This window comes from Holdemanella hominis (assembly GCF_014306155.1).
Taxonomy (GTDB): domain Bacteria; phylum Bacillota_I; class Bacilli_A; order Erysipelotrichales; family Erysipelotrichaceae; genus Holdemanella; species Holdemanella hominis.
The window spans coordinates 1-49,902 of the sequence record NZ_JACRWH010000008.1 but is presented as its reverse complement, the minus strand read 5'-3'; the positions used below and the strand labels follow the sequence as shown (position 1 = coordinate 49,902).

Below are 49,902 nucleotides of genomic sequence, written 5' to 3'. Positions count from 1 at the left end.
GGTGAATATGACCCATTTTTAGTAAATTCATAAATTTAAGTTTTCTTAACCTAATACGGAAACCCTACAATAATTTAAAGCCGGTATTTTCACATAACCCTACACTATTTTAGAGCGCCGTCTTAATTAGCTAAAGTTCTTAGTGAAATACTACTTTTTGAATTCAACAGCTGGTAAGTTGTAGAAAGTCTTGTCTCCAAGGTATTCAGCAACGTTAACAGTTCCACGTTGGTTCAATTCGTCTTCAATACGCATTAAACGGTTGTATTTAGCAATACGGTCTGTACGGCTTAATGAACCAGTCTTGATTTGTCCTGCGTTCAATCCAACAGCGATATCAGCGATTGTAGTGTCTTCAGTTTCTCCTGAACGGTGAGATACGATGCAAGTGTATCCGTGTTTCTTAGCCATTTCGATAGCGTCAAATGTTTCAGTTAAAGTACCGATTTGGTTAACTTTGATTAAGATTGCATTAGCGATTCCTTTTTCGATTCCTTCGTAAAGAATTGAAGGGTTAGTTACGAATAAGTCGTCACCAACTAATTGTACTTTATCTCCTAGACGGTCAGTTAATTTTTTCCATCCGTCCCAGTCGCTTTCTCCTAATCCATCTTCGATAGATACGATTGGGTATTTAGCAATCCATTCTTCGTACATGTCGATCATTTCATCGCTAGTCTTAGTACCTTGACCAGATTTTTTCAATTCATATAATCCAGTTTCAGTGTTGTGGAATTCAGAAGCAGCAACGTCCATTGCGATCTTCATATCTTTTCCTGGAACATATCCAGCAGCTTTCATAGCTTCAACTAATAATTCAAGAGGTTCTTCGTTTCCATCTTTACAGCTTGGAGCGAATCCACCTTCATCACCAACGTTAGTGTTGTATCCTTTTTTCTTTAATACAGATTTTAAAGCGTGGAAAGTTTCAGCAGCCATACGAACAGCTTCTTTTTCACTCTTAGCACCAACTGGCATAATCATGAATTCTTGAAAATCTACTGTAGAGTCAGCGTGTGATCCACCGTTGATAACGTTGCACATAGGAACTGGCAATGTTTTTCCGTTGAATCCACCGAAGTATTTGTATAAAGGTTCTCCGTAGAAATCAGCAGCTGCTAAAGCACAAGCCATAGAAACACCTAAAGTAGCGTTAGCACCTAAATTTTTCTTGAATGGGTCTCCATCCAATTCTAACATTGTTTTGTCAATTAATACCTGGTCACGGCAATCCATACCGATAACTTTTGGAGCAATTTTAGTGTTTACGTTTTCAACAGCTTGAGTTGTTCCTTTTCCTAAGTAACGAGCTTTGTCTCCATCACGTAATTCTAAAGCTTCACGAACACCAGTACTTGCACCACTTGGTACCATAGCACGTCCGTAAGCACCAGATTCTGTAGTTACTTCAACTTCAACAGTTGGATTTCCACGTGAATCTAGAACTTCACGAGCATATACATCAACAATAATAGGCATAATTAAAATATCCTCCTCTAAGCCTTAAGCTAATAAAATAATAGCACGCAAGCCATCTAAAATCAACGATTATAGGCTCTGAAAGCGCTTTTAACTTCCTCTTGACTTTCATCAGTAAACACAAATCTAAAATGTTTTATACCATACGATTCATAATCTTTTCGATTTTCAATTTCAGCCATAATATTCACATCATACAATCGCATGTGACAATCTTTATCTCCAAGTAAAAAGACACGCTTTCCATCTAAGCCTTCAAGCTCATAACGATGATGATGACACAAACTGCAATTCATTCGCTTACCATCTTTTAAAGTCGTATTTACAGGACAATGTTTCATCGTCATCAAGCGTTGTTTTTGATATAAAGTCTTATAGACTGGAGCATCAAAATGATAACGACTTGAAAAAGCCTTCATTATTTCCTCAACCTGATACTTGTCACACTCATCACTGATTACACAACTTTCATATCCCATTTCTAAGATAGCAGCCACACTATACGAATTAGAAACATTTAATGAATCTACAATTTTTCCTTTACCTAAATGCGCATTCACAAATCCATCAACTCTCGTTATATTTGATTTTTCTAAGACTTGATCACTGTTAAACATTTCACTCACATAACAAGAAGAATCATCAACCTTTTGATTCATTGAATTAATTTCAAACAAATCAAATGAGGTTTTACTCTCTTGCGGAATATAACTATATTCTTTTTCAACAAGTGCCTCCTGTTTTAAACAAGCCTCTTTCATTTTCTCAAGAGCATCCCTACGAAGTTGGTTCATGACAGAAATTGGAAAATAAATATCTTTACCCAAATGATATTCAATATGATCAAAACGTGCCCAACTATCTTTTGTCTTAGAAAACTGTTTGTTTAACGTTTCTTCATCCGTTGCACGCTTTAAAGCTTGTACACTATCAATTTCAGTAGAAACACTAATTTTTGTCGAATCATTGTATACTTCCATCACCATTGGCTTTCCAACTGCACCACAAGTCACTATCGCATTAACCTTGCTTTGACGATTGGATGTACGAATTTCTTCAGCAATTGTTTTATTCAATTCAGAATCCATTGTTTTACAAACAATACTACCTACATGCAGACCTGACGGTCCTTCGATTAGAACTGTATTATTTTTAGGCATGAAAGAAATCAACTTTTGTTTCTTATCATACATAAAATTCACATGACAACCCAAGTTCTCTCTTTCAAAACGAATTCCATCATTTTGATGCAGATCTTGACTTAATTGAATACAAATCTTATTTTTATTTACCTTTACAACCTTGCCAATTTCAATTCCCTGATGATTACAAGTTTTACTATTCATTAATTCTTTGCCACTGGCCCTATACATATGCCCTACAGTATATTTTCGATTGAATGTAACACGTAAGTTTTGTTTGTCCTCAACATTTCGTTCCATATTCTCTAATACCTTTTTGACTTGTAAAACACTCTCATAAACATATGGAGCACTCTTCATTCGTCCTTCAATTTTTAATGAACAAACCCCCATATCCGCTAATGTATTCACTTCATCAATCAAAGATAGATCTTTTGGACTTAATACATATTCTCCATGCGTATCCACTTTATTTCCATCTTCATAAAGGGTGTATTTCATTCGACATGGCTGTGCACACATTCCACGATTTCCACTTCGTCCATAATGTATACTTGAAAAATAACATTGTCCCGAATAACAAATGCATAAAGCTCCATGCACAAAAACCTCCACTTCAATACCTGTATCTACACATGCTTGAATTTCTTCTTTTGTACATTCTCTAGCTAAAACAACACGTTGAACACCTAATTTTTTTAGTTGTTCAATTTGATAAGGATTAGAAACTGAAAGCTGTGTAGAAGCATGTAGCACCAAATTGGGTAGTCTATGATGCAAAAGATGAATAAAACCTAAATCTTGAATGATCAAAGCATCTACACCAAAAGAATGAACCATCTTTGCCATATTGTAGGCATCCTCTATTTCATCCTCATATAATATTGTATTCATCGTAATATATACTTTTACACCACACAAATGACATCTTTCAATAACTTCTTTTGTAGTTTCTAAGTCAAAATTATTTGCGAATGCCCTGGCCCCAAAACTAGGCAAGCCAAAATAAACAGCATCACATCCTGCTGCTAATGCTGCATTTAATGCTTCCACACTTCCTACGGGTGCTAATATTTCTGGTCTCATTTTCCTTACTCCTTTCAAAATAAAAGCTACAGATACAATCTATAGCTAGTTTTTATTATTTTGATAATACTTTTTAATTGCCTCAAAAGTTTCTTGCGAAATCACATGTTCAATACGACAAGCATCTTCTATCGCAATATTTTTAGGTACACCTATATTTTGTAGCATATCTGAAAAGAAAGTATGACGCGCATATGTTTCTTCTGCGATTTTCTTTCCTTCTTCACTTAAAGTTAAAAATTTACTAACATCTAAAACAATTAATCCTTGCTCAGACAATAATTTTACGGCATGTGAGACGCTAGGCTTAGAAAAACCCAAATAACTTGCGACATCAACACTACGAACATGATCTAAACATTTTGATAAAACTAATATGGCTTCTAAATAATCTTCCATCGATTCGCCTAACTGCATATTCTTTACTCCTCTAATTCTTTTATTTAATTTTAAGCTAGTCCTCTTTTAAAGTCAATTGTCATGACATATAATAGTTATATGAACGATACAAAACTAACAATCGCAAATGCGCTATTAAACTTATTAAAAACACAACCCTTAAACAAGATTACAGTCACTCAAATCACAAAGGAATCCAATTTAACACGACAGACTTTTTATCGTAATTTTGAAGATAAAGAAGATCTAGTAAACTGGTATTTTGAAAAGCTATGCCTAGACTCTTTTAAAGAAATGGCTGATCAAACCACTTTAAAAGAAGCTTTAATTAAGAAATTCACTTTTATTCAAAGCCAAAACACATTCTTCAAAGAAGCCTTTAAAGAAGATGACTACAATTCTTTGACAAACTATGATTATCGCTGTATCTATGATTTCTACAAAAAGAAAATCGAAACAAAAACAACAATTGATCCACAACTAGACTTTCTACTTCAAATGTATTGTCATGGATCTATTGAAATGACTAAGTCCTGGGTCGAAAAAAATATGTATCTAGATATAGAAACGCTAGTCAATATGTTGATTGAATCCATGCCCGAAAGATTGAAACAATATGTCAATCTTTAACTACAATACCTAAAAGTCTCATAAATTCAAGTGCCTGGGATGAATTCACGACAACACCTGTTAATTTATCACTCGACAACGCAATATTTTCAATTTCACAGCTTGAGAAATCAAGCTCTTTTAATTTTGTATTAAACCATTCCGTTGAATTTAATATACATTTATCAAATGAAGTCTTTTTAAAATCACATTGAACAAATCCAGAACCCATTAAATCATTGATGTCAAACATACAATCTTTAAATGTACTGCCACCAAAGTCACAATAATGTCCTTTGCATAATTGAAATAATGTATCTTGCACTAAGCTTTGTGAAAGTTCCATTCCACTGATTCGACAAGAAATGAAATGAACACGACTTAAACTACATTGATTCAAGTGTACATTTTCAAATTCACAATGATCAAAAATAATATCCATATATTCAATAAAGCTAAAGCTACAATCTTTAAATTGACACTTGCTAAATTTACACCCATCCATCGTGATATTATCTAAGTTTTCTTCAATACAAACATTCTCAAATATATAATCACTCACATACGATTCATATGTCCATTCATCCATTTGTTCAAGACTCGTATTGATTTTTAGCTTTTTCATAGATTCTTAATTTTCAATAATACTTCTTGATTAAACAAGATATCTTTTAATAATTGTAAATCTTCATGGCTCACAAAATCATACTCTGCACGATTTAAAATAATATAGATTTGTTGAAGAGCATTTTTAAGTTCCATCCATCCTTCTGGCGTACCAAACTCTTCATCAAACAACTTATGAATGTTATCCTGGTTCATTAAAGGATATAAATAAGAATAGATGGTTGTCGTTGAAGGATTATTAAATCCATCAAAGAAATTCTTAAAGATAGGATAGATATATTTTCGTAACATGTTCAAAGTAGCTTTCGCATAAAATAAGGCACTCGCACTAAAATCTGCATCCTTTACATCTTCATAATAGACTTCCAAATCACTTCCTGCTTCGATTTGATCTAAGACACTTCCCGGAAAATCTGCATAATCTTCTTCATTTATATTTAAAGCTTCATAAAAGTCAGTTTCTTCTTCAGGCTCTTCGTTTTGTTTCATATTATTCATCATATTTTGAGCCATGTCATTTAACTTATTCTTTTCTTCATCGCTCATATTGTCCATCATTCTTGAAATGGCAGAAAAATCAATATCACTAAATTTCATGTTTATTACCTCATTTCTAACATGTATTATACACAAAACATAAGTGGATTAACATAAACAAATATATTAGAATATATACATGAAATTATTAAATATACAAAAAGAAATACCCGATATTCTTTTAGATATTCGCTATTGCACAACTTACAATTTCATTGGTGAAATCATTGATGGCTATATAGATCCGGTAGCGTTAGGAACAAAAGAATTGGTGAAGCAATTAAAAGTAATCAATTCAAAGGCAAGACAAATGGGATATCGATTAAAGATATGGGATGCCTATCGACCGCAAAGTGCCCTTGATCATTTCATGACTTGGAAAGATACAGAGGATGATAAAATGAAATCCATTTTCTATCCAAAATATTCCAAAAGCTATCTTTTTGAGAATGACTTTATTATTGAAAAATCAGCGCACACCAGAGGTAGCACTGTCGATTTAACTTTAGTTGATGAAAAAACAGGAAAAGAATTAGATATGGGATCTTACTTTGATTACTTTGTCGATATTTCTAGTCCATTATACACAAAAGGATTAACGAATCATCAAATAAACAATCGCAAGACACTTAGAAATTTAATGTTAGACAATGGATTTATCCCTTTAGAATCCGAGTGGTGGCACTATACTTTAAAGGATGAACCCTATCCAGATACTTATTTTAATGTGGAGGTAAAATCTGATGGAAACTAAATTATGGTCTGCTTTAATTGGTCTTTCTAAAACCGTGGATTCAAATCCAAAAACAGAAAACACAGACACAATTATTTTAGATTGTCTTCAACATTTAAAAAATCATACGGTAACACAAGATCTAATTGATTTAGTACACAAAGAAAAAGACAAGATATCACCAGGATGTAAAACGTGTACGCATCCTTGTGGCAATACAAGTGATTATGACATGTCTTTGATTGATGACAAGAAAAAGGAATTGATGAATCAAATCCTTCATTTAAATGATATGAACTTCATCTATCGCGGTCTATGTTATTTAGGCTTTGACATTGATGATTCTTATATTGATGAATTGATAGAAGAGGTCAAGAAATAATGAAAAAAAGAAAAATTCGCTATGACCGTATTTTATTGCCTATCTTAATACTGTGTGTAATCATCTTTGGGATATCTTCATGTCATAAAACAGAAGAAACAAAAGTTCAATCAAAACCCATTCATACTACAACTGATTTTTTAAAGAACGCGTTAAAACCCGTTGGTCAAACACTCTATATTTATGGTGGAGGCTGGAACGAAGCGCAAACAGGTTCCGGAACTGAAGCGTTAACTTTGGGCTTATCTAAGGAATGGAAATCCTTCTATGATACACAAGATAGTACATATAATTATGAAAACTATATGTATGAAATCCATAAAGGTCTTGATTGTTCAGGCTATATCGGTTGGACTATCTACAATACTCTAGAAACCAAATCCAATCATGGCAATGGCTATGTATTAAAGGCTGAAGAAATGACAAAAACATATGCGAACATGAAGTTAGGAAGCTACAAAGATTCAATTCAAAACGCAAAACCAGGTGATATTGTCTCTATGGCGAATGCTCATGTTTATATTGTACTTTGTGTATGTGAGGATGGCAGTTTATTGATTGCTCACTCTAGTCCTCCAGGTGTTAAAATTTCAGGTACATATGACCAAAATGGAAATTCAAATTCACAAGCTGTCGGATATGCACAAAAAATCATGGAAACGTATTATCCAGACTGGTACAGTCGTTATCCAAATTGCACTGTCGATTCTAGTTTTACTGAACCAAGTAATGTATCTTTATTTCACTGGAATTCAAAAACATTAAAAGATACAGATCAATTGCACTCTATGAGTATTGATCAAATCATTCAAACTTTATTTCAATAGGGAGGTCAACATGGAAAAAGATTGGAAATTATTTAGAAAGAAACTAGGTAGATGGCAAGAAGCCTATATGGATAAGCTCGTTGAGGAATACAAATCCATTTTAAATTCAGATGCATTATCTTCTGATAAATACTGGGCTCTACGAAAGAAAATTTATGAGGATTATAAAAGTCCTGGTGTTTTGGCAAGAGATGTTTCTCGTTCAAATATGTTTATCATTTTGTTAGGATTATTGCGCGATGAAGCAATCACCATGGATGATCTAGATGAGTTTAGTGATGAGCTAAAGGAAGATATTAAACAATATATGAAGTAAAAAGCCGAAATAAATCGGCTTTTTTCATTTAGTCTTCTTTTTTACCAGCTAATTCTTTTAATGCTTTCAAAGAATCAACTTTCTTTGAATATAAAGTTAATGGAGCAGAACTAGTATCACCAATCGCTGTTAAATCATATCCTTGTGCTTTACATTCATTTTCTAAATACGCTTTGTGTTGAAATGAGTTCAAATCAATTTCGCCATTATTTAAAGCTTCATTTGGTAAGTTATATGCATCAAATACAACTACATCTAAATAGATTCCAGAATTTTCATCATCTAATACTTTTTGTACCGCTCTAAATGTATCGGCAGAACCACAAGTGCCAATCTTAATAACTTTCTTTCCATCTGAACTTGATTGATATCCTTCAATATCGCTCACAAAGTTTTTATCGACTGTATAATCTTCATCATATTCAAATGCAGGAACCGTAGCGCCACTATTCTTTTCTAAAATATATTCAGCCACCAATTGACTTTGGTATGTCTTTACTACCTTTTGATAATCTTCATTATCTTTATCAGCCGTACGTGCAACGATCACATTAATAAATGGATTGTCACTTCCTACTTCTTGTACTTCCGTAATTAAACCATCCTTTTTAGGTTTTAATCCAGCTGGAACCGCATATGTTCCATTGATTGTGGCTGCTCCAAAATCATCCAAAGTCGAAACTAATGTATTGGCTTGTGTAGGAACAATTTCAATATTGTATTTATACTTCGTAACATCCTTCAATTCTGGAGTCCATCCAGCCTTGTCATCCACTTCAATCAAGCCAGCTTTTTCTAGAAGCAATAACCCTCTTCCACCATTTGTGGCATCGCTTGGAATACCAATTTTTACAGGTTCACTTGATGACTTTGATGAACATCCTGTAAGTAATGTTGTAGCTACTAAGCCTACTGTTAAAAATGTTTTAAATAATTTATTTGTCTTCATAATCCTTTTCTCCCTCTTTTATTTATGAAACAATTCTTTATTCGTTGTTGCTTTTGACAATGTATTTCCCAATAATTGAATCAACGAAACAATGATCAATAATAAGATTACACATAAATTCACAACATCTTGATAATGTAAGTTTTGTCCATAATTAATTGCGAACGAACCAATTCCACCAGCACCAACTGCACCTGCAGAAGTTGTTAATCCAATCAATGAAATAGCCGTAATGGTTGTTACACGAATCAAATCCGGTAACGCCTCATGCAGATAAACACGAAAGATAATTCCTAGTGTTGAGCTTCCCATGCTTCTAGCGGCCTCTATTTTTCCTGGATTTACATCCGCTAATGCCGTTTCGACTTGTCTTGTGTAGAATGGAACCGCTCCAAAGACTAATGGAACAACAGCCCCTTTGACTCCAATCGAAGTACCCGCAATACTTCGTGTTAACGGAATCAAGAAAATCAACAGGATGATAAATGGTACGGCTCTAAACACATTCGTGATAACTTCTAGAATAAAATGAATAATCCGATTTGGCTTAATACCATCTGTCTTTGTTACAATCAATGAAATTCCAAAAGCACCTCCAATTAGTAATGTAATCAAGCCTGCGATGAAAAACATTTGATACGTTGCAGTCAATGCTGTTAAAAATATATCCCAGTAATTGGTAACGTTTGGAAAAAAATCTGCTATAAATTTAGGCATGATGAATCACCTCCACTTTTACATTAGATTCATGTAGAAAATCTATGGCACGCTGTACATTTTCTTTAGTCCCTTCAATTGAAGCAATAATGCCACCCAAAGCATCCGCATTAACGACATCCACGTTAGCCAACATGATATTTACATCCACATTATATTCACGAGATATTTTTGAAATGGTTGCATTACCAACACTATCTCTAGTGAATGTAAGTTTAACTAATTTACTATCTGCAGGAATAATTGTCTTATTCTCAATCAACTTCGTAATATTCGATAATGCAGAAGACGAATTGATAAATTTTTTGGTAATCTCTTCTTTAGGATTGGCGAAGATATCATATACATCTCCTTCTTCAACAACCTTACCATTCTCCATAACTGCCACACGATTTGCGATAGATTTAATCACACTCATTTCATGTGTGATCAAGATAATTGTTATTCCTAATCTTTTATTTAAATCCCTCAATAACTTTAGAATGGATTCTGTCGCATCTGGATCTAAAGCAGAAGTTGCTTCATCAGAAAGTAACACCTTAGGATTGTTTGATAAGGCTCTTGCGATGGCTACACGCTGTTTTTGTCCACCAGATAATTGTGATGGATACACGTATTTTTTATCTGCCAAATCCACAAGATCTAATAATTCATCCACACGAGTCTCAATTTCTTTCTTTGATAACCCCGTATATTTTAATGGGTACGCCACATTATCAAATACAGTGCTTCGATCTAATAAGTTAAAATGTTGAAAGATCATTCCTATGGATCGTCTTAACTCTCTTAATTTCTTTTGACTTATATCTAAACTTCCTTGATTTGCACTTACTTTTCCAAATCCTTCAATTTCAATACTTCCAGAATCTGGAATCTCTAAAAAGTTCAAGCATCGAACCAAAGTACTTTTACCAGCACCAGAATATCCAATCACCCCATAGATTTGCCCACTTTCAATATGTAGTGAAACATCATCTACGGCATGTACGTCTGCATTCTTTAAATGATAGGTTTTATCTAAATGCTCTATATTAATCATTTATAACACTCCAATCTAACAAAAAAAGCCGAGGTATTTCCCCGGCAATCACACACTTAAATAAGCGACAAACGAATTGAAAACCGGGTCACATTTTTTAACATATACATTTGCATCATTGACATCATCATTGTTTTCATTTTCGTTTCCTCCTTGCATGTTTGTATTCTACAAGAAGGTTTAGCTATTGTCTAATTGTTAAATTTTTGAAGCAGTAATAAATTTTATTTATTACTAAAATAATCCTTCATCGTTTGAATATACGTACTACCAATCTCACTCAACACTGTATTTTTCCTTGTGATATACCCAATTTCCATCATAGAATTGGGATTCTCTACATTCGCTTCATAAGGCACAACTACATAGTCATCCCCATTCAAATCACGACTAATAATTCCAGAACATAAAGTATATCCATTCAGTCCTCTCATTAAATTCAGCATCGTAGCACGATCATTCACTTGAATCTTTCTTGGAAATTCATTTTCAACCAATATCTCCTCTGCCGTATACATCGAAGGATTATCCCCTTGATCAAAAGTCATATTTGGATATGGCAATAATTCTTCATACGTAATTGATTTTTTATTAGCAAGAGGATGCCCCTTATACAAATACACAAAGGCATCGCAATCCGCTAATTTATGAAATTCTAAATTCCACTCATCAAATTGTTTCATCATAAAACGACGATTATAGTTGGATAAATATAAGATTCCTATCTCACTTAAAGAATTACCTACATCCTCAATAACATGCATCGTCTTAGTTTCACTGATCGCAAAATCATATTTGGAAGTCCCATACTTCTTCACTGTATCCACAAATGCTTTGGTCGCAAATGAATAGTGCTGGCACGAAACACGAAACTTATTTCTTCGTAAGCTTACATCTTCATAGCGATTTTTTAACAATTCATATTGTTGGTACAACTGTCTTGCGTATGTTAAAAACTCTTGTCCTTGTTGCGTCACAGTGACTCCATGACTTGTACGATTAAAGATTTGAATATCCAGTTCTTTTTCAAGTGATTGAATGGCAGACGTTAAAGTAGGCTGAGACACAAAAAGCTTTTCAGCCGCCTTATTCATAGATTTCTCATCTGACACCGTTAATACATAAAGTAATTGTTGAAGCGTCATTTTCAGTCTCCTTTATTTATATAATTTTAATGAATATTTGTTGATTTTCAAGATTCCATAAAATAAAAGAGCTTGAAAAGCCCTTTAAGCGTAAAATAATTAATTCTCTTTTTGATGTTCTACATGCCAAGTATGATCCTCTTTCACTTTCGCAAGTTCTTCTGGATTTTCAAATAATTCGAGTGCCGTAAAAGCCAATGCTTTTGCACCTTTGACAATCGCATCCATTGCCTTTTGACTACATGAAGCATTGACCATATCTTGACTATGCCCTGCAATCTGTACATCTGTAATACTAATATGTGGCTGAATCGTAGGTACAACCTGACTAATGTTACCCACATCACTACTTCCAGGCATGACCACATCTTCTACATGTTTTACAGTATTGCCAAGTTCTGTAATATATTTTTCATAGATTGCATCTAAAGAAGGTGTTAAAACCATATTTTCTACAAGATTTTGATACAACTTCATACTCGATGTACAACCCGTCTGTAAAGCGGAACCCTTCACAATATTCTCTACTTTTTCATATAACTCATGCAACGTATCAATATCGGCAGCTCGAATATAATATTTGGCCTTTGTGTATTCTGGAATGACATTGGGAGCTGTTCCCCCATCAACAATCACACCATGAATACGAATGCGATCTGTTAGTTGTTGTCGTAAAACACCAATGGCTGCATAAGTTAAGATCTGCGCATCCAACGCATTGATTCCATCTTGAGGACATCCTGCTGCATGCGCCGGTTTTCCCCAAAATTCAATATCTACAGGTGCACATGCATAATTACGCGTACTTAATCCATCTTCTGGACCTGAGCCTGGATGCACGCATAAGGCAAAATCCACATCTTTTAAATATCCCTTCTTCACAAAAGAACCTTTGGCACTTCCATTTTGTCCACCCTCTTCTCCAGGCGTACCATATACACGTACTTCTCCACCAATTTGATCCACGACACTTTTTAAAGCAGCACCAGCAAGAGAAGAAGTAGCACCAAACACATTATGTCCACATCCATGGCCTAAACCTGCAAGAGCATCATATTCTGCTAGAAAAACAACCGTAGGACCTGGTTTATTACTTTTGTAGGTTGCCGCAAAGCCTGTACGATGTCCTGCCGCTGGTAATTCAATCTCAAAGCCTTCTTTTTTTAATTGTTCACTCAAGGTTTGAGAAGCAAAATATTCAAAGTCACTAACTTCTGGCTTGGCATGAATAGCCAAAGAAATATCTTGATATACTTTTGCGTTTGTATCTATAAATTGAGAAATTTGATTCTTTAATTCTGACATAAAATAGTTCCTCCTAAAAGTTGAGTCTATTGTACAAAGAACAATTGCTATATTCAAATTCTATTTATTTATATCTAGTTATAAATTATTTTTATATTTCAAGCAAAAAGAAAAACGGCATAGCCGCTTATTCTTTCGTTAGATCCTCACCAAAATACTTGATAGAAATCTTAGATAAAGTTCCATCTTCTTTTAGTTCTTTTAAAGCCTTATTTACAGCTTTCTTTAAAGAGGCATTATCATCCCCTTTTACCATTGGGATGGCATAGGGGGTAGATTCTTTAGATTGATCAACAATTTTAAATGAACTATCCTTTGTCGTCTGAAGATAATCATTGATTGAAGTAGCCGCATTGATTGTCGCATCCACACCACCACTTTTTACAAGATCCATACATTTCGTTAAATCATCAACACCTTTTACAGTTGCCCCATAGTCTTCACCCAATTCCATATAAGTAGATCCAATCGAATTGGCAGTTGTCTTTCCTTTTAAATCATCAAACGAAGTAATTGTCGTATTATCATTACGAACAACTAAGACTGTGTGATCATACGCATAAGGTGTAGAAAAATCAAATTTCTTTTCTCTTTCCTTTGTGATATCGACACCATTAATAACTAAATCATACGTACCCGTTGATAATCCAGTTAATAATCCATCCCATTTACCTTCCACAATATTGGCTTTTACACCTAATTTCTTGGCAATATTCTTAGCGACTTCCACATCAACACCCATCAATTTATCATCCTTATCATGATAAGAGAATGGCTGCCAATCGCCTTCTAAACCAATTGTGATTTCACCTTTATCTTGAATCGTAGCTAAATGATCCTTACTAGATCCACATCCTGCTAAAGTAAATGTCATAGCTGCACTTAATAAACCTGCTAATAATTTTTTCATCTTACATTTCCTCTTTCCTTAAAAAATCTTTTGTTCGTTCTTGTTTCGGATTTTCAAAGAAATTCTTTGAACTGCCCTCTTCAACAATTTTTCCTTTTTCCATTAAAATCACATGACTAGAAACATTCTTCGCGAAAGCCATCTCATGCGTGACCACAACCATAGTCATTCCTTCATTAGCCAGTGTTTTCATAACACTTAAAACTTCTTGAATCAACTCTGGATCAAGAGCTGAAGTCGGTTCATCAAAATAAATAATGTCTGGATTTGTTGCCAAAGCTCTTGCGATTGCAACACGCTGTTGTTGTCCACCCGATAATTGTGAAGGATAATGAGTCGCAAGATCTTTCATTCCTACTTTTTCAAGCATCTGCATACCAATCACATTGGCCTCTTCTTTAGAAACATTTCGCGCTACAGTAAGACCTAATGTTACATTTTGTAGGGCTGTCTTATTCGCAAATAAATTGTAATTTTGAAATACAAATCCCGTATACTTTCTAAGCTGGGCAACATCCTTCTTTGATGTATTCGATAAATCATAAGATTTTCCATTAAAAATCATAGTCCCTGCATCAGCTGTCTCTAAATAATTAATGCAGCGAAGCAAAGTTGTCTTACCCGATCCTGAAGGACCTAATATCGCAATGACATCTCCTTTATTGACCGTAAGATCTATTCCATTCAAAACATTTAAATTCCCAAATGATTTATGAATATCTTTAATTTCTAATAAAGCCATACTCTATCTCCCTGCCTGATAATAATTCAGCTTCTTTTCACCCCAAGCTTGCAGCCAAGTTAAAACTGTACAGAAAATCAAATAAACTAAAGCCACTTCTATGTATAACTGCATAAATTGATAAGTTCTTCCTGCAATCCTTTCGGTCTGCATAAACATTTCTGTAACTGTAATATTCGCAGCTAAAGACGTATCTTTTACAAGTGAAATCAAGTTATTAAACAATGATGGAAATGCACTTCGAAAAGCTTGCGGTAAAATAATATGCATCATAATCTGCATATAGCTCATTCCTACACATAGTCCGGCTTCCATTTGTCCTTGTGGTACACTTTCAATCGATCCGCGAATGGTTTCTGCACAATAAGCGCCTGTATTTAATGAGAATACGATAATAGCGGCCGTAATAGCTGAAATACGTACTCCAATCGATTGCATTCCAAAATACATAATAAATAATTGTACAAGCATAGGTGTTCCTCTAAATATCCAAATATAGAATTGAACAACATACTTCATAACCGGAACTTTCGCATATTGTATCAAGGCACAAAAAATGGCCAATATCATAGCTAGAACAAAAGAAATGACTGCCAAAGGTAATGTCATTACAATTCCCGAAATAAATATCTTTGGGAATGATTCTAAAAACAATTCCATTCTTTCCCTCCCTAAAATCTTTATACTATTCTACACCCTAAAGTGAACTTTAGGTCAACTAAATCAATCCAAACGATTTTAATATCGTTAACCAGAATGTAATACTGAAAGCACTAAGCAATGTTGTCAGCATCACAACACTTGATGTTAAAACACCTTTATGTCCCATACTTTTAGCCATCACAAAACCAGATACGGTTGTACTTGAACCACACATAATCAAAATCGCAACTAAGGCTTGATTTCTGAATCCTAATAAAGCTGCAATTGGTAAGAAGATCGTACAAAAACCAATTAATTTCATAAATGTACAAAATAAAGATGGTTTCAATTCTCCTTTCGCCTGATCAAAATCAAAAGTAGCTCCCATCGCCATTAAACCTAGTGGTGTTGCCGTACTTGCAATCATAGAAATTGTTTTATTGATGACTTGTGGCAGTTTAAACGGTAATATACTAACAAGTACACCTATCACAATACCTAGAATTAGTGGATTCTTTAAAATTCCAATGAATGTTTTCTTATAATCAACCTTCGATTGTTCAGCCTTAAAGAAAGATAGAATCACAACAGATACTACGTTATAAACAAATACAACACTCATCAACATCAATGGGGCAACACCTACATCTGGATAAATATTTGATGTTAATGCAAGTCCTAATAAGGCAGCACTGCTTCTGTAACAAGCTTGAATAAATTCACCTTGAAGCGCTTTATCTTTTAATCGCAATGAAAATAATATAGATAATAGAATACTAATTAGAGTAGATACAACACAAAATACGACAAACTTTGTATCCCAAAGATCTTTAAAATTAGATTTAGACACATCGACAAACAACAATAGTGGCAATGATACTTTAAAGACAAATGAATTTAATTTCGATGCCAGTATGTCATCCAACACATTGATTTTATTTAAGAAATAACCGACAACCATCAATAGAAAGATGGGAATCGTTGCATTTAGGCTAAATAATAAATTTTCCACAAAAATCCCTCCAAAACTTTCTTAAAATTTTAGCACAAATATTGGACAATATGCACTAAAACACTTATATGTGACATTATTATCAATCTGTAACTTGTATGTAAGCGGTTTAGTTCGTAAAATGAAATTAACAAGTATATAAGGAGGAAATAATACTTATGGCAAATCGTTTTATTTTAAATGAAACAAGTTATCATGGTGCTGGAGCCATCAAAGAAGTGGTTACAGAAGTTAAAGCACGTGGATTAAAGAAAGGTTTAGTTGTTACAGACAAAGACTTGATCAAATTTGGTGTAGCTACTAAAGTCACAGACTTATTAGATGAAGCTGGTCTTCCTTACGAAATCTATGATGAGGTTAAGGCAAACCCAACTGTTGAACAAGTTAAAAATGGTGTACAAGCAGCTAAAGATGCTGGTGCAGACTATTTAATCGCTATTGGTGGTGGAAGCCCACAAGATACTTGTAAAGGTATTGGAATCATCTTGGCAAACCCAGAATTTGAAGATGTTGTTAGCTTGGAAGGTGTTGCTCCAACTAAAAACAAATCTGTCCCAGTTATCGCTATTGCGACTACAGCAGGTACTGCAGCAGAAACTACAATCAATTATGTAATTACAGATACTGAAAAGAAAAGAAAATTCGTTTGTGTAGATGCTCACGATATTCCAGTTGTTGCGATTATCGATCCAGAAATGATGTCAAGTATGCCAAAGGGCTTAACAGCAAGTACTGGTCTTGACGCATTAACTCACGCTATTGAAGGATATACAACTTTAGCTGCTTGGGAACTTGCTGATACATTAAACTTAAAAGCTATCGAAATCATTTCAAGAAGCTTACGTGCTGCATGTGCTAACGATCCAAAAGGACGTGAAGACATGGCTTTAGGACAATATATGACAGGTATGGCATTCTCTAACGTTGGTTTAGGTGTTGACCACGGTATGGCTCACCCATTAAGCGCATTCTACGGAATCCCTCACGGTGTTGCTTGTGCTACATTACTTCCATACGTTATGGAATTCAACAAAGATTACACTGGTGAAAAATTTAGAGAAATCGCTCGTGTAATGGGAGTTGAAGGTGTTGATGAAATGTCTCAAGAAGAATATCGTCAAGCAGCTATTGATGCCGTTATTCAATTAAGTAAAGATTGTGGAATTGCTCAAAGCTTAAAAGAAATCGGTGTTAAAGAAGAAGACTTACCTACATTAACTGATTCAGCTATGGCTGACGTATGTACAGGTGGTAACCCACGTCCATGTACTAAAGAATTGATCTTCGACTTATATAAATACGCATTTAACGGAAGAGACTAATACATCCATTTAGAAGGCAATCTAGTTGCCTTCTTTTTTCTGTGCAAAAAAAAGATGAGATCACTCTCATCTCATTAACGATTTACATGAACATATCCAATAAATGGTTGGTTACATTCAACACTATAAATTGTTGTCTGACATCCAAACCATCCACCATGAACAGCCTGCCCATTACCAATATATAATGCTACATGTCCTTGATAGACACAAATATCTCCTGGAACTGGATTGTTTGTCAAAGTTCCTAAACTTAAATAAGCTGCTGGTGCACCATGGAAATTGATTCCTACAGCAGCAAGTGAATTTGTCACTAACATTGTACAATCTTGATAAACACCAATCTGAGCTAATGCAGCATCGGCAATTCTTTGATAGAAATCTTTTTCTACATTAACTGTAATATTTTTTTCACTTACATTTCCCGCTTTATCTTTCGCTTTAATGGATGTTGTAAAAGTTCCTGTATTTGCTGTATCTACATTTTTAGTCACAGTCATAGTTCCTTCTTCATTTAATGAAACATAGCGATTGATATCAAATGCTTCATTTTGTTCCACTGTGATTGTATCCTCACAAGTAATTACAGGAGCTGTTGTATCTTCTACCTTGATACTTACTTCAGCACTGTGCTTTTCATTTGTATTTTTGTTTTTTCCTTCAATAGAAACAGTTTGTTTACCAACTGTTTCTATATCTAAATCTTTTACTTTTACCTTGTAGTTTTTTGATTCATATACAGATACATTTTTTGATTTCTTTTTAAATTTTACATTCGCATATTTTTTATGTAATTCTTTTGTAAATACAGACTGCATTGAATCTGCATCTTGATATTCAATTTTATAAGCTGCTGTGTTTTCTTTTGCCGCAACATTTGTAACGCCTCCAAATGTAGATGTAGCAATCATCACACTCGCAAATACTTGCATTAATTTTTTCATTGTTATGGGCCTCCTCATTGCTCACACATTTAAAGAAGCTACACTATTTTCTCGTAAGTGTCAAAAGAATACCCGTATTTCCCACAATTTAACATATTAATTTGTTTAAATTTGCCATTATTAACGAGCTCGTCCCATTAATTTGCACTTTTTAGTAAAAAAAAGAACTACAAGATTTGTAGTTCTAAACGATTAATATTCCAATTTTTTAACCTTTTCCCAAGTAAATTGAGGATCACCAAAGTGTCCATAGCATGATGTTTTGTGGTAAACTGGCTTTCTTAAATCCAATTCGGAAATGATGTTTCCTACTTCAAAATTGAAGTTTTTCTTAACGATTTCTAATAGTTTTTCATCATCAAATTTACCAGTTCCAAAAGTGTCTACACATAAAGATACAGGTTGTGCTTTACCAATTGCGTACGCAACTTCAACTTCACAACGACGAGCTAAGCCATTGGCAACAATGTTTTTAGCTACATAACGAGAGTAGTAAGCAGCACTACGGTCTACTTTCGTAGGGTCTTTACTAGAGAAGCATCCTCCTCCAATACGTCCACGTCCACCATATGTATCACATACGATTTTACGTCCTGTCGTTCCTGAATCTCCCCATGATCCACCAACAACGAAGCTTCCAGATGGGTTAATGAAATATTTTGTGTTTTCATCTAAATATTTTTCATCAATGCAAGGTTTAATCACTTCATTCATGATTAATTCTTTAATTTCTTCTTGCGTAATATCTTTTGAATGTTGAGTTGAAACAACGATTGTATCAATACGTTTGATTTCATCATTTTCATATTCAACAGATACCTGTGTTTTTCCATCTGGTTTTAATAAATCTGGGTGTTGTCTTCTAACTTTTGACAATTGACGAGCTAAAAGGTGTGCATAATAGATAGTTAATGGCATGTATTCATCATTTTCATCACATGCATAACCAAACATAATACCTTGGTCACCAGCACATACTTCATCACGGTTTACCGCATTGTGAATTTCAGGACTTTGTTGGTTTACAACAGTATGTACATGATATTCTTCTGTATATCCAATACGTTTGATTTCATTCAATGCGATTGTTTCATAATCCAATTCTGCCTTTGTATTACATTCACCATAAATTAATACAAAATCATCTTTAATAGTACATTCAACAGCCATATTTGAATATGGGTCTTGAGCTAATGCAGCATCTACGATTGCGTCGGCAATTTGGTCACAAATTTTATCTGGATGACCTTCAGTAACACTTTCACTTGTAAAAATATAGTCTTTCATTTTGTCTCCTCTTTTCTTGCTTATCCATAAAAAAAACATACTTTAAGAAGTATGTTACAAATCTTTATACTTCTTATCGCTGTTAGCAGGACCACCTTAACATATTGTCAGGTTGGCGTGAAGTCAACGAGCTAACTCTCTACTTCAACTCTGGATAATTTTTTTACGCATAAAGATTAAAACATGAAACTACAAATAATGCAAGAAATTCATCACCATTATTATACACATATGAAAAAATGGCTAAATTGTATAGCCATTTCATTCTAATATCCTAATACTTCGTCCACTAAAATGACATGAATACGATCGGATTCCATGCTGTTTCTTGTGATAACCAATTGGTCACAAATGCAGCCTTGGGCTAAACAATTTGCACAACTACCTGTTAATTGACAAGGTCTGTTTCCACTAAAACGTTGATTATTAATGGGTGCAGCCACATTTCTTAATCTAGAAATTGCACTATCTAAATCTTTTGTCACCTTATTCATACCTACAATCATTATGATATGTCTAGGCCCAAAGCATAAACATGACACACGATTACAATGCCCATCCATATTGACTAAAATTCCATCTTCTGTCATCGCATTGGTACTCATTAAATAGTAGTCTGCATAAAAACAATCTCTTTCCAACTTGTACTTTTCTTCGGCATCTTTTGCCTGATCTCGATCAATAACTTTAAAATTTCTTTTATAAAGCTCTTCCTTGATACCAATCTTATTTAAAGTATCTGAGCCTCCCCAGCCTACACTTGAGCACGGCTTCATAATTTCAAATGCCAAATCTACAGCTTCTTGTTTCGAATGCACATAATACCCATTCATATGTCTGTTTTTTAAGCTTTGAATCACTTTTTTAGACAATAAATCATTTCGTTTTGTGATCATTTTTTTTACACCTCGATCCATTCTATTTTATTCACTACAATCGATGTTGGTCGATCCTTTTTTCCTTGAATCAGACAAATACGATCTTTTTGAATGTTTTCTTTTTGTTGTTCATACAAACGAGGCATGATAACCGCATCCATTTTACCAGCTTCATCCTCAACACTCATAAAGCACATCCAATCGCCTTTCTTTGTCTTATGTGTTCTAAAAGATGCCACACGCACTAAAATACTCATATATCCATCTTTATTTACTGCATTTAACAATGGTATACAATTTGGATAGTTGTGCATACGTAAAGACTGCACAGGATGTTCACTCACATAGAAACCGTACACATATTGCTCTTTTTGAGCTTTTTGTATTGGATTCTCTTTGATTCTTTGAATACCTGGACGAGAGACAATACTAAAATCGAAACGTAAATTGTTCGGATCTTCAATTCGCACAATATTTACATAATCAATCAGCTTTCTTAAATTCTCATTAAGAGTTGCACGATTATATCCAAAGCAATCCAATGCTCCGCCATCAATTAAAATTCGAATCGTAGATTCATTGATCTTATACATACTTGCTTTGGCAAGAAAATCAAATAAATCTGCATATGGTGCATGTTCTAAAATCGTTGGATAAATTGTTTTCCCTACACCTTTTAAAACTTGTAGTGGCATACGAATTGAATTCTGTTCAATCGTATAGAAAGCCTTTGAATGATTAATATCACACCCATTCACAACGATATTTCTTCGTTTACATTCATAAATATATTGTGATGTTTTTATACCTGAACCAATGACACTATTTAAAAGGCTCTGATAGAAATATAAAGGATAGTTTGCCTTTAAATAAGCCATTTGATAAGCTACTAAGCTATAGGCATAACTGTGTGATTTATTAAATCCATAACCGGCAAATTGTTCCATGATAGAAAATATCTCATTGGAAACAGAATCCTTAATACGCTTCTTTCGAGCTCCTAAAATGAATTGCTCTTTTAAATTCTGCATGACATCCAATTTCTTTTTCGACATAGCCTTTCTTAGTGTATCTGCTTGTGCCAAGCTAAATCCACCAATCACTTGGGCTGTCTGCATAACTTGCTCCTGATAAATCATGATACCATAGGTTTCCTTTAAGATTGGTTCTAGTAAAGGATGAGGATACACGACTTTTGAAGGATCCTTTTTTCTTTCAATATATGTATCAATATGCTGCATCGCTCCAGGACGATATAAAGCAAGTACAACACTGATATCTTCAAATTTGTTGGGTTGTATCTTTTGTAGTAAAGACGTAATTCCACTAGATTCCAATTGAAATACACCTAATGTGTTTCCAAACGATAATAATTGATATGTTTTCGCATCCTTTAAATTGATTTTCATCATATCCAAAGAAATATGTTTTTGTTCTTTTAGATTTGTGACAATCTCATGAATCGTCGTTAAATTACGAATGCCCAAAAAATCCATTTTAATCAAGCCCAAATCTTCTTGATATTCCGCTGTAAATTGTGTAGCCTGAATATCTCCATCGACACTGACAAGTGGACAAACATTCACAATAGGCTGATCTGAAAGAACAATTCCTGCCGCATGTAAAGATGTATGTCTTGGTAATCCTTCAACGTTTACACACATCTTAAATAATTCAGTTAATTTTTGATCTGACTGAATCCTTTTTCGAAATAAAACATTCTCATTATAGGCCTGCATCAACGTAATTTTAGGTGTATTCTTTAACATCTTAGAAAGTTCATCCACGATTCTTGCCGGAATATTCATGACACGCCCTACATCACGAATGGCTTGTCTTGCCTGCAAAGTATTAAAAGTCACAATATGACTGACATGATCATAACCATATAATTCACGAACATACTGAATCACTTCATCTCTTCTATCATCTGGAAAATCCGTATCGATATCCGGCATGGAAACACGTGATGGATTTAGAAATCTTTCAAACAATAAATTATTCTGAATTGGATCAATATGTGTAATACCTAAACAATAAGCTACTAAAGAACCGGCTGCACTACCACGCCCTGGACCTACAAATATGTCTTGACTTCTGGCATATCGAATAAAATCCCATACAATCAAAAAATAATCGGTAAATCCCATAGTGACTATGACATTTAATTCATATTCTAAACGTTTGATATAGGTAGGATTTAAATTCCCATTTAAACGTTTTTCTAACCCCTTCTTACAGAGTTTGATCAAATAGTCCCTCGAATCAATTTGAAGTTTATTTTTAAATACAGGAAGCTTGGACTTTTGAAAAGCCATTTGAATATTGCACATTCTTGCGATTTCTTCTGTAGCGATCAATTCACTTTCATCATACAACACTTCCATTTCCTGTGGACTTCTTAAATATCTTTGAAATTGTACGTCCAAACCTTGATTTTCAATATTTGTTTGTTTGGCAATAGCCCTTAATATTTGTAAAGATTTCACGTCTTCACTATTCTCATACAGAATTCGAGATAGAGCCACACGTTTACAATCAAGTTGTTTTAAAATTCGATTATCGGCTCTTTTTTTACCCGAATCATTCATAGATACAGAAATATAGAAATCTGAAAAAGATTTTTTACACAATTCTACAAATGCACTTAGCTTTTCTAAATCTTGATGTTCAATATATGCACTGAATGTATCTTTTCCGTCGCTGGAAGTTAATACCACACAATCTTTGGCATACTTTATAACTTCTTCAAAAGATACATTTTCTTTTATGATCGAACTTAATTTATATAAATTCTGTAGACCCATATCATTCTTCGCTAGAAGAATAAAATGAAATGGCTCATCATTATAGATGGAATCAACTTCTAAACCAATAATCGGATGTATATTGTGCTTTTTGCACAATTGATAGAACTCCATCGTTCCATACATCACATTATGATCGGTCAAACATACATGGTTGAATCCAAGTTGTTTTTGATGAAGAATCATATTTTCTAAACGAATAGGTGATTCAAGTAAAGAGTATGAACTTCGCATATGTAAGTGAACCATGAAATCCCACCTTTCTTTCTAAAATATTATACCATAAGAAAAAGAGATAGCTTATTAAGCTACCTCTCGATTTGATAAAATTTCAATAATTTGATTGACTTGATCACGTGTTAAGTTTTTGATTCCACTTGCACATTCGTGACCACCGCCACCAAATTCCATAGCAACATCACGAATTGGAATATTTCTTGAACGTAAAGACGCACTATAATGTACACGATCTTCCATACGCGTAAACAATGCCCACATTTCAACACAATCGATACCTGCTAAACAATAGACTTTGTCTTTCGCATCTGTAAAGCTTAAACCAAATTCTTCATAATCTTCACATTCTAGAATTGAATAAAGGAACTTGTTTTTAAACACTGTATGATTACGTACAACAGTTTCATATTTATAGTCTTCCATGGATTTTGAAAAGTTCAATTGTTCCACTTTTGTGACATCTACACCTTGTTCAAATAAATATTTTGCGGCATCAAATGTAGCTGGACGAACATTATTTGTCGTAAAACGAATATTGTCCGCTGTTAATCCAAGATATAACATCAGAGAACTTTGTAGAGGAATGTTAGCCTTTTTTTCTTGTAAATACAAAGCTAATAACTCACATGTGGCACTTGCCTTATCATCAATCCATTCTTCATCACAAATTGTTTCTACTTGTACGTGATGATCAATACGAATTGATTTTTTTGCCAATTGATACCTGTCATCATCAATGCGTGCAGCATTTGAAGTATCTAAAACAATTGCTAAGCTGGAAGCTACTACTTCATCATCTACAACATCCATATGCACGTTGTTTCTTTGTGAAACTGGACAATCATTACCTAAACAATAGATTTTTTTATTCGGATAGGCACTTTCTAAATAATACTTTAAGCCAAATTGTGATCCTATCGCATCCATGTCAGCAAAAACATGGCGAAAGATTGTGATTGTATTAAAATCTTTTACGCTTTCTAAAATATCATTAGGCATTAGCCATCAAATCCTTGTAAGCATCACGTGCAATGACTAATTCTTCATTTGTTGGCAATAACCAAACTTGCATTTTTGATTCAGGAGCACTTAATAATTTTTCAACGCCACGAACTCCATCGTTGTCTTCTGGTTTTACAACAACGCCAAATGCTGATAATCCATCACAGATTCTTTGACGCATTGCACAGTCATTTTCACCGATACCACCCGCAAAAACAATCGCATCAGCACCACCCATTAATCCGTAGTATCCTGATACAACTTCGACAATACGATTTACATATACGTTTTGAGTTAAAATAGCACGTGGGTTTCCTTCTTTGATAGCTGCTTCAATGTCTCGACCATCACTAGAGATTCCACTTACACCTAACATACCCGATTTTTTATTCATGATTGTATCCATTTCATCTGGTGTATATCCATATTTATTTTCTAAGAATGGAACGATTGCAGGGTCAATATCTCCACAACGAGTTCCCATCATGATTCCTCCAAGAGGTGTGAATCCCATTGATGTTTTATATGATTTACCATTTTTAACAGCTGTAATACTAGCACCATTTCCTAAGTGGCAAGTGATGATATTCATTTCTTCTTGTGTTTTTCCTTGAAGCTCAGCCAAACGTTTTGTCAAATATTCATGACTTGTTCCATGAGCACCATAACGACGTACTTTATCGTTAGTATAATATTCATATGGAAGAGGGAAAATATAGTTTTCTTCTGGCATACTTTGGTGGAATGCTGTATCAAATACGAATGTGTGTTTACACTCTGGTAAAGCATCTCTAAATGAACGATATCCAACTAATGCAGCTGGGTTGTGTAATGGAGCTAATACACATAATTCTTCTACTTTAGCTTCAACATCAGCATCTACAGGTACTGAATGAGAGAAATATTCTCCACCATGAACAACACGATGACCAATCGCTTTGATATCTTCTAAACTATTTACAACTTTGTGTTCAATTAATGCTTCCATTAATTTTTTTACAGCTACTGCATGATCTTTGATATCTAAGATCTCTTCAATTTTTTCTCCATTGGCTTTCATTCCAAAGATAGAATCGTTTAAACCAATACGTTCTACGTTTCCTTGAGCTAGAACTTCTTCTTCTGGCATTTTGAAAACTTGGAATTTCAAAGACGAACTTCCTGCATTAACACTCATAACAATCGACATTTTTTGATCCTCCTAAAAAATTTCTTTTAATATTTCGATTTGTTCAACATCTTCATGATGTAGAATCCATGAATCCAATAATTTTTTCTTAGCAACATAACCAATCGCTGCTTCATATTTTTCCAGTAATTTCGTAGCTCGATGTACCGAATCCATCGCGGCTGCACGAGAAATCTCTAGTTCCTCACTTATTTCAGTATAAGAGAAATCTTCCTCATAGTAAAGAGATAATATCTCTCTTTGACGTTCTGTCAACAATTCTCCATACACATCTAATAAATCATTCGCATCTAATTTTGAAATCATTATTCTTCCATACCCTTTGTGATTCCCATCAAGAAGGCATTGATATCAAATGGTCTTAAATCAGCAGGCTTTTCTCCTAGACCTAGGAAACGAACTGGTAAGTGTAATAGATCACGAATTGCGAGTACAACTCCACCTTTTGCCGTACCATCCATCTTCGTTAAAACGATACCTGTTACATCAGTTGCTTCCAAGAATACTTTTGCCTGTGAAATACCGTTTTGACCTGTTGTCGCATCTAAAACTAACCAGACTTCTTGTGGTGCTCCCTCAATTTCTCTTTGTACAACACGGTGCATCTTACTTAATTCATTCATCAAGTTTGTTTTATTTTGTAAACGACCCGCTGTATCGCAAATCAAAATATCAACATCATTTTCTTTGGCATAACGACAAGCATCAACTAATACGGAACTTGGGTCTTGGTTCATTTTTCCTTTAACACAATGAACACCTAAACGTGTTGCCCAAGTATCAATTTGATCAATGGCTCCAGCACGGAATGTGTCGGCTGCAGCAACCGCAACTTTCTTACCTTGTTCCTTATAATATTGAATTAATTTTGCACTTGTAGTTGTCTTACCACTACCATTTACACCAACCATTAAAATAACTGTTGGACCTTCTTCATTCATTTTAATTGGTTCGTCGTTTGATTCATCATAGAAATCATAAAGAATTGAAACCAAATAATCTAACATGGAATCATATTCTTTAACATGTTTTCCATTTGATTCAAACGCATCCACAATTTTTTGTGCTGTATGAATACCCACATCACTCTCAAGTAGAATAACCATAATTTGCTCTAATAGGTCATCATCAATTCCATGAAAGTTATTGGATAAAGCACGCATACGATCTCCAAAGCTTTTCTTTGAACGATCAAGGCCTGATAAATATTTATCTTTATCTTCACTTTTTACGAAAGCTTCTTTTATTTTCGAAAAGACCGACATTACTTTTCCTCCTTAGCTATATGTACTGCATCTTTCAATTGAACTTTTAACACTTTACTAACACCATCTTTTTGCATTGTAACCCCATATAACGTATCGCACTGTTCCATAGTTCCTGGTCTATGTGTTACCGCAATAAATTGAGATTGACCACGATAATGAGATAAATAACGAGCAAAACGCTCAACATTTGCCTGGTCTAATGCTGCTTCTACCTCATCAAAGATACATAAAGGCATTGTACGAGCCTTCAATATCGCAAACAATACACTAATCGCAATCAAAGCTTTTTCTCCACCCGAGAATGTCTGGATATTTTTAACCATTTTTCCAGGAGGCTGAACATCAATATCAATACCCGTATTCAATACGTCTTCTGGATCCACCATGGAAAGGCTAGCACGTCCTCCACCAAACATAGCCTTGAATACGCCATCTAGTTCAGCATTAATTTTATTAAACATCTCAGTAAATTGACTGATCATTGTCTTGTCCATCTCATCAATGGCTGCCAATATTTGTTGACTTGCCTTTTCTAAATCTTCTTTTTGGCTTGTCATAAAATCAAAACGTTCTTTGACTTCTTTATATTCGTTCGGTGCATCCAAATTCACATTTCCCAAACGAGAAATGGCTTGACGAAGTTGAATAACCTCTTCTTTAGCTCTTTCGATTTCGACATCTTCTTTTTTAGTTAACGCATACTCATATGTCATTTCATAATCTGTGCTTAAGCGATTCAACGCGTTCTCTAACTGCGTTTTGATTTTCACAACTTCCATTTCATAGTTATGGATCTGCGATTGTTTAGAACTCATTTCTCTACGAACTAAACGAATCTGATTTTCAAGTTGTTCTGCTTCATTTCCTTTATCAAAACGAGTCTGACGCAAGCTTTGAATCTCTAAAGACAATGAATCCAATACGGCATGCATCTTAGACATTTGTACAACAAGATCATCTTGTGCTAATTCACCACTATCTTCAATATCTACACCTAACTCCTGATATTCAGTTAAAATTGAATCGTATTTTGCCTTTTTAGTCGCATAAATATTTTCTAACTTAGCCAATTCAATCTGTAAAGTTACAATCGCATCATTTTCTTTTTGAAGTTTCTGCGTAAGAATCTCTGTTTCATCCAAACAATTGTCGGCTTTGATTTTTTGCCCTTCAATTTTTGAATTGATTGTTTCTAATTCCTGACGCATTGTGACCGGTGTACTTTGATTCTTCGTAACACCACCCGTCATACTACCACCTGTATGTACGATATCACCGTCTAGTGTAACAATTTTATATGCATAACGTAAACGTTTCGCGGTTTCATTCGCATTCTGCAATGTATCCACCACAATCACATTACCAAGCAATCGTTCTTTAACGGGATCAAAGATCTCTTTACAGTCAACACATTCACTCGCAAAGCCTAAAAAGCCTGGACTTGTTGAAGCAACCGTGATCACTTGTTCATTCATTTTTCTAGGATGACATACACTTAATGGTAAGAAAGTTGCGCGTCCACTACGGTTTCGTTTCAAGAATGAAATGGCATTTCTTGCATCTGCCTCATTTTTAGTGATGATTTGATAGATACTTCCACCTAATGCTGCATTTACCGCCAATGCTTTATCGGTATGTGCAATCAACAATTCACTGACAACTCCATAAACGCCAGATAAAGAGTTTTTTGCCTGCATTACGGAACGCACACCTTGTTGATGAGCAAATGGCTGCTTCATCATATTTTCCAATACTTGTCTACGATTTTGTAGCTGTATCAAGATATTGTTTGCCTGATCCGATTCATAACGAGCCTTAGAAATTTTTGTTTTCAAATCATTCACAATATTACGACGGTTATTTAAATCTTGTTGCGTCTGCATCAAACGTTGATGACGATCCTGATATTCGAATCGTGCTTCTTCAAGCATAGCCTGCAATTCTTTTTGACGAGCTTGTTTATCCGCTACCTGCAACATATACTTTCGCTTTTCATCCTGCTCGATTTTACGTCTTTCAAGCTGATAATTTTCTTCCATCGCCTTTGTGTATTTTCCTTGCAGCTCATTGATTTGTTTATCTAGAGCATACATTTCTTTTCGAATGCTTTCTAAGCGATTTTCCTGCTTTAAAAGCTCCGCATTTTCTGATGTATGCATAGCTTGGATATCAAACAATTCTTTATTGATCTGATTGATTTTATCATTATATTGATCAATATCCTCAACCAATACACTAATTTCAATTTTAGATAGTTTATCTCTTAAAGAAATATATTTTTCTGCCTTTTTAGCTTGTTTTTCCAAAGGTCCAATTTGTCTTTCAAGCTCATCTAGAATATCCTGCAAACGATCTAGATTTTCTTTTGTCTGCTCTAATTTAGACAATGACACCTTTTTTCTCTTTTTATACTTTGCGACACCCGCAGCCTCCTCAAATAAAGAACGTCTATCTTCTGGCTTTGCATCCGCAAAAGAAGAAATATTTCCCTGCGTAATTATACTTAAGGAATCTTTGCCTAATCCTGTATCCATGACTAAATCATTAATATCTTTTAATCGGCATGGTGTTTTATTTATAAAATAACTTGCTTCATTATTGGCACGTAAAATTTGTCGTGTTATTTCGATTTCATCAAAATCCGAATCAAAAACACGTGTTGAATTATCAAATACCAATGTAACGCGTGCCATGTTTACAGGTTTTCTATATTCACTTCCTGAGAAGATAATATCTGACATATTAGTACCTGAACGAAGTGATTTAACACTCTGTTCACCTAGCACCCAACGAATGGCATCATTCACATTACTTTTACCACATCCGTTTGGTCCTACAATGCCTGTAATATCTTGATCAAATTGAATCACTGTTTTATCTGCAAAGCTTTTAAAGCCTTGTAATTCAATACGTTTTAAAAACATCAAGACCCTCCACTCTAACTAGTGTATTATATCAAAAAAATCACATAAAATATATCTAGTATCCATTTCTAGATTGTATATTATTTATTATTATGTTATAGTACGTGTATGAATAAGAAAGATAGTATGAGGTATGTTTATCCACTTTGTTTTGGTGAAGAAGTAGGAAACTGTATCACACATGGAGTTATGGCACTTTTGATTCTATTTGCACTTCCATACTATAGTGTTCGTGCCTATTTACAAGGCGGAGCAATCAAAACATTTGGAACAGCGGTATTCTTGATTTGTCTGCTCTTTATGTTTACAGGGTCTTGTCTTTACCACAGCATGCCACATGAGACAACACACAAATATGTATTTAGAAAATTAGATCACATTATGATCTTATTGGCTATTGCAGGAACTTATACGCCCATTTGTCTAAATCTTATGAACAACTGGAAAGGATATACAATTTTAGCTATCGAATGGATTATGGTAATTGCAGGAATCTTATTGAAATCGATTGCGACGAAAAGTTATCCTAAACTTTCAATGGTAATCTATATGGTCATGGGTTGGTTAGCTATCTTTATCTTTCCTACGCTAATCAAAGAAACTCAACCTATATTTATCATTTTGATTGCCTTAGGTGGTGTTATGTACACCATGGGTACTTTCTTTTATTCAAAACCACAAAAAAGATATTTTCATTTTGTATGGCATATCTTCATCATTTTAGCTAGTATTTGTCACTTATTAGCTATCCTATACTTTATGTAGAAAAGAACCTATATCTTGGAATTTCCAAAATATAGGTTCTTTTTTTAAAACAATCGTACGATATCATTATATGTTGCGTATAAAAACAGCAACATCAAGAGTACAAAACTTACCATGATGATATTTTCTACTACTTTTGTAGAAACTTTTCGTCCAATTAGTTTTTCAATCAATAAAATCAAGATTCTTCCCCCATCAAGTGCTGGAATGGGAATAGCATTAAAGATTCCAATATTTAATGAAATCAGCGCAAACAAGTTAAAATACATGTCCAATCCATATTGTACAGATTTGCTAGTAACATTTAAAATGCCAACGGGACCTGATAAGTTTTCTAATCCCTGTCCATGAATGATCATATTCAAAGATTTAAATATAGTTGTTGCACTATCCCAGGTATTTTGACAGCCAACCCATAAAGATTGATACCAAGGAATCTTCTTCGCATATGCAATCGCCTTATAGCCAAGTGTATAGCCTTCCATATCCTTATCATAAGATGGAGTTAGCGTAGTTTCAAATGTTGTGCCATCACGCTTTACAGTTAAGGTCAATGTATCATGATGATATTGAATAAACTCTAAAATTTCATATTGTGTTTTAGGCTGAATGCTGTTTCCATCCTCACTTTGAACTTTAACGATGTAATCATTTTTTTCTAGACCTGCTTTTTGTGCCACAGAATCCTCTTCGACTACATAGACAACTGGTTTTGCGTCTTCTATTACATAGCCTTGAGCTAAGGCCACACCCATATATATGATCCATGCCAATAAAATATTCATCATAATACCAGCAATCATGATGCAGACTTGTTTCCATTTTTCAATACCGTTTAAACGTCTATTTTCCGGAACATCCTTTAGCCAGCTATCTTCTTCGCTTTGTGAGCCATCTTCTTCACCAGCCATCATTACATAGCCGCCAAAAGGAATAGCGCGAATTGAAAAAGCAGTCTCTTTTCCTTGTTTTTGATAAAGACATGGTCCCATACCAATAGAAAATTCTTTACAGTAAACCCCAAAATGTTTAGCAACTAAAAAATGTCCTAACTCATGTAAAATGACAATCACACTTAGCATCACGACAAATGCTATTATACCTATAATAAAATCCATTCAAATCCCCCTTAGAGAATGATTGTATATAAAACACTAAATACCATGATATTTAATAATAGTGAATCTACACGATCTAAAACACCACCATGCCCTGGTAAAAGATTAGAAAAGTCTTTTACAGCAAAATGACGTTTAATAGCACTAAAACACAAATCTCCAAGTTCTGCAGTAATAGGACATACTAAACATAAGAATGTATTTAAAACTGGGTTTAAGTTTGATACGTAGCTAAAACTAACCACAAAACTTAATACAGAACCAAATACAATTCCTCCCACAAAACCTTCCCAACTCTTTTTAGGTGAGATCCTAGGATTCATTTTGTGCTTTCCAATAGCTCGACCCACAAAATAAGCTCCTGTATCACTTCCATATGTAGCAAAAACAATCGTCCATAGGTACTGATGTACGTTTGCGATTTGTCCTACCGCATGATAAACAAGGGAGAAAATTGTAACATATGAAATACACACAAAGGAATCTATGATTGAGTAGTTTTCAACAAAAACAACAAGACTCCATAAGAATACAACAATCAGTGTCATAACAACGAAAAAGTATTTATCCGGTAAAACCCTTGTTAAAACGACAGCTAAAGCACTGAGTGGAAGAACATATTTAGGCCAGCTTTTAAAATGTGGCTGAATATGCATCCATTCATATGCACCTGCACAAACAATAAATAAGGCAAGAGATTCTAACCAATATCCTCCAAGAGCTACTGGTAGTGCTACAACAAGAATGATACCTATAGCGGTAATTATTCTTTGTTTCATGAAGTTAAGCCTCCAAATCTGCGATCTCTTGAAGCGAATTCGTCTAGACAATCTTTTAATGCTTTTTCATCAAAATCAGGCCATGCGACTGGTGTAAAAATTAATTCCGCATAGGCGAGTTGCCACAACAAATAATTCGAAATACGAAGTTCTCCACTTGTACGAATCATCAGATCAATGTCTTCTGGTACAAATAAATATTTTGAGAACTCTTCCTCAGTTAAATCGTTTTCTCGTTTACCTTGAGCAACCTCATCCGCATATTTTTTCATACCAAGTAACATTTCTCTTCGCGAACCGTAATTAATGGCTAAACATAATTCTAATCCAGTATTATCCTTAGTCATATTTACAGCCTTATTAATTACATATTGTGTTGTTTGTGGGAATTTTTCTAATTCACCGGCAAAAGTCACACGAATGTTCTTTTCCATCAATTCATTAATAAATTTATTAAAAAATAATCCTGGTAATTTACATAAATAGGAAACTTCATCTTCTGGTCTTTTCCAGTTTTCTGTTGAAAAAGCATATAGAATCAATTTTTGAATTCCCATATCTTGTGCAGCTAAGGCCACAGTACGAATTGTATCCGCACCCTTTTTGTGTCCTGCCGTTCTTGGTAAGCCTCTTTTTTTGGCCCAACGACCATTACCATCCATAATTATAGCTACTGTTTTTGGTGCCATAAAAACCTCCTTTTTAAAAAAGTCCAAATCAAGTTTGGACTTAGACATTTAATATTTCTTTTTTCTTTGCTTCACAAATTGAATCAACATCTTTAATGTATTTGTCTGTTAATTTTTGTGATTCTTCTAATGTTTGTTTTTGTTCGTCTTCTGGAAGTTCTTTATCTTTTTTAATGGCATCGTTCGCATCACGACGTACGTTACGAATCGCAATCTTAGCTTCTTCACCATATTTTTGTGCATCTTTAGCTAATTCTTTACGACGATCTTCAGTTAATTGAGGAACTTGAATACGAATGACATCTGCTTCTGCTTGAGGATTCAATCCTAAGTTAGCAGCTTGAATTGCGTGTGCAATATCTTTAATGATTGAACGATCATAAGGTTTAATAACAAGTTGTGTACCTTCAACAACAGAAATCTGAGCCATCTGGTTGATTGGTGTCATTGCACCATAATATTCAACTTGTACACGTTCTAACATTTGTCCACTGGCACGTCCAGTACGGATTTGACGAAGGTTTGATTCTAAATTATCAATAACACCCATCATTTTTTCTTCTGCATTTAATAAAATATCACTCATTTTAATTCTCCTTATTTCTTTTTAGTGATTGTTGTACCGTTAACTTCACGGCGAACTGCTTTGACAATATTACCAGGTTCATTCATATTGAAAACAACTAAATCAATATCATTATCCATGCACATACTAATAGCTGTTGAGTCCATGACTTGTAAGCCCTCGTTTAATACGTCCATATAATTTAGTGTATCGTATTTCTTAGCATTTGGATTTTTCTTTGGATCTGAATCATAAACTCCATCAACACCATTTTTAGCCATTAAGATAACATCTGCATTGATTTCAGATGCACGTAATGCTGCAGTTGTATCTGTTGAGAAGTATGGAGAACCTGTACCAGCTCCAAAAATAACGATTCTTCCTTTTTCCAAGTGACGTAAAGCACGTCTTAAGATGAATGGTTCTGCAACCTTTTGCATTTCAACAGCTGTCTGCACTCGAGTTTGAACGCCTTCTTGTTCTAATGCATTTTGAACAGCTAAAGCGTTGATTACAGTACCTAACATACCCATATAATCGGCTTGAGCACGGTTCATTCCCATTTCAGCCATCATCTTACCACGAATGAAGTTGCCACCACCGACAACAATTGCCAATTCTACTCCTAATTTTTGTACTTCTTTTAACTCTTTTGCCAATCTTTTTAAGATTTCTGGATCAAAAGCAGCTTCAGGGCTAGATAAAGCTTCGCCACTTAATTTTAATAAAACACGTTTATACATACTATTGCTCCTTATTGAATTGTCACAACAATTATACACTATATTACGCTATTTAAAAAGAAAAACCCTTGGAATTTCCAAGGGTTTTAAAGTAAAAGATAAATTACTTAGCCATTTGAGCAGCAACTTCTTCAGCAAAGTTTTCTTCGCGTTTTTCGATACCTTCACCAGTTTGGAAACGTACGAAAGTTACTACTTCGGCTTTGTTGTCTTTCAAGAATTGAGAAACCTTAGTTTTAGGTTCTAAGAAATATTCTTGATCCAATAAGCATTGGTCTTTAAAGTGTTTGTCAACTTTTCCTTTTAAGATTCCTTCCAATACTTTTTCTGGCTTGTTAGCCATGTTAGGATCAGCCTTCATCATTTGTAATTGAAGTTCACGTTCGTGTTCAACTTCTTCACCTGGTACTTCAGCTTGAGATACATATTTTGGAGCCATACTAGCAACTTGCATTGCTAAGTTTTTAGCTACAGTAGCATCTTGAGTCCCTTTAACAACTACAACAGCAGAAATTGATCCACCCATGTGCATGTATGAACCGAAGATTTCATCATCTGCTTTTTCAATAACAGCAACACGACGGAAAGAAATTTTTTCTCCGATAGTAGCTGTAGCGTTGATGATTAAATCATTGATAGTTCCTTCAGCAGTTTGAATATTTAAAGCTTCTTCAGTTGTAGCAGGTTTGTTTGCAAGAATTGCTTCTTGTAAAGTATCCATTAAACCTAAGAATTGTTCGTTCTTACTTACGAAGTCAGTTTCTGAGTTAACTTCGAATAATACAGCAGTGTTTCCACTAACAGCAACACGAGTTAAACCTTCAGCAGCGATACGTCCTTCTTTTTTAGCTGATTTTGCGATTCCTTTTTCACGTAACCAGTCAACAGCTTTTGCAATGTCACCTTCACATTCAGTTAAGGCTTTTTTGCAATCCATCATACCAGCACCTGTTTTTTCGCGTAATTCTTTTACTTGAGCAGCAGTGATAGCCATTTTAGCATCCTCCTATATTTTTTATTATTCAGCAGCTTTTGCTTCTTCAGCTTTTGCAGCTGGTTTTACGTCATCATTTTTCTTATTGAAAGGACGACGGTTTTTACGTTCGAAGTTACGTTTTCTACGTTCTTCATTTCTTTGACGACGACGACGTTCGTTTTCAGCGATTTGTGCTTCAACATTTTTGATTACGTCTTCCATAGTTACATCATCTTCAGTTTCATCTAAGTAAGCCATTTCTAATAGACCACCCTTAGCATCAACGATAGCGTCTGCTAAGATTGTTGTAACTAATTTGATTGAGCGAACTGCATCATCATTAGAAGCGATTGCAAAATCAGCATCTTCTGGATCACAGTTTGTATCTAACATAGCGAATACAGGGATTCCTAATTTTTTAGCTTCAGCGATTGCATTGTGTTCTTCTTTTGGATCAATAACAACTAATGCATCTGGAAGTTTCTTCATTTCTTTGATTCCACCTAAAGAACCTTCCAATTTAGCTTTTTCTTTACGTAAGTTAGCTTGTTCCTTCTTAGTGTAAACTTCGATTTTTCCGCTAGCTTCCATTTCTTCGATTTCTACTAAACGTTTAATACGTTTTTGGATTGTACGGAAGTTTGTTAATAAACCACCTAACCAACGTTTGTTAACGTAGAAAGATCCTGAACGTAAAGCTTGTTCTTCAACAACTTCTGCAGCTTGTTTCTTTGTTCCTACGAACAATACTTTTCCTCCACGTTCGCTAATTGCTTTTAATTCATTGTAAGCAGCTTCGATTTGTGCTTGAGTTTGGTTTAAATCTACGATATAAACCCCGTTGCGACTTGTGTAGATGAATGGTTTCATCTTTGGGTTCCAACGGCGAGTCTGGTGACCAAAGTGAACACCGTTCTCTAACATTTTCTTCATTGATACGATTGACATAATAGTCCTACCTTTCCGTTTCTCCTCCATCATTTCAGACGCATGCAACACTAATGTGCACGGGCACACGAATCCATGATGTGTGTTATAAGCGCAATCACGCGCTTTTACATTATAGCAATAACCTTTTTAACTTGCAAGATGTTATTTTTCAAAAGGGTGCGCTTTTTTATAAACCTTCACTAACTGCGCTGTAGTCACATGCGTATAAATTTGTGTTGTTGATAAAGATGAATGTCCTAGTAACTCTTGAACAACACGAATATCCGCTCCATTATCTAATAAATGTGTCGCAAAACTATGTCTCAACATATGTGGATGCAATTTCATATGCATTCCAATGGCTTTGGCATGTTTATCCATTAAATACTGAATACCACGAGAAGTTAATTGTTTACTTCTTAAATTCACAAATACATGATCATCCACTGCATATTTTGACCAAAAACTATTTTTATATTCCCACAATTCTTTTTCAAAACCTTGATAAAAAGGTACAATGCGATCTTTATCCCCTTTACCTCGAATATGCACGATTCGATTGTTTAAATCAATTTGATTCCATTCCAATGCAACACATTCACTAACACGTAATCCACATGCATACATCATCGTAAATAATATGCGATCGCGATATTGATCTTCTTTGGCGTCATTATAAGAATTTAAAAATTCCTGAATTTCTTCTACAAATAAAAAATCTGGAATTTGTTTTGACTTCTTTGGTGTCTGTATTCCTAATAAAGGGTTTTCATTGATACCCATATACTCTGCCAAATACGCATAGAAAGAACGATATACACTCATTTTACGTGCAATCGAACTGGATTTTAAATGATCCAATGTAGCTAGAAAATTCATAAAAGTCAATCTATCACACGATTCAAAAGAATCAATAGATTGACTTAATAAATATTCTTTATATTGATTCAAATCATTTTTATACGATTCGATAGTTTTATCTGATTGCGTATTCTTTCGATATATATATTTTAGAAAACGATCAATCAACTCATCCATTGACTTGTTCCTGAATTTCTTGAATACGAGAAAGTGCCTGAGCAGCAAATTTTTCTTTACGCTCATGTTTCTTACATTTTTCGTTTAAATGCATAATGCCAAAGTTTGCATTCATTGGCTGGAAATGTTTTGGATCACAATGCGTAATATAGTATGCTTGTGAGCCCATCACACAAGTATTTCCAAAACAAATTGGTTCTTTACCTTGCATATACAACGACATATTGATTCCGGCAATCAATCCGGATGCACAAGATTCAACATAGCCTTCAACTCCAGTTAATTGTCCGGCAAAGAATAAATCATCACGTTTCTTTGATTGATATGTTTCTTTTAAAACAATTGGACTTGATAAATAAGAATTTCGATGCATAACACCATAACGAGTAATTTTCAAATTTTCTAATCCAGGAATCAAAGAGAAAACTCTTCTTTGTTCAGGCCAAGTTAAATGTGTCTGGAAACCAACAATATTGTACATACTTGCAGCTACATTATCTTGGCGTAACTGAACTACGGCAACTGGATGTGAATCCTTGTCTTTTTCCAATCCCACCGGCTTTAATGGCCCAAACAACATAGTCTTCTTTCCACGACGTGCCATTTCCTCAATGGGCATACAACCTTCAAAATATGTTTCTTTTTCAAAATCGTGCAAATTCACACATTCTGCATGAATCAATGCATCATAGAATACTTCAAATTCATCCGCATTCATCGGACAGTTGATATAACTTGCTTCACCTTTGTCATAGCGAGACTTATAGTAGGCTTTACTAAAATCAATCGAATCCTTTTCAATAATAGGTGCTGCTGCATCATAGAAATGGAAAGTATCTTCAGAAGTGAAATCATGTATAGCCTTCGCTAGAGAATCACTTGTCAAAGGTCCTGTTGCGATAATGCATGGTCCTTCTGGTAAAACTGTCATTTCTTCATTAACAACTTCGACCAATGGATGATTTTTGATTGTATCAGTAATATATTGTGAAAAAGTCTCACGATCAACTGCCAACGCACTTCCAGCTGGTACAGCATGCATATCTGCTGATTTCATAATCAATGAATCCATTTGGCGTAATTCCTCTTTTAAAATACCAACCGCATTATTCATCGCATTGGATCGAAGTGAATTCGAACACACAAGTTCCGCAAATCGATCTGTATGAAAGGCTGGACTTTCCTTTTTAGGACGCATTTCAATCAATCGAACCGGAATATTTCTTTTTACGAGCTGCCATGTTGCCTCACACCCGGCAAGTCCTGCTCCTACAACCGTAACTTGTTCCATTATTTATCTTCCTCTGTTTTCTTAGGTTCTTTTTTTATATAGTGGCATTTTGGATAATTTGAACAACCAATGAAAGTTGTCCCAAAACGTGATTTTCTTCTGACAAGCTCATGTCCACACTCCGGACAAATTTCACCTGTTGGCTCAGGTTTCGCCTTCTTTTTCAAAGATTCGATAGTTTTGCATTCCGGATAATTTGAACATGCCCAGAACTGGCCATAACGCCCTCTTTTAATCACCATCTTAGCTCCGCAGTTCGGACAGATTTTTTCTTCTTTTGCCTCTTCTGGAAGTTCTTCTTCATCATTTTCAGTGTAGCGACATGTTGGAAAGTTAATACAAGAAATAAACTTACCAAAACGACCATTACGATAAACAAGCTCTCCACCACATTCAGGGCAAGTACGTCCTACACGTTCTAATTCCTTCTTTGGCATTTTTTCATAGGCATCTTCTACAAGTGGAGCAAATTTATCATAGAATTTGTGCATGTAAGATACAGAGTCCTCGTTCCCTTCGGCAATTTCATCCAAAGTTTTTTCCATATCTGCCGTATATTCTACGTTAATGACACTTGAGAAATACTGTTGTAGTTTTTCATTTGTCAAAATTCCCTGCTCACTAGGAATAAATACCTTCGTCTTTGAAGTTTCACTTGTCTTTTCTAATGAGGCATAGCCACGTTTTTGTAAAGTATCAATAATTGTCGCATATGTACTTGGACGACCAATTGACTTTTCTTCAAGATCTTTAATCAGGCGTGCTTCTGTATAACGTGCTGGTGGTTCTGTAAAGTGCTGCTTTGAAGTTGGAGTTACATTTTTTAAAACTTCATTTTCTTCCATCTTAGGAAGTAAAGCATCGCTTTGTTTTTCATATTTAGAATATACTTTGTAGTAACCATCAAAAGTCATAGTTTGTCCGCTTGCACTAAATTCTAAATCGTTGTTTGTGATTTTAACACTGGTCACATCATATACAGCATCTTTCATTAAGGATGCCAAAGTACGCGCATAAATCAGTGAATATAAACGATATTGATCATTCGTTAAATGGTCTTTGATGGATTCTGGTGTACGATTAATGTTTGTTGGTCGAATGGCTTCATGTGCGTCCTGCGTATTTTTACCATTCTTTTGATGTACATGTCCAACATATTCTTTACCATATGTATTTGTGATGAATTCCTTGGCATCTGAAACGAAAATATCAGATAAACGTGTTGAGTCCGAACGCATATACGTGATCAAACCTTCCATATTTCCGCCTAGATCAATACCTTCATACATTTTTTGAGCTACACTCATTGTTTTCTTTGCGCCAAATCCTAATTTTGTACTGGCTTCCTGCTGCATAGTCGATGTTGTGAATGGAAGTTTAGGTTGTTTCTTTTTCTGCTTTTTAGAAATCGATGAAACAATATATTCTCCATTACATCTTTCTAACAATGCTTTAGCTTCTTCTTCATTTTTGATTTTAGGCTTTTTACCTTCAACCTTCACTAAATCTGCTTCAAATGCTTTATTCTGCTTTTTACATTGTGCATGAATCGTCCAATACTCTTCTTGTTTAAACGCCTTGATTTCATTTTCACGATCAACAATCAATTTCAACGCCACAGATTGCACACGTCCTGCAGATTTAGACTGGATTTTATTCTGCAGCAATTTACTGAGTTTAAACCCAATAATTCGATCTAACATACGACGTGTTTCTTGTGATTTCACAAGGTCCATATCAATTTTTCTTGGTTCTTTCATAGCTTCAAGAATTGCAGGTTTCGTGATTTCATGGAAAACAATACGATTATTGTCTTCTGTATTTAAATCTAATACACGTGCTAAATGCCATGCGATTGCTTCCCCTTCACGGTCCGGGTCACTGGCAAGATAGATATCTTGTGCTTTAGATGCGTACTCTTTTAATTCTTTCACTATTTCTTTTTTCTCTTTGCTAATTTTATATTTAGGTTCGAAATCATGATCTACATCAATTCCTAAACCTTCTTTTCCGCTTGTCGCCAAATCACATACATGGCCTTTGCTGGAAACAACTCTGTATTCTTTTCCTAAATATTTTTCAATCGTCTTCGATTTGGAAGGCGACTCCACAATAACTAAATGTTTTTTCATTTGTTCCCCCATATTCACGCTATATAAAACATTAAAAATTTCAATTTGTCAATCCTCAGATATCATCAATGTCTTTTATATCCACCAAAATATTGGCTCCATTACTAATCAAGTAGTTACATCCTTGATACTTTTTATCTTGAAAAGCTGTAGGCACACAATAAATAGGAACACTCAATTCAAGACATTCATTCACAGTAATCATTGTTCCACTTTTATAGGTTGCCTCAATCACAACTAAGTTGCTGCTTAAAGCGGCAATCAAGCGATTTCGCCATGGAAAGTGATAAGCCAAAGGCTTCACATGCATAGGATATTCACTAATGATCAATCCGCTTTTTTTTATCCTTTCAAATAAAAATGCGTTTTCCTTTGGATAAATCACATTAATTCCACAACCAAGCACACCAATTGTTTTTGATGCATTCAAATGGGCCCTGGCATCAATACCTTTGGCAAGCCCAGATACAATGACATACTTGGATTGGAGCCTTTGTACAATTGTATCCGTATTTTGCAGTGCCTGCGCTGAACAGTTTCTAGCTCCTACTATACCTACACCTTTTTCTTTCAACAAACAAACATTACCCTGATAAAAAATAATCCATGGCGGATATCTTAAATGTTTAAAGGCTTCCGGATACATCTCATCAACGATTGTAAGATAAGGATATGGATATGCAATGATGGAATAGTTTTCGTGTGCCTTTATCGCATTGCCAATTTTCTTCCAATCTCCATCATATTGGATGGCATACCATAAAATAGCTTCTCTTTTTATTCTCATATACTCATATACGAAAAAAAAGAGACTTTTAACTAAAAAAGTCTAATTTCTTCAAGTTTTTTTTACAGGGCCATAACTTCTTCGATAGAAATCCTGTAATCCATACTTGTTTAAAGCTTCAATATGCGCTTTTGTCGGATATCCTTTATGTTTGGCTAAACCATACTGTGGATACATTTCATCCAACTTTTTCATCCAGCGATCACGCGTAACTTTCGCTAAAATACTTGCCGCCGCAATAGACAATGATTTTTGATCTCCCTTCACAATAGCTTGGTAAGGTTTATCAATATCTGGTAATGGCATCGCATCACTCAACACAAAATCACATTGTGCTTTATTGGCAATCTCCATCATAGCTTCTTGTGTTGCACGATAGATATTTTTCCTATCAATCGTCTTTTCATCTACAACTAAAATTTGATAATACAAAGCATCCTGAATAATTGTTTTAAACAACTCTTCACGCTTTTTTTCACTCAATTTTTTAGAATCATCAATTAACGCATTTTGATATCCCTTTGGAAAGATAACTCCTGCTACCATCAATGGACCGGCAATAGGGCCTCGCCCTGCTTCGTCCATACCAAGTACACTTTGATTTTGATCCCAGTAATCATTGTCCAAAGGTCTATCCAACATGTGGTTTCTCCCAAGTAATCAAGCCACACTTATTTTCACGAATATCTTTGACAAAACTTAACATCAAACGATTTTCATCAATTTCACCCTTTAATAAATAACCACGTTTTATGGCGATATTCTGTAATGTTTCATAAGGCGTATCCGCAATCTTGACATGATATACTATATCAAAGATTTCAGGTTTTTCCTGCATTAAATATTCACACGCAAATAATGCCAAATCGTCCATATTTACAACTTGATCTTTTACTGAACCCAATAGAGCAAGTTTTAGACCTACTTGTTGATCTTCAAATTTTGGCCATAATACACCCGGCGTATCTAATAGCTCAAGTGTTTGACCTACTTTAATCCATTGAAGACTCTTTGTTACGCCTGGACGGTCACCAGTTTGCGCCGCTTTACGTTTCGCAAACGTATTAATAAATGTGCTTTTACCTACGTTAGGAATTCCACACACCATGGCACGCAAAGCTCTAGGCTTCATTCCTCTACGTTTTTGTCTTTCAATTAAATTGATACATAATTCGTTCGATGCCTTAATCAATTGTTTCGAGAAATTTTCATGAATAAAATCCAATGCTAATACTTTTTGATTCTCTGTTTCTAAGGCATTTACCCATTGTTTGGTAAGTTCTTTATCAGCCTTATCTTTTTTTGATAAAAGAATCAAACGCGGTTTATTTTGAATCAATTGATCCAACATTGGATTCTTACTGGAATCTGGCATTCTTGCATCACGAATCTCAATCACAAAATCAACTTTTTTTAAATTCTCTTCCATTTGCCTTTTGGCCTTGGTCATATGACCTGGAAACCATTGTACGTTTGCCACTAATCTTTCACTCCTATATCTGAAATTGGTAACAAGACTAACATCTTCTTGGCAAAGATCTGTGATTTCTTAACAGGACCTACATAGCGTGAATCTTTAGATTTAGGGCGATTATCTCCCATCACAAAATATTCATCATCGCCTAATGTAACTTCTTTAAAATCAATTACTCTGTTCTCATTTTCAGGATTGTAATTTCTTTTATTGTCCCCTACATCAGAATTCTCTACTTGATTAAAGTAACCTATTTTATCAATCCACGATTGACGGTAATCTGGATCAATATATTTAGTCTCATCCAATACTTTTCCATTAATATATACAACATCATTTACACAGCTTACAGTTTCACCTGGTAAGCCTATTACACGTTTTACCCAATGTGTTTTCTGTCCCTCTTCTTCCATGGTTACAACGACTATATCCCCTCGTTCTACACCATTTAATAATACACCCCCAACATTGGTAAATCCAAATTCACCATCTTTCAATGTTGGATACATACTTTCTCCATCTACACGAACTGGATGTGCCACAAAGTTCACAAACAATAAAATCACAATGGCACTAATGACAAACACTTTAACAAAATCAAGTATATCTTCTAGTAAAGTACGTTCGTCATCTTCATTGTACCTTAGCTCGTTTTTCTTTGACTTCTTCATATAATCTCTAACCCCCTAAATGTTATAAATCTATTATAAAGCTATTTAGAAAAAAAAGCCTGAAAATCAGACTTTTTTTAAACAATTAACGAACTTCTTTTAAACGAGCAGCTTTACCTGAACGGTTACGTAAGTAAGATAACTTGTTACGACGTACTTTACCGTGACGAACTACTTCAATGTGGTCAATGATTGGTGAGTGTAAAGGGAATTTACGTTCAACACCAATTTGGTTAGAAATCTTACGAACTGTGAATGTTTCAGAGATTCCTCCACCTGCACGTTCAATTACAACACCTTCGAATACCTGGATACGGCTCTTGTCACCTTCTTTGATTTTAACGTGAACACGAACAGTACTACCAGAACGGAATGCTGGAATATCAGTCTTCAATTGTGATTTTGTTACTTCATTAACTAATCCTAAGTTCATTTTCTTTTCTCCTTCTTTTCTAATATTTGGTTATCAGTTCATTCACACAATGTGCCAGCGGAACTACCTATGCGTAAACGCCTATTAATATTACCATGTCAATAGATTTTGCGCAAGAATTATTTTTTGATTTTTAATACTGAATCGACTACTTTTTGATCTTCTTTATTTAAATTTAAATTTTCTAATAAATCCGGACGATACATCGCTGTTCTTTTTAAAGACTCTTCATGTCTATACTTCTTGATGTTCGCATGATGACCACTCAATAATACATCTGGAACTCTTTTTCCATCATAGATTTCTGGCCTAGTATATTGAGGATATTCTAAAAGTCCATTTGAGAAAGAATCATCATCACTGGAATCTTGGCGAATAACACCCGGTAAAATACGTAATATGCAATCGCACATGACCATACATGCACTTTCACCACCAGTTAGTACAAAGTCACCTAAAGACATTTGAATATCTACATAATCACGAATTCGTTCATCAAATCCTTCATAGTGACCACAAATAAAAATTAAATGTTCCTTTAAAGATAATTCCTTTGCGATGGATTGATTAAATGTCTTACCTTGAGGTGTCAATAAAATAACTGTACTATTTTCTGTACGAATGGATTCTAATGCATCTAATATAGGCTGACACATTAATACCATTCCCGCACCACCACCATATGGTGTATCATCCACGTGTCCATGTTTTTCTTTTGTGAACTGACGAAAATCGATGGTTTCAAACTCAAATAAATCTTTTTCTTTGGCACGCTTTAAAATACTTGTTGTCATTAAAGGTTCAAAGTATTCTGGAAATAATGTTAATACAGATATTTTCATCGTAAGCCTTCCATTTCACGAATTGTGATTTCATGAGCTTCTTTGTTCACATCAACAATAAATGCGGGTACAAAAGGCAATAAGAAATTATTTTCCTTTGATTTTACACGAAGTACTAGATTGGCTCCTGTTTCTAAAATATCCACAACTTCTCCAAGCTTTTCTTTTTCCTCGTTATAAACTGTACAATGCATCAATTCATGATAATAATATTGTCCGTCTTCAAGTTCAGGCAAATCCTCTTGGGCAATAAATAGATTCTTTGTCTTCAACAATTCAGCTTTTTCAATTGAATCTACCCCTTCAAAGTAACAATAGCCAAAACCCTTTTGTTCGCGATAACGCACAACGGTTAATGTACGACCATCTTCTAAATGTAATACTCTACCTTTTTCAAAACGATGCTGCGGATCATCTGTCACAAGATACAATTTACATTCACCCTTAAGTCCATGAGTATTAATGATTTGAGCTACTTTTATCATATGTTCCTCCTAAAAAAATCAGGATGTGAAATCACATCCTAATACGCTTCAAATTTTACTGAAATTCTTTTGTGTACATCACGCGCCGCAATAGACATCATTTGACGAATACTACTAGCCATAATTCCCTTACGGCCAATTAAACGTGCAACATCTTCACTATTGGCATATACATACAATAAAATTTCATTTTCATTTGTAGTTGCCATTGTTTTTACAGATAATGCTTTTTGATCATCTACAAGTGGTAAACAAATGTCTAATAATGTTTTTTCTAAATCAATCATTATTTTGAACTTTTAGCTTCGTGCATTTCTTTTAAAACACCTTCGTGTGATAAAATTGAACGAACTGTATCAGTTGGTTGTGCACCGTTGCTTAACCATTTCTTTGCTAATTCTTTGTCTAAAGTCACTTTTTCTTCAGCTTTAGTTGGGTTGTAAGTACCAATTTGTTCGATAAAACGACCATCACGAGGACTACGTGAATCAGCAGCTACTATACGGTAGAAAGGAGCTCCCTTTTTACCCATTCTTTTTAAACGTAATTTAACCATATTTAAATTCCTACCTTTTCTAATTTATTAAAGCTCATAAAGAATAACATGAATAAAAAAGGGTGTCAAGTATTTTTACTTTACACCTTAATTTTTTTATTTTTTCTTCTTTTTCTTTTTTGGTTTCTGTTTTTTACTACCAGAATGCTTTGACATTCCAGGCATTCCGCCTCCACGCTGCATATTCTGTAGTGCAGCCATATCAGGAAGTTTTACCTTACCACTCATCATCTTTGTCATCATTTGCATCTGTTCTAATTGATTAATCAAACGATTGACATCCATGACTTTAACTCCGGCACCCTTCGCTATACGATTCTTTCTTGATGCTTTTAAACATGATGGATTTTCACGTTCATATTCTGTCATCGATAAAATAATGGCTTCACTCTTTTTCATCTGTGAATTCATTTTTTCATCATCTAAATTTTTAGCAACCTTATTAATACCAGGAATCATATTCATCATTTTCTGCATAGATCCCATTTTAGAAACCTGACCTAATTGTGCTAATAAATCATTGAATGTAAAAACACCCTGTTTCATACGTTCAGCCGTTTTTTTCTGAACTTCAATATCTAATTTATCTTGAGCCTGCTCAACTAAAGTGACAATATCTCCCATTCCCAAGATACGATCTGCCATACGATCTGGGTGGAACTCTTCTAAGTCATCTACTTTTTCACCATTTGACACAAATAATACAGGTACGTTTGTGATAGAACGAACTGATAACAATCCACCACCACGTGCATCGCCATCCATTTTTGTAACGATCAATCCTGTTACAGATAATTGTTCATTAAATTCTTTTGCGACAGTCACAATATCTTGACCTGTCATCGCATCTACAGTTAATAAAATTTCATCAGGAACAACAAGATCCTTCATTTGTTGAAGTTCCTGCATTAATGCTTCATCAATGTGTAAACGACCAGCCGTATCGAAGATCACTAAATCTTTTTGACGATCTTTCGCATAGGCCAATGCCTGTCTTGCTGTTTCAACCGCAGATGTTTCTGGTCCACAAGTAAATACTTCTACATCAATACTTTTTCCTAATGTCTGTAACTGCTCAATAGCTGCAGGACGCACAACGTCACATGCTACTAATAAAACACGACGTGCTAATTTGTTTTTGCAGTAATTCGCAATCTTTGCACTTGCTGTTGTTTTACCAGTACCCTGTAAACCAACCATCATAACCGTAGTCATGCCTTGCTTTTTAAAGTGAATACGAGCATCTTCTTCACCTAATAATACTTGCAATTCATCATGTACGATTTTAACAACCATTTGACTAGGATTTAAAGAATCTAATACTTCTTGTCCTAGTGCTTTTTCTTTTACGTTTTCGACAAAGCTCTTTACTACTTCGTAATTAACATCTGCCTCTAATAATGACATGCGCACTTCTTTTAACATGTCATTCATATTTTTCTCAGTCAGTTTTCCCTGTCCTGAAATATTTTTAAATGCTTTATTTAAACGTTCACTTAATGATTCAAATGCCATAAATTATAATCTCCCCAAACTGTTATAAGTTTATCTAATTTTTATTTAAATTACAATGGAAGGCCAGTCGACTTTGTCCATTTTTTAAATAAATTGTACCCACATGTTTAAATCCATGCTTCAACATGAAATTTTGCATGGGCTTGTTGTCCACATGTGTGTCCATCCGAATATTATCAATCTTAGATTCACAATATTCTAAAACGATATCAGCCATATGCTTTTTTAAACCTCGTGTTGCGATACGATGAATAACACCATACGGTTCATCATTTAGCCATTGGCCATCATATATTTTATTGTAACAAGGATCAATACCACAATAAAACACAAAGCTGGCTTGAATTCCATCTTCATCTACTAAAACATACATTTCTTTTTTTTCAATATCCTCAGTCAATATTTCTCTTGATGGATATCCATTTGTCCATTGATTTGTATTTCCTGTAGAAACCATGAATTTTCTAGCTCGTTCATAGATTTCTAATAAAACAGGCATATCCTCTAGAGTTGCCTTGCGAATTAATTCTCTTGCCATTTTAAAGACCATCCAAACTTTACACATGCGATGAAACGCCATACAATATATCCAATACGATAGAATATGTTAATTTTTGACCAATCAATTACAGCCGGTACATAGACAGGTTGTTCTTTTCTAGAATAGAAAAAAATCAAAGTATATAGAATTACCATATCACTATTATAAAAATTAATATCGTAATAAAAATTTTCTTTAGGAAACAATTGATGTAAACAAAGCTCCTGATATTCATAGGCTGCGCGCATTTCATACGCCTGTACAAGATCCATGTGATCGGTTAAAGATTCTGGACGTTTAACGTAATGATAATAACAGTTAGGTATTATTGAAACGCGTTTTGCGTTATAGATTGCTTTAAAAACTGTGTACGTATCTTCGAATCCCTTTTTCTTATCTGGAAATTTAACGTCTTTAAAACAAGAAGCCGCATATAGTTTTCCCCAAGGGTAATTATTAATACCTTTATTTTGACTCAATGCTCTTAATGCAGATAAAGAATCCATGTTTTTTTTACGCATTGGACTCACTGGTATTGATAATCCTTTATACTCAATATGGTATCCACAAGTAACAATCTCACTATGCGTTCTAATAGCTTCATTTATCATTTTTTCAATCATATGCGGATTTACATAATCATCACTATCAACAAACAAATAATAATCCCCAGTTGCCTTTTCTAATGCTCGATTTCGAGTTGTAGAAATACCAGCATTTTCATAGCTATAAACATGAATAAAGTCATAATTAGAAGCATATAATTCGGCAATATCCAATGATGAATCTGTAGTTCCATCATTAATAATAATGATTTCTATATTTTTGTATGTCTGTATAAGAATAGATTCCAGACATTTCGATAAATATTTTTCCACATTGTATACTGGAATCAATATACTCACTTTATACATGAACGGCCTCCTTAAATGCCATAATACAATATCCCTTTGTAAAGAAAATATCAAATTTATATATAAGAATCAACAAAAATCTAAAAAAAAAGGACCCGGCAGCTAGCTATCTTCGCAGGGGCAAGCCCAACTATTGTCGCCGTGAAAGTGCTTAACTTCTGAGTTCGGGATGAGTTCAGGTGTGTCCACTTTGCTATCGCCA

52 protein-coding genes and 1 rRNA gene are annotated in these 49,902 nt (G+C 34.5%); 7 read left to right on the top strand and 46 right to left on the bottom strand.

Going from position 1 to position 49,902, the window contains the following annotated elements:
* Nucleotides 1–150: 150 nt before the first annotated feature.
* From eno to H8911_RS03810, 3 genes are all read right to left on the bottom strand, one after another.
* Entirely contained in the window at nucleotides 151–1,479 is a 1,329-nt protein-coding gene (eno, locus tag H8911_RS03820; protein ID WP_117925217.1) for a phosphopyruvate hydratase, read from the bottom strand.
* Between the two features lie 62 nt (nucleotides 1,480–1,541).
* Nucleotides 1,542–3,707 (bottom strand): peptidase U32 family protein, encoded by a 2,166-nt coding sequence (locus H8911_RS03815; RefSeq protein WP_186998755.1) that lies wholly within the window; start codon nucleotides 3,705–3,707, stop codon nucleotides 1,542–1,544.
* Between the two features lie 45 nt (nucleotides 3,708–3,752).
* Nucleotides 3,753–4,124, bottom strand: a complete 372-nt coding sequence (locus tag H8911_RS03810) for a metal-dependent transcriptional regulator (protein ID WP_117925213.1) — start codon at nucleotides 4,122–4,124, stop codon at nucleotides 3,753–3,755.
* 81 nt (nucleotides 4,125–4,205) lie between these two features.
* Between H8911_RS03810 and H8911_RS03805 the strand changes: the two genes are divergently transcribed.
* Complete coding sequence (locus H8911_RS03805; RefSeq protein ID WP_186998754.1) at nucleotides 4,206–4,736, top strand: TetR/AcrR family transcriptional regulator; 531 nt, start codon at nucleotides 4,206–4,208, stop codon at nucleotides 4,734–4,736.
* On the opposite strand, the gene H8911_RS03800 is transcribed toward H8911_RS03805, so the two are convergent.
* Entirely contained in the window at nucleotides 4,726–5,340 is a 615-nt protein-coding gene (locus H8911_RS03800) for a pentapeptide repeat-containing protein (protein WP_186998753.1), read from the bottom strand. The two genes, H8911_RS03805 and H8911_RS03800, sit on opposite strands and share 11 nt — an antisense overlap.
* A complete protein-coding gene (locus H8911_RS03795) occupies nucleotides 5,337–5,939 on the bottom strand; it encodes a hypothetical protein (RefSeq protein WP_186998752.1) in 603 nt (200 codons plus the stop codon). Before H8911_RS03795 ends, H8911_RS03800 begins: the two co-directional genes overlap by 4 nt.
* A gap of 79 nt (nucleotides 5,940–6,018) precedes the next feature.
* On the opposite strand from H8911_RS03795, the gene H8911_RS03790 reads away from it, so the two are divergent.
* The 4 genes from H8911_RS03790 to H8911_RS03775 are packed head-to-tail and all read left to right on the top strand — an operon-like array spanning nucleotide 6,019 to nucleotide 8,137.
* Entirely contained in the window at nucleotides 6,019–6,633 is a 615-nt protein-coding gene (locus tag H8911_RS03790) for a M15 family metallopeptidase (protein WP_186998751.1), read from the top strand.
* The gene (locus H8911_RS03785; RefSeq protein ID WP_117925205.1) at nucleotides 6,623–6,994 is read left to right on the top strand and encodes a hypothetical protein; all 372 of its coding nucleotides are present in this window, start codon (nucleotides 6,623–6,625) and stop codon (nucleotides 6,992–6,994) included. Before H8911_RS03790 ends, H8911_RS03785 begins: the two co-directional genes overlap by 11 nt.
* Nucleotides 6,994–7,821, top strand: coding sequence for a hypothetical protein (locus H8911_RS03780; RefSeq protein ID WP_186998750.1), 828 nt, complete (start codon nucleotides 6,994–6,996; stop codon nucleotides 7,819–7,821). Before H8911_RS03785 ends, H8911_RS03780 begins: the two co-directional genes overlap by 1 nt.
* Before the next feature lie 10 nt (nucleotides 7,822–7,831).
* Nucleotides 7,832–8,137, top strand: a complete 306-nt coding sequence (locus tag H8911_RS03775; protein ID WP_186998749.1) for a multidrug transporter — start codon at nucleotides 7,832–7,834, stop codon at nucleotides 8,135–8,137.
* A gap of 28 nt (nucleotides 8,138–8,165) precedes the next feature.
* Here the strand turns inward: H8911_RS03775 and H8911_RS12360 are convergent, their stop codons facing one another.
* The 9 genes from H8911_RS12360 to H8911_RS03730 all read right to left on the bottom strand — a co-directional run bounded on the left by H8911_RS12360 (nucleotide 8,166) and on the right by H8911_RS03730 (nucleotide 16,598).
* Complete coding sequence (locus H8911_RS12360) at nucleotides 8,166–9,086, bottom strand: MetQ/NlpA family ABC transporter substrate-binding protein (RefSeq protein ID WP_222620937.1); 921 nt, start codon at nucleotides 9,084–9,086, stop codon at nucleotides 8,166–8,168.
* An 18-nt stretch (nucleotides 9,087–9,104) separates the two neighbouring features.
* Complete coding sequence (locus H8911_RS03765; protein WP_186998748.1) at nucleotides 9,105–9,803, bottom strand: methionine ABC transporter permease; 699 nt, start codon at nucleotides 9,801–9,803, stop codon at nucleotides 9,105–9,107.
* Nucleotides 9,796–10,842, bottom strand: a complete 1,047-nt coding sequence (locus tag H8911_RS03760) for a methionine ABC transporter ATP-binding protein (protein WP_186998747.1) — start codon at nucleotides 10,840–10,842, stop codon at nucleotides 9,796–9,798. The genes H8911_RS03765 and H8911_RS03760 overlap by 8 nt, the downstream gene beginning before the upstream one ends.
* Before the next feature lie 224 nt (nucleotides 10,843–11,066).
* A complete protein-coding gene (locus H8911_RS03755) occupies nucleotides 11,067–11,987 on the bottom strand; it encodes a LysR family transcriptional regulator (RefSeq protein ID WP_186998746.1) in 921 nt (306 codons plus the stop codon).
* A 99-nt stretch (nucleotides 11,988–12,086) separates the two neighbouring features.
* Nucleotides 12,087–13,292: a M20 family metallopeptidase gene (locus H8911_RS03750; RefSeq protein WP_186998745.1), complete on the bottom strand. Its 1,206-nt coding sequence runs from the start codon at nucleotides 13,290–13,292 to the stop codon at nucleotides 12,087–12,089.
* Nucleotides 13,293–13,419: 127 nt separating this feature from the next.
* The gene (locus H8911_RS03745; RefSeq protein ID WP_186998744.1) at nucleotides 13,420–14,202 is read right to left on the bottom strand and encodes a transporter substrate-binding domain-containing protein; all 783 of its coding nucleotides are present in this window, start codon (nucleotides 14,200–14,202) and stop codon (nucleotides 13,420–13,422) included.
* 1 nt (nucleotide 14,203) lies between these two features.
* Complete coding sequence (locus H8911_RS03740; RefSeq protein WP_117925187.1) at nucleotides 14,204–14,944, bottom strand: amino acid ABC transporter ATP-binding protein; 741 nt, start codon at nucleotides 14,942–14,944, stop codon at nucleotides 14,204–14,206.
* A gap of 3 nt (nucleotides 14,945–14,947) precedes the next feature.
* Nucleotides 14,948–15,604, bottom strand: coding sequence for an amino acid ABC transporter permease (locus H8911_RS03735; protein ID WP_117925185.1), 657 nt, complete (start codon nucleotides 15,602–15,604; stop codon nucleotides 14,948–14,950).
* 58 nt (nucleotides 15,605–15,662) lie between these two features.
* Nucleotides 15,663–16,598 carry an AEC family transporter gene (locus H8911_RS03730; RefSeq protein ID WP_186998743.1) on the bottom strand — a complete coding sequence of 312 codons (936 nt, stop codon included), beginning with the start codon at nucleotides 16,596–16,598 and terminating at the stop codon, nucleotides 15,663–15,665.
* A gap of 158 nt (nucleotides 16,599–16,756) precedes the next feature.
* Here H8911_RS03730 and fucO point away from each other — a divergent pair, with 158 nt between their 5' ends.
* Nucleotides 16,757–17,920 (top strand): lactaldehyde reductase, encoded by a 1,164-nt coding sequence (gene fucO, locus H8911_RS03725; protein WP_117925181.1) that lies wholly within the window; start codon nucleotides 16,757–16,759, stop codon nucleotides 17,918–17,920.
* A gap of 74 nt (nucleotides 17,921–17,994) precedes the next feature.
* Here the strand turns inward: fucO and H8911_RS03720 are convergent, their stop codons facing one another.
* The 9 genes from H8911_RS03720 to H8911_RS03680 all read right to left on the bottom strand — a co-directional run bounded on the left by H8911_RS03720 (nucleotide 17,995) and on the right by H8911_RS03680 (nucleotide 30,456).
* On the bottom strand, nucleotides 17,995–18,864 hold the full coding sequence (locus H8911_RS03720) for an NlpC/P60 family protein (protein ID WP_255466276.1): 870 nt from the start codon (nucleotides 18,862–18,864) through the stop codon (nucleotides 17,995–17,997).
* Between the two features lie 192 nt (nucleotides 18,865–19,056).
* A complete protein-coding gene (gene metK, locus H8911_RS03715) occupies nucleotides 19,057–20,151 on the bottom strand; it encodes a methionine adenosyltransferase (protein ID WP_186998742.1) in 1,095 nt (364 codons plus the stop codon).
* Nucleotides 20,152–20,417: 266 nt separating this feature from the next.
* Nucleotides 20,418–21,047: a lactate utilization protein gene (locus H8911_RS03710; protein ID WP_186998741.1), complete on the bottom strand. Its 630-nt coding sequence runs from the start codon at nucleotides 21,045–21,047 to the stop codon at nucleotides 20,418–20,420.
* Nucleotides 21,048–21,052: 5 nt separating this feature from the next.
* The gene (locus tag H8911_RS03705; protein ID WP_186998740.1) at nucleotides 21,053–24,085 is read right to left on the bottom strand and encodes a DNA polymerase III subunit alpha; all 3,033 of its coding nucleotides are present in this window, start codon (nucleotides 24,083–24,085) and stop codon (nucleotides 21,053–21,055) included.
* 54 nt (nucleotides 24,086–24,139) lie between these two features.
* Entirely contained in the window at nucleotides 24,140–25,072 is a 933-nt protein-coding gene (locus tag H8911_RS03700; RefSeq protein ID WP_117925372.1) for a DHH family phosphoesterase, read from the bottom strand.
* On the bottom strand, nucleotides 25,065–26,264 hold the full coding sequence (locus tag H8911_RS03695; protein ID WP_186998739.1) for an acetate/propionate family kinase: 1,200 nt from the start codon (nucleotides 26,262–26,264) through the stop codon (nucleotides 25,065–25,067). The genes H8911_RS03700 and H8911_RS03695 overlap by 8 nt, the downstream gene beginning before the upstream one ends.
* Before the next feature lie 12 nt (nucleotides 26,265–26,276).
* Nucleotides 26,277–26,570, bottom strand: coding sequence for a sigma factor-like helix-turn-helix DNA-binding protein (locus H8911_RS03690; RefSeq protein WP_117925376.1), 294 nt, complete (start codon nucleotides 26,568–26,570; stop codon nucleotides 26,277–26,279).
* The gene (gene ftsY, locus H8911_RS03685) at nucleotides 26,570–27,529 is read right to left on the bottom strand and encodes a signal recognition particle-docking protein FtsY (RefSeq protein WP_117925378.1); all 960 of its coding nucleotides are present in this window, start codon (nucleotides 27,527–27,529) and stop codon (nucleotides 26,570–26,572) included. The genes H8911_RS03690 and ftsY overlap by 1 nt, the downstream gene beginning before the upstream one ends.
* Nucleotides 27,529–30,456: a chromosome segregation protein SMC gene (locus H8911_RS03680; RefSeq protein ID WP_186998738.1), complete on the bottom strand. Its 2,928-nt coding sequence runs from the start codon at nucleotides 30,454–30,456 to the stop codon at nucleotides 27,529–27,531. Before H8911_RS03680 ends, ftsY begins: the two co-directional genes overlap by 1 nt.
* A 108-nt stretch (nucleotides 30,457–30,564) precedes the next feature.
* On the opposite strand from H8911_RS03680, the gene trhA reads away from it, so the two are divergent.
* Nucleotides 30,565–31,221, top strand: coding sequence for a PAQR family membrane homeostasis protein TrhA (trhA, locus tag H8911_RS03675; protein ID WP_186998737.1), 657 nt, complete (start codon nucleotides 30,565–30,567; stop codon nucleotides 31,219–31,221).
* A gap of 44 nt (nucleotides 31,222–31,265) precedes the next feature.
* Here the strand turns inward: trhA and rseP are convergent, their stop codons facing one another.
* The 23 genes from rseP to rrf form a co-directional block, all read right to left on the bottom strand.
* A complete protein-coding gene (gene rseP, locus H8911_RS03670; protein WP_186998736.1) occupies nucleotides 31,266–32,339 on the bottom strand; it encodes an RIP metalloprotease RseP in 1,074 nt (357 codons plus the stop codon).
* Between the two features lie 11 nt (nucleotides 32,340–32,350).
* On the bottom strand, nucleotides 32,351–33,118 hold the full coding sequence (locus H8911_RS03665; protein ID WP_117925387.1) for a phosphatidate cytidylyltransferase: 768 nt from the start codon (nucleotides 33,116–33,118) through the stop codon (nucleotides 32,351–32,353).
* Nucleotides 33,115–33,807 (bottom strand): undecaprenyl pyrophosphate synthase, encoded by a 693-nt coding sequence (gene uppS, locus H8911_RS03660; protein ID WP_255466273.1) that lies wholly within the window; start codon nucleotides 33,805–33,807, stop codon nucleotides 33,115–33,117. The genes H8911_RS03665 and uppS overlap by 4 nt, the downstream gene beginning before the upstream one ends.
* Before the next feature lie 40 nt (nucleotides 33,808–33,847).
* Nucleotides 33,848–34,393 (bottom strand): ribosome recycling factor, encoded by a 546-nt coding sequence (gene frr / locus H8911_RS03655; protein ID WP_186998734.1) that lies wholly within the window; start codon nucleotides 34,391–34,393, stop codon nucleotides 33,848–33,850.
* A gap of 11 nt (nucleotides 34,394–34,404) precedes the next feature.
* Entirely contained in the window at nucleotides 34,405–35,115 is a 711-nt protein-coding gene (gene pyrH / locus H8911_RS03650) for a UMP kinase (protein WP_003865905.1), read from the bottom strand.
* 103 nt (nucleotides 35,116–35,218) lie between these two features.
* Nucleotides 35,219–36,109 (bottom strand): translation elongation factor Ts, encoded by an 891-nt coding sequence (gene tsf, locus H8911_RS03645; RefSeq protein WP_186998733.1) that lies wholly within the window; start codon nucleotides 36,107–36,109, stop codon nucleotides 35,219–35,221.
* 24 nt (nucleotides 36,110–36,133) lie between these two features.
* Entirely contained in the window at nucleotides 36,134–37,039 is a 906-nt protein-coding gene (gene rpsB / locus H8911_RS03640; RefSeq protein WP_117925395.1) for a 30S ribosomal protein S2, read from the bottom strand.
* 144 nt (nucleotides 37,040–37,183) lie between these two features.
* A complete protein-coding gene (gene xerA, locus H8911_RS03635) occupies nucleotides 37,184–38,059 on the bottom strand; it encodes a site-specific tyrosine recombinase/integron integrase (protein ID WP_117925397.1) in 876 nt (291 codons plus the stop codon).
* On the bottom strand, nucleotides 38,052–39,350 hold the full coding sequence (trmFO, locus tag H8911_RS03630; RefSeq protein ID WP_217256262.1) for a methylenetetrahydrofolate--tRNA-(uracil(54)-C(5))-methyltransferase (FADH(2)-oxidizing) TrmFO: 1,299 nt from the start codon (nucleotides 39,348–39,350) through the stop codon (nucleotides 38,052–38,054). The genes xerA and trmFO overlap by 8 nt, the downstream gene beginning before the upstream one ends.
* Nucleotides 39,350–41,482 (bottom strand): type I DNA topoisomerase, encoded by a 2,133-nt coding sequence (gene topA / locus H8911_RS03625; RefSeq protein ID WP_117925402.1) that lies wholly within the window; start codon nucleotides 41,480–41,482, stop codon nucleotides 39,350–39,352. The genes trmFO and topA overlap by 1 nt, the downstream gene beginning before the upstream one ends.
* A 55-nt stretch (nucleotides 41,483–41,537) precedes the next feature.
* On the bottom strand, nucleotides 41,538–42,269 hold the full coding sequence (gene dprA, locus H8911_RS03620; RefSeq protein WP_186998732.1) for a DNA-processing protein DprA: 732 nt from the start codon (nucleotides 42,267–42,269) through the stop codon (nucleotides 41,538–41,540).
* Between the two features lie 51 nt (nucleotides 42,270–42,320).
* On the bottom strand, nucleotides 42,321–42,911 hold the full coding sequence (rnhB, locus tag H8911_RS03615; protein WP_186998731.1) for a ribonuclease HII: 591 nt from the start codon (nucleotides 42,909–42,911) through the stop codon (nucleotides 42,321–42,323).
* A complete protein-coding gene (gene ylqF / locus H8911_RS03610) occupies nucleotides 42,901–43,749 on the bottom strand; it encodes a ribosome biogenesis GTPase YlqF (RefSeq protein WP_186998730.1) in 849 nt (282 codons plus the stop codon). The genes rnhB and ylqF overlap by 11 nt, the downstream gene beginning before the upstream one ends.
* Nucleotides 43,749–44,414 carry a signal peptidase I gene (lepB, locus tag H8911_RS03605; protein ID WP_186998729.1) on the bottom strand — a complete coding sequence of 222 codons (666 nt, stop codon included), beginning with the start codon at nucleotides 44,412–44,414 and terminating at the stop codon, nucleotides 43,749–43,751. The genes ylqF and lepB overlap by 1 nt, the downstream gene beginning before the upstream one ends.
* Nucleotides 44,415–44,499: 85 nt before the next feature.
* The gene (gene rplS / locus H8911_RS03600; RefSeq protein WP_117571589.1) at nucleotides 44,500–44,847 is read right to left on the bottom strand and encodes a 50S ribosomal protein L19; all 348 of its coding nucleotides are present in this window, start codon (nucleotides 44,845–44,847) and stop codon (nucleotides 44,500–44,502) included.
* Between the two features lie 119 nt (nucleotides 44,848–44,966).
* A complete protein-coding gene (trmD, locus tag H8911_RS03595; RefSeq protein WP_117925412.1) occupies nucleotides 44,967–45,689 on the bottom strand; it encodes a tRNA (guanosine(37)-N1)-methyltransferase TrmD in 723 nt (240 codons plus the stop codon).
* Entirely contained in the window at nucleotides 45,686–46,174 is a 489-nt protein-coding gene (gene rimM, locus H8911_RS03590; protein ID WP_186998728.1) for a ribosome maturation factor RimM, read from the bottom strand. Before rimM ends, trmD begins: the two co-directional genes overlap by 4 nt.
* A gap of 38 nt (nucleotides 46,175–46,212) precedes the next feature.
* Nucleotides 46,213–46,461, bottom strand: coding sequence for a KH domain-containing protein (locus H8911_RS03585; protein ID WP_003865918.1), 249 nt, complete (start codon nucleotides 46,459–46,461; stop codon nucleotides 46,213–46,215).
* Complete coding sequence (rpsP, locus tag H8911_RS03580; protein WP_117571593.1) at nucleotides 46,461–46,730, bottom strand: 30S ribosomal protein S16; 270 nt, start codon at nucleotides 46,728–46,730, stop codon at nucleotides 46,461–46,463. The genes H8911_RS03585 and rpsP overlap by 1 nt, the downstream gene beginning before the upstream one ends.
* A gap of 96 nt (nucleotides 46,731–46,826) precedes the next feature.
* Complete coding sequence (gene ffh, locus H8911_RS03575) at nucleotides 46,827–48,245, bottom strand: signal recognition particle protein (protein ID WP_186998727.1); 1,419 nt, start codon at nucleotides 48,243–48,245, stop codon at nucleotides 46,827–46,829.
* 34 nt (nucleotides 48,246–48,279) lie between these two features.
* A complete protein-coding gene (locus tag H8911_RS03570) occupies nucleotides 48,280–48,783 on the bottom strand; it encodes a GNAT family N-acetyltransferase (RefSeq protein ID WP_117925418.1) in 504 nt (167 codons plus the stop codon).
* Nucleotides 48,768–49,700: a glycosyltransferase family 2 protein gene (locus H8911_RS03565; RefSeq protein ID WP_186998726.1), complete on the bottom strand. Its 933-nt coding sequence runs from the start codon at nucleotides 49,698–49,700 to the stop codon at nucleotides 48,768–48,770. The genes H8911_RS03570 and H8911_RS03565 overlap by 16 nt, the downstream gene beginning before the upstream one ends.
* A 93-nt stretch (nucleotides 49,701–49,793) precedes the next feature.
* Nucleotides 49,794–49,902 (bottom strand): 5S ribosomal RNA (rrf, locus tag H8911_RS03560); the annotation flags it as partial.

Excerpts from the sequence above, each read along its gene's own strand:
- H8911_RS03705 (WP_186998740.1), bottom strand. The coding sequence starts at position 24,085 with ATGGTTCACTTACATATGCGAAGTTCATACTCTTTACTTGAATCACCT.
- rseP (WP_186998736.1), bottom strand. The coding sequence starts at position 32,339 with ATGGATTTTATTATAGGTATAATAGCATTTGTCGTGATGCTAAGTGTG.
- trhA (WP_186998737.1), top strand. The coding sequence starts at position 30,565 with ATGAATAAGAAAGATAGTATGAGGTATGTTTATCCACTTTGTTTTGGT.
- fucO (WP_117925181.1), top strand. The coding sequence starts at position 16,757 with ATGGCAAATCGTTTTATTTTAAATGAAACAAGTTATCATGGTGCTGGA.
- H8911_RS03745 (WP_186998744.1), bottom strand. The coding sequence starts at position 14,202 with ATGAAAAAATTATTAGCAGGTTTATTAAGTGCAGCTATGACATTTACT.
- xerA (WP_117925397.1), bottom strand. The coding sequence starts at position 38,059 with ATGGATGAGTTGATTGATCGTTTTCTAAAATATATATATCGAAAGAAT.
- H8911_RS03815 (WP_186998755.1), bottom strand. The coding sequence starts at position 3,707 with ATGAGACCAGAAATATTAGCACCCGTAGGAAGTGTGGAAGCATTAAAT.
- H8911_RS03680 (WP_186998738.1), bottom strand. The coding sequence starts at position 30,456 with ATGTTTTTAAAACGTATTGAATTACAAGGCTTTAAAAGCTTTGCAGAT.
- rpsB (WP_117925395.1), bottom strand. The coding sequence starts at position 37,039 with ATGTCAATCGTATCAATGAAGAAAATGTTAGAGAACGGTGTTCACTTT.
- H8911_RS03700 (WP_117925372.1), bottom strand. The coding sequence starts at position 25,072 with ATGCCTAATGATATTTTAGAAAGCGTAAAAGATTTTAATACAATCACA.
- topA (WP_117925402.1), bottom strand. The coding sequence starts at position 41,482 with ATGAAAAAACATTTAGTTATTGTGGAGTCGCCTTCCAAATCGAAGACG.
- H8911_RS03690 (WP_117925376.1), bottom strand. The coding sequence starts at position 26,570 with ATGATTTCAAAATTAGATGCGAATGATTTATTAGATGTGTATGGAGAA.
- H8911_RS03740 (WP_117925187.1), bottom strand. The coding sequence starts at position 14,944 with ATGGCTTTATTAGAAATTAAAGATATTCATAAATCATTTGGGAATTTA.
- ffh (WP_186998727.1), bottom strand. The coding sequence starts at position 48,245 with ATGGCATTTGAATCATTAAGTGAACGTTTAAATAAAGCATTTAAAAAT.
- H8911_RS03765 (WP_186998748.1), bottom strand. The coding sequence starts at position 9,803 with ATGCCTAAATTTATAGCAGATTTTTTTCCAAACGTTACCAATTACTGG.
- H8911_RS03805 (WP_186998754.1), top strand. The coding sequence starts at position 4,206 with ATGAACGATACAAAACTAACAATCGCAAATGCGCTATTAAACTTATTA.
- H8911_RS03790 (WP_186998751.1), top strand. The coding sequence starts at position 6,019 with ATGAAATTATTAAATATACAAAAAGAAATACCCGATATTCTTTTAGAT.
- H8911_RS03585 (WP_003865918.1), bottom strand. The coding sequence starts at position 46,461 with ATGATTGATTTAGAAAAAACATTATTAGACATTTGTTTACCACTTGTA.
- trmD (WP_117925412.1), bottom strand. The coding sequence starts at position 45,689 with ATGAAAATATCTGTATTAACATTATTTCCAGAATACTTTGAACCTTTA.
- H8911_RS03810 (WP_117925213.1), bottom strand. The coding sequence starts at position 4,124 with ATGCAGTTAGGCGAATCGATGGAAGATTATTTAGAAGCCATATTAGTT.
- H8911_RS03775 (WP_186998749.1), top strand. The coding sequence starts at position 7,832 with ATGGAAAAAGATTGGAAATTATTTAGAAAGAAACTAGGTAGATGGCAA.
- H8911_RS03785 (WP_117925205.1), top strand. The coding sequence starts at position 6,623 with ATGGAAACTAAATTATGGTCTGCTTTAATTGGTCTTTCTAAAACCGTG.
- rplS (WP_117571589.1), bottom strand. The coding sequence starts at position 44,847 with ATGAACTTAGGATTAGTTAATGAAGTAACAAAATCACAATTGAAGACT.
- dprA (WP_186998732.1), bottom strand. The coding sequence starts at position 42,269 with ATGAGAATAAAAAGAGAAGCTATTTTATGGTATGCCATCCAATATGAT.
- H8911_RS03710 (WP_186998741.1), bottom strand. The coding sequence starts at position 21,047 with ATGATCACAAAACGAAATGATTTATTGTCTAAAAAAGTGATTCAAAGC.
- rnhB (WP_186998731.1), bottom strand. The coding sequence starts at position 42,911 with ATGTTGGATAGACCTTTGGACAATGATTACTGGGATCAAAATCAAAGT.
- H8911_RS03755 (WP_186998746.1), bottom strand. The coding sequence starts at position 11,987 with ATGACGCTTCAACAATTACTTTATGTATTAACGGTGTCAGATGAGAAA.
- lepB (WP_186998729.1), bottom strand. The coding sequence starts at position 44,414 with ATGAAGAAGTCAAAGAAAAACGAGCTAAGGTACAATGAAGATGACGAA.
- ftsY (WP_117925378.1), bottom strand. The coding sequence starts at position 27,529 with ATGTCGGTCTTTTCGAAAATAAAAGAAGCTTTCGTAAAAAGTGAAGAT.
- H8911_RS03735 (WP_117925185.1), bottom strand. The coding sequence starts at position 15,604 with ATGGAATTGTTTTTAGAATCATTCCCAAAGATATTTATTTCGGGAATT.
- frr (WP_186998734.1), bottom strand. The coding sequence starts at position 34,393 with ATGAGTGATATTTTATTAAATGCAGAAGAAAAAATGATGGGTGTTATT.
- H8911_RS03665 (WP_117925387.1), bottom strand. The coding sequence starts at position 33,118 with ATGAAACAAAGAATAATTACCGCTATAGGTATCATTCTTGTTGTAGCA.
- uppS (WP_255466273.1), bottom strand. The coding sequence starts at position 33,807 with ATGGCACCAAAAACAGTAGCTATAATTATGGATGGTAATGGTCGTTGG.
- metK (WP_186998742.1), bottom strand. The coding sequence starts at position 20,151 with ATGAAAGACTATATTTTTACAAGTGAAAGTGTTACTGAAGGTCATCCA.
- H8911_RS03750 (WP_186998745.1), bottom strand. The coding sequence starts at position 13,292 with ATGTCAGAATTAAAGAATCAAATTTCTCAATTTATAGATACAAACGCA.
- H8911_RS03565 (WP_186998726.1), bottom strand. The coding sequence starts at position 49,700 with ATGTATAAAGTGAGTATATTGATTCCAGTATACAATGTGGAAAAATAT.
- H8911_RS03800 (WP_186998753.1), bottom strand. The coding sequence starts at position 5,340 with ATGAAAAAGCTAAAAATCAATACGAGTCTTGAACAAATGGATGAATGG.
- H8911_RS03780 (WP_186998750.1), top strand. The coding sequence starts at position 6,994 with ATGAAAAAAAGAAAAATTCGCTATGACCGTATTTTATTGCCTATCTTA.
- H8911_RS03570 (WP_117925418.1), bottom strand. The coding sequence starts at position 48,783 with ATGGCAAGAGAATTAATTCGCAAGGCAACTCTAGAGGATATGCCTGTT.
- rpsP (WP_117571593.1), bottom strand. The coding sequence starts at position 46,730 with ATGGTTAAATTACGTTTAAAAAGAATGGGTAAAAAGGGAGCTCCTTTC.
- H8911_RS03760 (WP_186998747.1), bottom strand. The coding sequence starts at position 10,842 with ATGATTAATATAGAGCATTTAGATAAAACCTATCATTTAAAGAATGCA.
- H8911_RS12360 (WP_222620937.1), bottom strand. The coding sequence starts at position 9,086 with ATGAAGACAAATAAATTATTTAAAACATTTTTAACAGTAGGCTTAGTA.
- H8911_RS03695 (WP_186998739.1), bottom strand. The coding sequence starts at position 26,264 with ATGTCGATTGTTATGAGTGTTAATGCAGGAAGTTCGTCTTTGAAATTC.
- eno (WP_117925217.1), bottom strand. The coding sequence starts at position 1,479 with ATGCCTATTATTGTTGATGTATATGCTCGTGAAGTTCTAGATTCACGT.
- H8911_RS03720 (WP_255466276.1), bottom strand. The coding sequence starts at position 18,864 with ATGAAAAAATTAATGCAAGTATTTGCGAGTGTGATGATTGCTACATCT.
- trmFO (WP_217256262.1), bottom strand. The coding sequence starts at position 39,350 with ATGGAACAAGTTACGGTTGTAGGAGCAGGACTTGCCGGGTGTGAGGCA.
- rimM (WP_186998728.1), bottom strand. The coding sequence starts at position 46,174 with ATGATAAAAGTAGCTCAAATCATTAATACTCATGGACTTAAGGGTGAA.
- tsf (WP_186998733.1), bottom strand. The coding sequence starts at position 36,109 with ATGGCTATCACTGCTGCTCAAGTAAAAGAATTACGCGAAAAAACAGGT.
- pyrH (WP_003865905.1), bottom strand. The coding sequence starts at position 35,115 with ATGTATAAACGTGTTTTATTAAAATTAAGTGGCGAAGCTTTATCTAGC.
- H8911_RS03795 (WP_186998752.1), bottom strand. The coding sequence starts at position 5,939 with ATGAAATTTAGTGATATTGATTTTTCTGCCATTTCAAGAATGATGGAC.